The organism is Streptomyces sp. NTD91 (assembly GCF_059510455.1).
Genome location: NZ_JCAJZW010000018.1, coordinates 57,526 through 112,760, shown reverse-complemented (window position 1 = coordinate 112,760; position 55,235 = coordinate 57,526). Strand labels below are relative to the sequence as shown.

48 protein-coding genes and 10 pseudogenes (1 of these 58 running past the window's edge) are annotated in these 55,235 nt (G+C 71.5%); 28 read left to right on the top strand and 30 right to left on the bottom strand.

Annotated features, from left to right (window positions below):
• The 4 genes from AC5WRT_RS20180 to AC5WRT_RS20165 all read left to right on the top strand — a co-directional run.
• Window positions 1-388, top strand: the 3' portion of a protein-coding gene (locus AC5WRT_RS20180) for a TetR/AcrR family transcriptional regulator (protein ID WP_496094061.1). Its footprint begins 185 nt before the window's first position; 388 of the gene's 573 nt are visible here — the last part of the coding sequence; its start codon lies off the left edge, out of view; the stop codon is at window positions 386-388.
• Window positions 389-689: 301 nt separating this feature from the next.
• On the top strand, window positions 690-1,301 hold the full coding sequence (wrbA, locus tag AC5WRT_RS20175; protein WP_496094060.1) for an NAD(P)H:quinone oxidoreductase: 612 nt from the start codon (window positions 690-692) through the stop codon (window positions 1,299-1,301).
• Between the two features lie 238 nt (window positions 1,302-1,539).
• Complete coding sequence (locus AC5WRT_RS20170; RefSeq protein WP_496094059.1) at window positions 1,540-1,833, top strand: muconolactone Delta-isomerase family protein; 294 nt, start codon at window positions 1,540-1,542, stop codon at window positions 1,831-1,833.
• Between the two features lie 34 nt (window positions 1,834-1,867).
• Window positions 1,868-2,239 (top strand): SgcJ/EcaC family oxidoreductase, encoded by a 372-nt coding sequence (locus AC5WRT_RS20165; protein WP_496094058.1) that lies wholly within the window; start codon window positions 1,868-1,870, stop codon window positions 2,237-2,239.
• A 575-nt stretch (window positions 2,240-2,814) separates the two neighbouring features.
• Here the strand turns inward: AC5WRT_RS20165 and AC5WRT_RS20160 are convergent.
• Both AC5WRT_RS20160 and AC5WRT_RS20155 read right to left on the bottom strand, forming a co-directional pair.
• Window positions 2,815-3,252, bottom strand: coding sequence for a Fur family transcriptional regulator (locus tag AC5WRT_RS20160; RefSeq protein ID WP_496094057.1), 438 nt, complete (start codon window positions 3,250-3,252; stop codon window positions 2,815-2,817).
• On the bottom strand, window positions 3,249-3,800 hold the full coding sequence (locus AC5WRT_RS20155) for an ATP-binding protein (RefSeq protein ID WP_496094056.1): 552 nt from the start codon (window positions 3,798-3,800) through the stop codon (window positions 3,249-3,251). Before AC5WRT_RS20155 ends, AC5WRT_RS20160 begins: the two co-directional genes overlap by 4 nt.
• A gap of 234 nt (window positions 3,801-4,034) precedes the next feature.
• Between AC5WRT_RS20155 and AC5WRT_RS20150 the strand changes: the two are divergent.
• A pseudogene (locus AC5WRT_RS20150) lies at window positions 4,035-4,133 on the top strand (transposase); the annotation flags it as partial.
• A 115-nt stretch (window positions 4,134-4,248) separates the two neighbouring features.
• On the opposite strand, the pseudogene AC5WRT_RS20145 reads toward AC5WRT_RS20150, so the two are convergent.
• Both AC5WRT_RS20145 and AC5WRT_RS20140 read right to left on the bottom strand, forming a co-directional pair.
• Window positions 4,249-4,893, bottom strand: a pseudogene (locus AC5WRT_RS20145) (alpha/beta fold hydrolase); the annotation flags it as partial.
• Window positions 4,894-5,390: 497 nt separating this feature from the next.
• Window positions 5,391-5,834: a VOC family protein gene (locus tag AC5WRT_RS20140; RefSeq protein ID WP_496094096.1), complete on the bottom strand. Its 444-nt coding sequence runs from the start codon at window positions 5,832-5,834 to the stop codon at window positions 5,391-5,393.
• 254 nt (window positions 5,835-6,088) lie between these two features.
• Here AC5WRT_RS20140 and AC5WRT_RS20135 point away from each other — a divergent pair.
• Window positions 6,089-7,369 (top strand): annotated as a pseudogene (locus tag AC5WRT_RS20135) (DUF4158 domain-containing protein); the annotation flags it as partial.
• Window positions 7,370-7,706: 337 nt separating this feature from the next.
• Window positions 7,707-7,874, top strand: a pseudogene (locus AC5WRT_RS20130) (Tn3 family transposase); the annotation flags it as partial.
• Window positions 7,875-8,021: 147 nt separating this feature from the next.
• Here AC5WRT_RS20130 and AC5WRT_RS20125 read toward each other — a convergent pair.
• The gene (locus tag AC5WRT_RS20125; protein WP_496094055.1) at window positions 8,022-8,894 is read right to left on the bottom strand and encodes a helix-turn-helix transcriptional regulator; all 873 of its coding nucleotides are present in this window, start codon (window positions 8,892-8,894) and stop codon (window positions 8,022-8,024) included.
• Window positions 8,895-9,083: 189 nt separating this feature from the next.
• Between AC5WRT_RS20125 and AC5WRT_RS20120 the strand changes: the two genes are divergently transcribed.
• On the top strand, window positions 9,084-9,845 hold the full coding sequence (locus AC5WRT_RS20120; protein WP_496094054.1) for an SDR family oxidoreductase: 762 nt from the start codon (window positions 9,084-9,086) through the stop codon (window positions 9,843-9,845).
• A gap of 101 nt (window positions 9,846-9,946) precedes the next feature.
• On the opposite strand, the pseudogene AC5WRT_RS20115 reads toward AC5WRT_RS20120, so the two are convergent.
• A pseudogene (locus AC5WRT_RS20115) lies at window positions 9,947-10,417 on the bottom strand (site-specific integrase); the annotation flags it as partial.
• 11 nt (window positions 10,418-10,428) lie between these two features.
• On the opposite strand from AC5WRT_RS20115, the pseudogene AC5WRT_RS20110 reads away from it, so the two are divergent.
• Window positions 10,429-10,557, top strand: a pseudogene (locus AC5WRT_RS20110) (peptide-methionine (S)-S-oxide reductase); the annotation flags it as partial.
• Between the two features lie 423 nt (window positions 10,558-10,980).
• Here the strand turns inward: AC5WRT_RS20110 and AC5WRT_RS20105 are convergent.
• The gene (locus AC5WRT_RS20105; RefSeq protein ID WP_496094053.1) at window positions 10,981-11,589 is read right to left on the bottom strand and encodes a TetR/AcrR family transcriptional regulator; all 609 of its coding nucleotides are present in this window, start codon (window positions 11,587-11,589) and stop codon (window positions 10,981-10,983) included.
• 432 nt (window positions 11,590-12,021) lie between these two features.
• On the opposite strand from AC5WRT_RS20105, the gene AC5WRT_RS20100 reads away from it, so the two are divergent.
• Complete coding sequence (locus AC5WRT_RS20100; RefSeq protein ID WP_496094095.1) at window positions 12,022-13,200, top strand: YbfB/YjiJ family MFS transporter; 1,179 nt, start codon at window positions 12,022-12,024, stop codon at window positions 13,198-13,200.
• A gap of 442 nt (window positions 13,201-13,642) precedes the next feature.
• Here the strand turns inward: AC5WRT_RS20100 and AC5WRT_RS20095 are convergent, their stop codons facing one another.
• The 4 genes from AC5WRT_RS20095 to AC5WRT_RS20080 form a co-directional block, all read right to left on the bottom strand.
• Window positions 13,643-14,158, bottom strand: coding sequence for a GAF domain-containing protein (locus AC5WRT_RS20095; RefSeq protein ID WP_496094052.1), 516 nt, complete (start codon window positions 14,156-14,158; stop codon window positions 13,643-13,645).
• A 439-nt stretch (window positions 14,159-14,597) separates the two neighbouring features.
• On the bottom strand, window positions 14,598-14,954 hold the full coding sequence (locus tag AC5WRT_RS20090) for a pyridoxal-phosphate dependent enzyme (RefSeq protein WP_496094051.1): 357 nt from the start codon (window positions 14,952-14,954) through the stop codon (window positions 14,598-14,600).
• A gap of 421 nt (window positions 14,955-15,375) precedes the next feature.
• Window positions 15,376-16,299, bottom strand: coding sequence for a LysR family transcriptional regulator (locus tag AC5WRT_RS20085; RefSeq protein ID WP_496094050.1), 924 nt, complete (start codon window positions 16,297-16,299; stop codon window positions 15,376-15,378).
• Between the two features lie 274 nt (window positions 16,300-16,573).
• A complete protein-coding gene (locus tag AC5WRT_RS20080) occupies window positions 16,574-17,509 on the bottom strand; it encodes a helix-turn-helix domain-containing protein (protein ID WP_496094049.1) in 936 nt (311 codons plus the stop codon).
• Between the two features lie 213 nt (window positions 17,510-17,722).
• On the opposite strand from AC5WRT_RS20080, the gene AC5WRT_RS20075 reads away from it, so the two are divergent.
• Together AC5WRT_RS20075 and AC5WRT_RS20070 are read left to right on the top strand one after the other, a co-directional pair.
• Window positions 17,723-18,697 carry an aldo/keto reductase gene (locus tag AC5WRT_RS20075; protein ID WP_496094048.1) on the top strand — a complete coding sequence of 325 codons (975 nt, stop codon included), beginning with the start codon at window positions 17,723-17,725 and terminating at the stop codon, window positions 18,695-18,697.
• A 553-nt stretch (window positions 18,698-19,250) separates the two neighbouring features.
• Entirely contained in the window at window positions 19,251-19,421 is a 171-nt protein-coding gene (locus tag AC5WRT_RS20070) for a hydrophobic protein (protein ID WP_496094047.1), read from the top strand.
• A gap of 571 nt (window positions 19,422-19,992) precedes the next feature.
• On the opposite strand, the gene AC5WRT_RS20065 is transcribed toward AC5WRT_RS20070, so the two are convergent.
• The 5 genes from AC5WRT_RS20065 to AC5WRT_RS20045 all read right to left on the bottom strand — a co-directional run bounded on the left by AC5WRT_RS20065 (window position 19,993) and on the right by AC5WRT_RS20045 (window position 24,563).
• Window positions 19,993-21,003, bottom strand: coding sequence for a YihY/virulence factor BrkB family protein (locus tag AC5WRT_RS20065; protein ID WP_496094046.1), 1,011 nt, complete (start codon window positions 21,001-21,003; stop codon window positions 19,993-19,995).
• 70 nt (window positions 21,004-21,073) lie between these two features.
• Window positions 21,074-21,460, bottom strand: a complete 387-nt coding sequence (locus tag AC5WRT_RS20060; protein ID WP_496100466.1) for a hypothetical protein — start codon at window positions 21,458-21,460, stop codon at window positions 21,074-21,076.
• Between the two features lie 501 nt (window positions 21,461-21,961).
• The gene (locus tag AC5WRT_RS20055) at window positions 21,962-22,861 is read right to left on the bottom strand and encodes an ornithine cyclodeaminase family protein (RefSeq protein ID WP_496100468.1); all 900 of its coding nucleotides are present in this window, start codon (window positions 22,859-22,861) and stop codon (window positions 21,962-21,964) included.
• 299 nt (window positions 22,862-23,160) lie between these two features.
• A complete protein-coding gene (locus AC5WRT_RS20050) occupies window positions 23,161-23,811 on the bottom strand; it encodes a carbonic anhydrase (protein ID WP_496094043.1) in 651 nt (216 codons plus the stop codon).
• Between the two features lie 275 nt (window positions 23,812-24,086).
• Window positions 24,087-24,563, bottom strand: a complete 477-nt coding sequence (locus tag AC5WRT_RS20045; RefSeq protein WP_496094094.1) for an ATP-binding protein — start codon at window positions 24,561-24,563, stop codon at window positions 24,087-24,089.
• A gap of 994 nt (window positions 24,564-25,557) precedes the next feature.
• Between AC5WRT_RS20045 and AC5WRT_RS20040 the strand changes: the two genes are divergently transcribed.
• The 3 genes from AC5WRT_RS20040 to AC5WRT_RS20030 all read left to right on the top strand — a co-directional run bounded on the left by AC5WRT_RS20040 (window position 25,558) and on the right by AC5WRT_RS20030 (window position 27,153).
• Window positions 25,558-25,821 (top strand): CsbD family protein, encoded by a 264-nt coding sequence (locus AC5WRT_RS20040; RefSeq protein ID WP_496100465.1) that lies wholly within the window; start codon window positions 25,558-25,560, stop codon window positions 25,819-25,821.
• Window positions 25,822-25,986: 165 nt separating this feature from the next.
• Window positions 25,987-26,886, top strand: a complete 900-nt coding sequence (locus tag AC5WRT_RS20035) for a YihY/virulence factor BrkB family protein (RefSeq protein WP_496094041.1) — start codon at window positions 25,987-25,989, stop codon at window positions 26,884-26,886.
• A 69-nt stretch (window positions 26,887-26,955) separates the two neighbouring features.
• Window positions 26,956-27,153, top strand: coding sequence for a hypothetical protein (locus AC5WRT_RS20030; RefSeq protein ID WP_496094040.1), 198 nt, complete (start codon window positions 26,956-26,958; stop codon window positions 27,151-27,153).
• An 82-nt stretch (window positions 27,154-27,235) separates the two neighbouring features.
• Here AC5WRT_RS20030 and AC5WRT_RS20025 read toward each other — a convergent pair whose 3' ends face one another.
• Window positions 27,236-27,799 (bottom strand): Dps family protein, encoded by a 564-nt coding sequence (locus AC5WRT_RS20025; RefSeq protein ID WP_496094039.1) that lies wholly within the window; start codon window positions 27,797-27,799, stop codon window positions 27,236-27,238.
• A gap of 170 nt (window positions 27,800-27,969) precedes the next feature.
• Here AC5WRT_RS20025 and AC5WRT_RS20020 point away from each other — a divergent pair.
• The 3 genes and pseudogenes from AC5WRT_RS20020 to AC5WRT_RS20010 all read left to right on the top strand — a co-directional run.
• Window positions 27,970-28,281: pseudogene (locus AC5WRT_RS20020) on the top strand (FMN-binding glutamate synthase family protein); the annotation flags it as partial.
• Window positions 28,260-29,429, top strand: a pseudogene (locus tag AC5WRT_RS20015) (MMPL family transporter); the annotation flags it as partial. The pseudogenes AC5WRT_RS20020 and AC5WRT_RS20015, both read left to right, overlap by 22 nt.
• 504 nt (window positions 29,430-29,933) lie before the next feature.
• On the top strand, window positions 29,934-30,443 hold the full coding sequence (locus tag AC5WRT_RS20010; protein ID WP_496094038.1) for a TspO/MBR family protein: 510 nt from the start codon (window positions 29,934-29,936) through the stop codon (window positions 30,441-30,443).
• Between the two features lie 350 nt (window positions 30,444-30,793).
• Here the strand turns inward: AC5WRT_RS20010 and AC5WRT_RS20005 are convergent, their stop codons facing one another.
• Genes AC5WRT_RS20005 through AC5WRT_RS19990 form a run of 4 tightly spaced genes read right to left on the bottom strand, consistent with a single transcriptional unit; the run spans window position 30,794 to window position 35,131 of the window.
• Window positions 30,794-31,792: a Rieske (2Fe-2S) protein gene (locus AC5WRT_RS20005; RefSeq protein ID WP_496094037.1), complete on the bottom strand. Its 999-nt coding sequence runs from the start codon at window positions 31,790-31,792 to the stop codon at window positions 30,794-30,796.
• A complete protein-coding gene (locus AC5WRT_RS20000) occupies window positions 31,789-32,814 on the bottom strand; it encodes a phytoene/squalene synthase family protein (RefSeq protein ID WP_496094036.1) in 1,026 nt (341 codons plus the stop codon). Before AC5WRT_RS20000 ends, AC5WRT_RS20005 begins: the two co-directional genes overlap by 4 nt.
• A complete protein-coding gene (gene crtI, locus AC5WRT_RS19995) occupies window positions 32,811-34,574 on the bottom strand; it encodes a phytoene desaturase family protein (protein WP_496100464.1) in 1,764 nt (587 codons plus the stop codon). The genes AC5WRT_RS20000 and crtI overlap by 4 nt, the downstream gene beginning before the upstream one ends.
• The gene (locus AC5WRT_RS19990) at window positions 34,571-35,131 is read right to left on the bottom strand and encodes a hypothetical protein (protein ID WP_496094034.1); all 561 of its coding nucleotides are present in this window, start codon (window positions 35,129-35,131) and stop codon (window positions 34,571-34,573) included. Before AC5WRT_RS19990 ends, crtI begins: the two co-directional genes overlap by 4 nt.
• Before the next feature lie 334 nt (window positions 35,132-35,465).
• Here AC5WRT_RS19990 and AC5WRT_RS19985 point away from each other — a divergent pair, with 334 nt between their 5' ends.
• Genes AC5WRT_RS19985 through AC5WRT_RS19975 form a run of 3 tightly spaced genes read left to right on the top strand, consistent with a single transcriptional unit; the run spans window position 35,466 to window position 39,048 of the window.
• Window positions 35,466-36,749 carry a lycopene cyclase family protein gene (locus tag AC5WRT_RS19985; RefSeq protein WP_496094033.1) on the top strand — a complete coding sequence of 428 codons (1,284 nt, stop codon included), beginning with the start codon at window positions 35,466-35,468 and terminating at the stop codon, window positions 36,747-36,749.
• Entirely contained in the window at window positions 36,746-37,474 is a 729-nt protein-coding gene (locus tag AC5WRT_RS19980) for a methyltransferase domain-containing protein (protein WP_496094032.1), read from the top strand. Before AC5WRT_RS19985 ends, AC5WRT_RS19980 begins: the two co-directional genes overlap by 4 nt.
• A complete protein-coding gene (locus tag AC5WRT_RS19975) occupies window positions 37,471-39,048 on the top strand; it encodes an FAD-dependent oxidoreductase (RefSeq protein WP_496094031.1) in 1,578 nt (525 codons plus the stop codon). The genes AC5WRT_RS19980 and AC5WRT_RS19975 overlap by 4 nt, the downstream gene beginning before the upstream one ends.
• 362 nt (window positions 39,049-39,410) lie before the next feature.
• On the opposite strand, the pseudogene AC5WRT_RS19970 reads toward AC5WRT_RS19975, so the two are convergent.
• From AC5WRT_RS19970 to AC5WRT_RS19945, 6 genes and pseudogenes are all read right to left on the bottom strand, one after another.
• A pseudogene (locus AC5WRT_RS19970) lies at window positions 39,411-39,506 on the bottom strand (DUF5133 domain-containing protein); the annotation flags it as partial.
• Window positions 39,507-39,668: 162 nt separating this feature from the next.
• Window positions 39,669-39,881, bottom strand: a complete 213-nt coding sequence (locus tag AC5WRT_RS19965; protein ID WP_496094093.1) for a helix-turn-helix domain-containing protein — start codon at window positions 39,879-39,881, stop codon at window positions 39,669-39,671.
• A gap of 90 nt (window positions 39,882-39,971) precedes the next feature.
• Window positions 39,972-40,769 carry a restriction endonuclease gene (locus AC5WRT_RS19960; RefSeq protein WP_496094030.1) on the bottom strand — a complete coding sequence of 266 codons (798 nt, stop codon included), beginning with the start codon at window positions 40,767-40,769 and terminating at the stop codon, window positions 39,972-39,974.
• 525 nt (window positions 40,770-41,294) lie between these two features.
• Entirely contained in the window at window positions 41,295-41,639 is a 345-nt protein-coding gene (locus AC5WRT_RS19955) for an STAS domain-containing protein (protein ID WP_496094029.1), read from the bottom strand.
• A 291-nt stretch (window positions 41,640-41,930) separates the two neighbouring features.
• A complete protein-coding gene (locus tag AC5WRT_RS19950) occupies window positions 41,931-42,881 on the bottom strand; it encodes an anti-sigma factor RsbA family regulatory protein (protein ID WP_496094028.1) in 951 nt (316 codons plus the stop codon).
• On the bottom strand, window positions 42,878-43,660 hold the full coding sequence (locus tag AC5WRT_RS19945) for an MEDS domain-containing protein (protein ID WP_496094027.1): 783 nt from the start codon (window positions 43,658-43,660) through the stop codon (window positions 42,878-42,880). Before AC5WRT_RS19945 ends, AC5WRT_RS19950 begins: the two co-directional genes overlap by 4 nt.
• Before the next feature lie 700 nt (window positions 43,661-44,360).
• Between AC5WRT_RS19945 and AC5WRT_RS19940 the strand changes: the two genes are divergently transcribed.
• Together AC5WRT_RS19940 and AC5WRT_RS19935 are read left to right on the top strand one after the other, a co-directional pair.
• Window positions 44,361-44,813, top strand: coding sequence for a MerR family transcriptional regulator (locus tag AC5WRT_RS19940; RefSeq protein WP_496100463.1), 453 nt, complete (start codon window positions 44,361-44,363; stop codon window positions 44,811-44,813).
• Window positions 44,814-44,824: 11 nt separating this feature from the next.
• Window positions 44,825-45,892: an SDR family oxidoreductase gene (locus AC5WRT_RS19935; protein ID WP_496094025.1), complete on the top strand. Its 1,068-nt coding sequence runs from the start codon at window positions 44,825-44,827 to the stop codon at window positions 45,890-45,892.
• A gap of 286 nt (window positions 45,893-46,178) precedes the next feature.
• On the opposite strand, the gene AC5WRT_RS19930 is transcribed toward AC5WRT_RS19935, so the two are convergent.
• Complete coding sequence (locus AC5WRT_RS19930; RefSeq protein ID WP_496094024.1) at window positions 46,179-46,820, bottom strand: TetR/AcrR family transcriptional regulator; 642 nt, start codon at window positions 46,818-46,820, stop codon at window positions 46,179-46,181.
• 154 nt (window positions 46,821-46,974) lie between these two features.
• Between AC5WRT_RS19930 and AC5WRT_RS19925 the strand changes: the two genes are divergently transcribed.
• Both AC5WRT_RS19925 and AC5WRT_RS19920 read left to right on the top strand, forming a co-directional pair.
• Window positions 46,975-49,212 (top strand): MMPL family transporter, encoded by a 2,238-nt coding sequence (locus AC5WRT_RS19925; RefSeq protein ID WP_496094023.1) that lies wholly within the window; start codon window positions 46,975-46,977, stop codon window positions 49,210-49,212.
• A gap of 62 nt (window positions 49,213-49,274) precedes the next feature.
• A complete protein-coding gene (locus AC5WRT_RS19920) occupies window positions 49,275-49,967 on the top strand; it encodes a hypothetical protein (protein WP_496100462.1) in 693 nt (230 codons plus the stop codon).
• Window positions 49,968-50,192: 225 nt separating this feature from the next.
• Here AC5WRT_RS19920 and AC5WRT_RS19915 read toward each other — a convergent pair whose 3' ends face one another.
• Window positions 50,193-50,786, bottom strand: coding sequence for a PadR family transcriptional regulator (locus AC5WRT_RS19915; RefSeq protein WP_496094021.1), 594 nt, complete (start codon window positions 50,784-50,786; stop codon window positions 50,193-50,195).
• Window positions 50,787-50,859: 73 nt separating this feature from the next.
• Here AC5WRT_RS19915 and AC5WRT_RS19910 point away from each other — a divergent pair, with 73 nt between their 5' ends.
• The gene (locus AC5WRT_RS19910) at window positions 50,860-51,330 is read left to right on the top strand and encodes a hypothetical protein (protein WP_496094020.1); all 471 of its coding nucleotides are present in this window, start codon (window positions 50,860-50,862) and stop codon (window positions 51,328-51,330) included.
• A gap of 1 nt (window position 51,331) precedes the next feature.
• Window positions 51,332-52,504: an FAD-dependent oxidoreductase gene (locus tag AC5WRT_RS19905; RefSeq protein ID WP_496100461.1), complete on the top strand. Its 1,173-nt coding sequence runs from the start codon at window positions 51,332-51,334 to the stop codon at window positions 52,502-52,504.
• 1,138 nt (window positions 52,505-53,642) lie between these two features.
• Here the strand turns inward: AC5WRT_RS19905 and AC5WRT_RS19900 are convergent.
• A complete protein-coding gene (locus AC5WRT_RS19900) occupies window positions 53,643-54,179 on the bottom strand; it encodes a GNAT family N-acetyltransferase (RefSeq protein ID WP_496094018.1) in 537 nt (178 codons plus the stop codon).
• Window positions 54,180-54,687: 508 nt separating this feature from the next.
• On the opposite strand from AC5WRT_RS19900, the pseudogene AC5WRT_RS19895 reads away from it, so the two are divergent.
• A pseudogene (locus AC5WRT_RS19895) lies at window positions 54,688-54,993 on the top strand (MOSC domain-containing protein); the annotation flags it as partial.
• Window positions 54,994-55,235 lie beyond the last annotated feature (242 nt).

The following is a 55,235-nucleotide window of genomic DNA, read 5'->3' as shown; positions in this document are numbered from 1 at the left end:
AACTCTGCGGTTCGACATGCTCGAAGAGCCGGGGCGCCCCCCGCTGGAGCGGTTGCGGGCGCACTTCGAGCACCTCGGCAGGGACACTCTCGACAACGGGTTCGTCCGCGGGTGCCTCGTCGGCAACCTGGGTGCGGAAGTGGCGGATCACAACGAGGACATCCGCTCGGCCGTCCGGCGGGGTTTCGAGCGGTGGGCCGCGCACATCGAGCAGGTGCTCGTCGAGGCGCAGGAGGCAGGCGATGTCGACAGTGCTGTCGACGCGAAGGCCACCGCGCTGTTCATCCTGAGCGCCTGGGAGGGGACGCTGATCACGGGCCGGGCGTACAAGTCCGGGGCGCCGGTGGAGGCGTTCTTCCGGACCGTCTTCGACGTCGTCCTGCGATAGCACCGCTCGGCCTGCGCCGGCGTCGAGAGGCTCTTCAGTCGTCCGTATCCGATCAGGGCCGCCGAGTGTGGCCGCACGAGTCGCCCGTGGTGCGCGGCCTCTGGTGGCGGGGCAGTGGCCCCTTGTGCGGGCCCGGCAGGGCTCTGTGCTGCCGCTGGGGCCTGCCTGGGAAGCAGGCGGGAAACGGAGCGCTTGACGTAAGTCGACCGGTCGTCTACTTTTTAGACGACCGGTCGGCTGGTTCTTTCGCGGGGCCGATCGGTTCTCTTGTCGATCACATCCCATGAAGCGGAGCCTCGCGATGACCACCCCTGTCAAGCTCGCCATCGTCTACTACTCGTCCACCGGCACGATCGCGGAGATCGCCCAGGAACTCCATGACGCCAGTGCCAAGGCGGGTGCCGAGGTCCGACTGCTCAAGGTCGCCGAGCTCGCCCCTCAGGCCGCCATCGACTCCAACCCCGCCTGGGCGGCCAACCACGCGGCCACTGCCGGTGTCCCCGAAGCCACCCCGCAGGACATCGAGTGGGCCGATGCCGTCATCTTCGGCACACCCACCCGCTTCGGCAACGTCTCCTCGCAGCTGAAGCAGTTCATCGACACGCTCGGCGGGCTCTGGGCCGAGGGAAAGCTGACCGACAAGGTCTACAGCGGCTTCGTCTCCGCCGCCACCGCTCACGCCGGCCACGAGTCCACCCTCCTGGCCCTGTACAACTCCGTCCACCACTTCGGCGGCATCATCGTCTCACCGGGCTTCACCGACCCCGCGAAGTTCACCGACGGCAACCCCTACGGCACCTCCCACGCCGACGGCCAGGGCACCAACCCCGTCGACGAGGTCACCCGCACCGCCGCACGCATCCAGGCCGAGCGCGTCGTCAAGATCGCCGGCAACCTGAAGGCCGCCGCCTGATCGCACCACCGGACGTGAACCTGCAGGCGGCCGCTCATGGCCGCCGGCAGGATCCCGGGCCGTTCGGGGCCTCCGTCGCATGCCGGACGAGTGGCCACGTCGCGCCGTCCGGCGGTGACCGGCCGACCATACTTCCAGCGCTGCGGTACCAGCCTGCCCGGGGACGCAGAGGCGTCCTCACGCACGAGAGGGTGCGTCCCGCGTGGCCTGGGTCAGAAACGAGAAAGGACGAAAGACGATGAAGGAGTTCCTGGTCGTGCTCACCACAACCGTCCCTGAGGGGACCGACCCGGAGGAGGTCGCGCGGCGCCGTGCCGCCGAAGCCGTCCGCGCCGGCGAACTGGCGGCCACCGGTCACCTGGGCCGGCTGTGGCGCCCCGTCGGCGAGCTGCGCAGCATCGGCCTGTGGCGCGCCGACGACGAGGCCGACCTGCGTGAGAACGTCCTCGGCACGCTGCCCCTGTGGCCGTGGATGACCGCCGAGATCACCGCGCTGCAGCCGCACCCCAACGACCCGGGCACCAACAGCTGACCACCACTTTCAGGCCGTAGCCAGGAGGCAACCGATGAACGGCACAACAGCACAGGAAGCCATCGTGCGTGGCGTGATGGACCGGTGGAAGTCCGCGGTCGACGCGCACGAACCGCAGCAGGTCGCCTCGATCTTCACCGAGGACGCCATCTTCCAGGGTCTGCACCCCTACACCGTCGGCCGGCCGGGAGTTGCCGACTACTACGAGTCCCAGCCGATGGGGCTGACAGCCGACTACCAGGTGCTGGAGACGCGCAGGCTTGCCGAGGACGTCCTGCTCGGTTACCTGGGGGTCGACTTCTCGTTCACCGACAGGCCTGCCATCCAGGTCAATCTCAGCGTGGTGCTGAGGCGTCTCGACGACCAGTGGTACCTCTCCCACTACCAGGTGTCCAAGCTCGGCTGACGAGCTCCGCGGGCGGGCCGCGAGCGAAGGCGTTCCTGCCCGAGGGCCGTCTCGCGGGGAAACGGCGGCGCGCGGCGTGCATGGGACCTGCTCCGGAGCGAGCCCGAAATGCTCGCGGTACGCCGCAAGGACTGCGCCTTCCGGAAGGTCCCGTGTCCGTCGGTTGCCGCGCCGGTGATGATCGGACTGCGCCTGCTGAGGGCGATCAGCCCGGGCCCGGGGGCAGACAGGAGCCGACTGCGGGCGGCGGACGGGAGGTCGTGGAATCGGCGCTGCCGCTCAGGGCCTTCGCCGAAGTCCGGCTCCGACCCGACCTCGGGCGGACGGCGCTCGGCCGCGCGGTACGCCGACACGGCGACGGCAAGGGGGTGCGGTGGATCGGTTCGACGCCGAACAGGTCGCGGTGGGTGTCGATGAAGCGGATCAGCTTCGGGGTCGAGGACCGAGTTCCGCTGCGAGAGGGGCGGCCACGGCCCGGACGCAGCGGAAGCAGGCTCCGTGCCGGGTGACGAGCCACTCGCACCGCCAGGACAGGCGGTCTCTTCGCAACGAGTCGGGAAGGGCCGGGTGCGTCGTCACGCGACCTGGCAGTCGGGGCACACGCCCCAGAACGTCACTGCCGCCTCCTGGATGGCGTATTCCTTCGGCAACTGGGGTTCCATGCAGGGTGCCGCGCCCACCGCGCACTCCACGTCACGGATGGCACCGCAGCTGCGGCACACGAAGTGGTGGTGATTGTCGTGGTTCTCGGTCTCGTAGCGGGCCGGGTGCCCGGCGATCTGAGTGCACCGGACCAGGCCGGCGTCCGTGAGCGCACGCAGGACGTTGTAGGTGGCCTGCAGGGACAGGCGGCCGGTGACCCGCTGGGCGCGCTCTCGCAGGGTGTCGACATCGAGATGGTCTGCCGAACGGGAGACGGCCATCAGGACGGCCATGCGCGGAGCGGTCACCCGCATGCCCGCCTTGCGCAGCTGTGCCGCGGCCAGCTCCATGGGTTGCTCCGCGGTGGTCATTCTGGCTCGTACTCCCTGTCGTCCTCCGGGGCCGCCTCGTCACCCTCCGGTGCGGTGTCCGCGGACAGATCGAACCACACGGTCTTGCCGACCGGCCCGTACTCAAAGCCCCACCGCGCGGCCAGGCTCTCCACCAGGCTGAGTCCGCGGCCGTGCTCGTCCTCGAAGCCGACGTCGGTCCGGCGCGGAGCCTCCGAAGAGCCGTCGCTGACCAGACAGCGCACATGCGACACCCGCTCCAGGGTCAGACGCAGCGGACCGGAAGCATGACGCAGTGCGTTGCACACGAGCTCGCTGACCAGCAGCTCGGCGGTCGGGACCAGGCCACACAGGCCCCACTGGGGCAGCACCTCGCGTATGGCGGCCCTCGCCACGGCGCATGCGGTCGGCGACCAGGGCAACGCCCACGGACCGCCGACGAAAGACTCCACCCGGTCCGTGGCAGGCGGCGCGGCCGGCGGGAGGGGCGGCGCGGGTTGCGGGCCAGGGACAGCCGCGCCGGTCGCCGTTCCCCCCGGGCGGGTGTCTCGAGGAACTGCGCTGTCCATGGCGTCCCCCTTCGGGGTGGTACCAAATGTCCCCCATGACGCTACGCCTGTTCTGGAGCGGGTCAAGATTATGGAGCGCATCACTTTTCGTGACCCATCGCGGACGCTGGGGGATTCATCTGCCGGCAGAGGTGATCGAGCGGATGGTCAGCGCCGGGCGGCGAGCGACGCGGGCGCCGGACAGCGGCCGCCCCACGGCTCCTGCACGGGCGGGCAGTGGTTGCCTTCCGTGCCGTGGGGAACCGGCTGAACACCCACGTCTCTCAGGCCCTGCGTGACCTGTTCGCCGAGCGTGAGTCGCTGACGGTGTTTCTGCTTCCCGCTTACCCGCCGCCCGACCTCAGGCGCACGTCGAACACCGGCTCGAACCTCTCCCAGGGGGAGTCGGGCCGCCTGGAGCGGCACTTCTCCGCCTTCGGCGGCGAAACACCCCGCGATTCGCGGCGCTTCAGAAGTGGTCGACGTCGACGACGGCCTGGGCGAAGGCGGTGGGCGCCTCCTGCGGCAGGTTGTGGCCGATGCCGGACAGCGTCCGGTGCTCGTACTCGCCGGTGAAACGGTCGCGGTAGGAGACCCCGTTGCCGGGCGGGGTGAACGGGTCGCGCTCGGCGTCGAGGGTGATGGTGGGCACGCCGATGAGCGGACGGGTGGCGAGTTGCTTCTCGTAACGGTCGTAGCGGCGCTCGCCGTCGGCCGTGCCGATCCGCCAGCGGTAGTTGTGGATCACGATGGCCGCGTAGTCGGGGTTGTCGAAGGCCGTGGCCGTGCGCTCGAACGTGGCGTCGTCGAAGTGCCGCGTCGGCGACACGGTGTCCCAGACGAACCGGCACAGGTCGTGCCCGTCCTTTTCGTCCTCCATGGCGAGGCGGCCCCGCTCGGTGGCGAAGTACCACCGGTACCACCGGGCGTGCTCCGTCGCTGCAGGCTGCGGCTTCTTCTGCGCCGCGACGTTGGTGATGAGGTAACCGCTCACCGGCACCAGTGCCTCGACGCGTTCGGGCCACAGGGCAGCGATGATGTCTTCGGAGCGCGAACCCCAGTCGAATCCGGCGGGAAGGGCCTTCTCGATCTTGAGGGCGCCCATCAGGGCGATGCGGCGGCCGGGAGGCCGGAGCGGTCTCGTCGTCTCCAGACGGTCCGCAGCGCGTGTCCTGGTGCCGACTGGGCGGTCGAGACCCCACGCGGATCCCGCGGCGGACGGCGCTGGGCGTGATGTCGCCGACATCGCAGGGCGTCACACATTCGGGTTCATGTGCCGACCCGGGGGGCCATGAACGTCCAGGAGCGCCTGGCGATCGGTCCGGAGGGTGCTGAGTGGCGCTCGGTCCCTCGCTGGGGGCGTCGCTCGTCCGCGGACAGATCGACGCGGCCACGGGCCGCATCAGTGCCTTGCCGGGTTCGCGGGTCCCGAAGTGGCGCTTCTCGCCGAGCGGTTCACGCTCCACGCTCACGATGCGCAGCCCCGCGGACCGGTCCGTTCGGCCACGCTCTCACCGGCCGGTCCGGCGCCTGCGAGGATCCCGGCGTGGGTGCGTGGCGTGTGGTCCGTCACCCGCGTGCCCCGGGCCGTCTCTTCACACCGCTCGCCTTTCAGCGGCCTGGCAGGCGTGTGGTGACTTCCTGGAGGACCCAGCCGTTGCCGTCGGGGTCGTTGAAGGCGGCGAAGGAGCCGTAACTGGCGCGCTCGGGGTGGGGGCCGCTGACCCGGCCTTCCCGGGTGCCGCGATGGAATACGCCGCCGGCGTCGTGGAAGATCTCACCCATGTCGATGCCCCGGGCGACGAGGTCTGCGTGGGCGGCCTCGATGTCCGAGACGATGAGGTGCAGGCCCTGAACGGAGCCGGGCGCAGCCGTCGTGACCCCGGTGCCGAAGAGGATGGAGCACTGGGAGCCGGGGGGTGTCAGGTGCACGACGCGGTAGGTGTCGTCAGCGACGTAGTCCACGTCCAGGCGGAACCCCGCGGCCTCGTAGAAGCCCTTGGCGCGGTCGACGTCTGAGACGGGCAGCACCACGACTTCGAGTTTCAGGTCCATCTGCGCTTCCACTTCCATGAACGGAGGCGCCGCACGTCCGAGTGCGTCACCGGTTTGGACAGTGATGAGATGCTGACAGCTCATGTGTCACCCGTCAAGACGGTGACGCAGCGGCTCGGCGCTGGGGGTTGAGGAACATCGGAACGAAAACCGGCGCTAAGCCCCTGGAGGGCCTGAGAGCGCTTTGACCTGGGGTTCGGCTGAGGCAGAGCCTTCGGCAGTCGTGTTGACCACTGACTGTCCGGAGGTCCGGGGTGCCGGTCGAGTTTCTGACAGATGAGCAGGCCGCGAAGTACGCGGCGTACGACGGGGCGCCGTCCCGTACGGAGTTGGAACGGTTCTTCTTCCTCGATGACGCGGACCGGGAGCTGATCGAGGGCAAGCGGCGGTCCCACAACCGGCTGGGTTTCGCCGCCCAGTTCACGACCGCTCGCTATCTCGGGGTGTTCCTGGACGACCCGACCGACATTCCGGCGGAGGTCGCCGACTACCTTGCCGAGCAGCTCGGCATCGCGGACGCATCGGTGCTGAAGGCGTACGGTGAGCGGGAGAACACCCGGCTTGATCACGTCCGTGATCTGCGGCGGGTCCTGGAGTACACGGAGTTCGCCGAGGCGGAGGCCGAGCTGCGGGGGTGGGTGGACGCGCGGGCCTGGACGACAGGCGAGGGCCCGAAGGCACTGTTCGACGCGGCGGTGGGGTGGCTGCGCGAGCGCCGGGTGCTGCTGCCTGGGGTGACGACGCTGGCCCGGCTGGTGGCTGCCGTGCGGGAGGCAGCAAACCAGCGGCTGTGGGACACCCTCCACGGTCTGCTGAGCACCGGTCAGCGGGCGGTGCTCGACTCCCTGCTGACGGTGCCGCCGGGCGCCCGGGTGTCGGAGCTGGACCGGCTGCGCCGGGGTCCGGTGCGGATCTCCGGTCCCCAGATGAAGTGGGCGCTGGAGCGGGCGGAGGAGATCGCCGCCTTCGGGATGGCGGAGGTGGACGTGTCCGCGATACCGCCACGGCGGCTGGCGGAGTTGTCGCGGTACGGGATCGACGGCAAGGCGTCGCTGCTCAAGCGGCACGGCGACTCCCGGCGCCTGGCGACGCTGCTGGCCACCGCCGTCTATCTGACGTCCCGGGCGGTCGATGATGCCCTGGACCTGCTCGACGTGCTCATTGCCACGAAGCTGTTGGCCAGGGCGGAGCGGGAGACGGCGAAGGAGAAGCTGAAGAGTCTGCCGCGGGTGGAGCGGGCTTCGGCGAAGCTGGCCGCCGCGTTCCAGATCGTGTTCGACACTACGAGCGAGCAGGTCGACACCGACACTGGGGAGATCAGTCCGCCCGAGGTGGAGACGCTGGAGGCGATGTGGGAGCGGATCGAGCAGGTGGTGCCCCGGCATGAGCTGGCGGCCGCGATTGCCGCGCTGTTCGAGCTGACCCCGCCGCTCGACTCAGACGCGGACGAGGCATGGCGGACCGAGCTCGTCACCCGGTTCGGCACCGTACGGCCGTTCCTGAGGCTCCTGGTGACGGTGGTCGACTTCGGCGCCTGTCAGCGGTCACGTAATTCCCCAGGATCTTCATGATCAGCGTCACGCAATTCCCCACCTGGGCTGAGGCCGTGACGGGCCGCCCGACGGTTGAGTGTGCGGCTGGTCCGGTCAGTCAAGGGCGCCTTCGGCGGCGCTCCGCGCTGGCCTTGCGGCCACCCTGGACAGCCCTGACCAGCCTGAATGACGGTCTGGCTATCGGGCGGCCCGGGAACCTGCGGCGCCCTGGGGATCTCGACGCACGGTTGCCGTCCCCATGAACACGACGATCGCGGCATCGGCGTCCCCCTGGCCCATTACGTGACGTTCTAGGTGGGGAATTACGCGACCGTCCACATTCAACACGCGGTACATGGACGCCGCGGTGAATCAGCTGCGCGCGGATGGCTTCGACGTCCGTGACGAGGACGTGGCCCGCCTCTCGCCGTTCGTCAGGCATCACATCAACATGCTCGGCCGGTACTCCTTCCAGCTTCCCGACCTGCCCGGTGGCCTGCGCCCGCTGCGCGACCCGGACGCCACCCACGAGGAATGGCCGGGTCCTCCTGGCCCGCACCGCCGGACGGGAGGACCATGGAGGTACGTCCGGCGGTGCGGCCACTGCGGCATGGTGCGGGCGTTCTGGTTGCGACGCCGGGGCGGCGCGTGTTCGTCAGGGCGTCTTTGGGCGCGGGGCGTCCGCCGGTCTGTCGTGTGCTGTACCGGCGGCCTCGGTGGGTGAGAGTGCGGCGAGGAGCCGCAGTTTCTCGTCGCTGTCGCTGTCCTTGTCCGGGTAGTAGACGACGAGGATGACGTCGTCGATGGGGAGTTTGTCGCGGTGGAGGCGTAGTTCACCGACAACGGGGTGGTGGACGGTGGTCGTGCCTCCGTCGAGACCGCGGACGTCGTGGCGAGCCCACAGGGTGCGGAACCGCTGACTGGACAGTGCGAGTTCTCCGACGAGCTCGACGAACCGGGGGTTGTCGGTGTCGTCCCCGATGGTGGTGCGAAGGGCGGCGATGAAATCGGCGGTGGCTTTCGTCCAGTCCTGGTGGAAGGCTTGTTCCTCAGGATCAAGGAGGAGGGAACGAAGCCGGTTCTGGCCGGGCTGCAGGCGGGGGGAGAGCGCGACCGCCATGGAGTTGGAGGCCAGGACATCGAACGCGCGCCCTTCGACGAACGCGGGGATCTGAAGGTGGGCGAGCAGCTCGTGCACGCGCGCCGGTACGTGCTCGGGCCGCTTGCGGCGCGGCGCCCTGGGGCGTGCCGCCGCGAGGCCGAGCAGATACGTCCGCTCGATGTCGTCGAGCTGCAGTACCCGCGCGAGTGATTCGAGGACCTGCGGCGAGGGGTTCTTGTCACGGCCCCGTTCCAGGCGAAGGTAGTAGTCGGGACTGATTCCGGCGAGCAGGGCGACTTCCTCGCGGCGCAGGCCGGGCACGCGGCGGTTGCCCCCGGGCGGGAGTCCTGCCTGTGCCGGGGAGACCAGTTCGCGTCGGGCGCGGAGGTAGCTGCCGAGTTGGTTGCCGGATTCCTCGTCCTTCATACCGACACCGTAATGCGGTGCGCGTGTCCCAGAGAGGGCCCTGGCAGGACCAGGGAAGACGGGGGCCCTGCCACACCCGGCGGATGCCGTCAAGACTGCGATAGCACTGTTTTGAAAGAGACAGAGAGCATCACTGTCTGCGCCGCGGGCCTGAACGCCGGCGGCGCCCTGTACTGAAGGGAAGATCTCGTGGATCTCTCCAACCGCACCGTTCTCATCGTCGGCGGAACCTCGGGCATCGGGCGCGAGCTGGCCCGGCGGTTCGCTGCGGCGGGCAGCACCGTGGCCGTTGGCGGCCGCAGCCCGGAGGCGCTCTCGGAACTCGCCGAAGAAGGCTTCGGCACGATCAGCATCGACGTCACCAACAGTGCTTCCGTCGCATCTGCCCGTGACGCCGCGCTCGCCCGCTACCCCGAACTGGACACCGTGGTGACGATGTCGGGCGTCATGCTCCTGGAGGACCTGCGCGACCCCGCGCACTTCGAGGCGGCAGCAACGACGATCGACACCAATCTGCTCGGCACCATCCGGGTCATCGACGCCTTCACCCCGCACCTGGTCCGGCGGGGTACCGGCACCTTCATCACCGTCACCTCCGGCATCGCCTTCCTGCCGTTCCCGCCCATGCCCACCTACGCCGCCTCGAAGGCCGCGGTGCACGCCTACTCCGAGGCACTGCGCGCGCAGCTCGACGGCACCGGTGTCGGCGTCGTCGAGCTCGTCCCCCCGGCCGTCGCCACGGCGGGACAGGAAAAGGTGAACCCGCACGCGCTGCCGCTCGACGACTTCGCCACCGAGGTCATGCACCTGCTCTCACAGGACCCCACCCCCCACGAGATCCTCGTGAAGGGCGTCCTCATGCACCGCTGGGCCGAGCGCGACGGCACCTACGACGACCTCGTCGCACAGCGATCCCAGGCCCTGACCATGCTCTCCGGCCGCCAAGGCTGACACCCTTCCCCTTCCGATCGACGGCCTCATCGCTCATCGCCCGAACCCCGCCACCCGAACGGCCCCGCCCGCGCGGCCCACCCTGCCGGGCGGCGACAGTTTCAGCGGCGGGCGTCTCCGGGGGCGAGCAGGCTGGTGAGTTCGGCGATCGCCTCCGGGGAGGGCTTGAAGTAGCGGCGGACGTTCTCCGGCTTCTTGTGCCGGGACTTCGCCATCAGCATCAGCAGCGAGGCGCCCTGCTCGCCGAGGTGGGTCAAGGCAGAGTGGCGGTACTCGTGCAGGTCCCAGCCCGTTCCCAAGCCGCGCAGGGCGGTGTGCTCGTCCAGCAGCGCGCGGGCCTGCCCGTACGACAGGCGCGCCAGGCCGGTATCCGGGCAGACATCGCGGGGGCTGACGACCTTGCCCGGACCTGGACGGCGGTGGGTGACGAACACCGGCCCACGGGTGCGGCCTTTGGGGAGCCGGGGCAGCAGCCGGGCGGTGCCAGCGTCCCAGTACACGGTCTCCAGCACGTAGTCCTCGCGCGCCTGGCCCCGGCGGCGGGCCTTGGTCCGGGCGCCCTTCGCTTTGACCACCCGCTCAGACCGAGGTTGTACCGGCGGGCCCGTTCTGGGAGGCCGAGCCGGAACATCAGGACTACCTCCAGCGCTATCCGGACGGCTGCACCTGTCATTTCCCGCGCCCCGGCCGGAGGCTTCCCAAGCGCGTGTGAGGTGACGGCCGGGTCCGGCGGACCGTCCCGGCCGTGCTCCGCGCGATGCGTCACCGCGGGGCACGCGGTGGTCGGTCCAGGGGACCCAGGCCGATCGCGCAGTCGAGCCGGGCCGAGGCCGCTCTCGCTGACCGTGACCGCCGCCTTCTTCGTCGGATATTCGTACGGTCCGGCGCGGTCGGCCGGGTCGCTGACGACGCGCACGCCGCCGATGCCGATGACGGTGGACTGTCCAGGGACAGTGATCGCACACCCTGCCGCAGAGCTCAGGGGGCGTCGTCGACGCCTGCTGGATCCGCCCCTGTAGGCCCGACTCCGCTGCCGGTCCGGAGTCTGGGTGGCATCGGGTGGTGTTGCTTGCCGCGTCGTGGGGGGCGGCGCTCCCGGCCGGCGGGGCCCCGGGTGTGGGGATGGTGGCGGGGCTCAGGTGCGGGCCGGTGTCCGGGCGCCGAGCAGGGCCAGGCAATTGGCCCACAGGGTGTCCAGTGGTGAGGTGTTGTTGTAGAGCTTGGCGAACAGTACCTGGCCCTCGAGTTGGGCGACGACGGACTGGGCGGCTGCGCGGGTGTCCGTTGCGCTCACCTCGCCGCGCGCCCGGGCCTGGGTGATGACGGTGTCGACCATCTGCGTCTGGGCTTCGAAGATCTGCTGGAGCCGTTGGCGTATGGCCTCGGTCTGATTGCTCATCTCCAGGGAGAGGTTGCCGAACAGGCAGCCCGAAATCACCCCGCAGCTTTTCTGGCCGGCCTGCTGGGCGGCCTGGGTGGCCTCGAACAGCTGTCGCAGCCGTTCGAGCGGCTCGGCGTCACCGTCCAGGATCCGGGTCCACTCGCGCTGTTCCGCGGTCCAGTGTTCCTCGATCACCGCGAGGGCGAGGGCTTCCTTGGACTCGAAGAAATAGTAGAAACTGCCCTTCGGTACGCCCGCCGTCTTGCAGATCTCGGCGACGCCCAGAGCGGAGTAGCCGCGCTGCTCGATCAATGAGTGCGCAGCGGTGAGGATCTTTTCCTTCGCGTCACTTGTCCGGCCCATGCCCACAGTATACGACCGATCGACTATGACCGGTAGATGCAACGGTCCACTCGTTCTCCTCGCCGCCCTGCCCTGTAGGAGGCTGAGCCTCTCAGCAGGGAGAAACGCGGTCGTGGAAGGTTCCCGGGGTGCGGCCCACTCTGGAGGCATGGTGAGCCGCCGACGGCGGTACGGTCCCCGGGCAGACGAGTCCACGAGCGCGGGCCCACCGCACCCCTTCGCAACCCAGCCGCAGCTGATGACCCCCGCGACGCCTCGAAGCCGCGCCGGGCCAACGACAACGCTCTGCGCCCTGACCCTGAGGCTTCGAGGACCGTCGAGGAAGATCGCATGACCGCAACACCGTCGCAAGGCCATCCGCACGCCACGAGCGGGCTGCTGCGTTCGCCGTGGGTCCACGTCGCCCAGGCGGCTGCCGCGCTTGCGGCCGGCATGGGCGTCGGCCGCTTCGTCTACACCCCGATCCTGCCCTTGATGCACACCCGGGCCGGCCTGTCGGCAGGGGCGGGAGCGAACCTGGCGACCGCCAACTACGTGGGGTATCTGATCGGGGCTGTGGCCGGGACCCTGCTTCCGGGCCTGGTGCGTTCCACGGCCGTGCTGCGTGGCTGCATGCTGGCGCTCGTCGCCTCTCTCGCGGCGATGCCCCTGACGCACACCACCGTCGTCTGGCTGTTCCTGCGGCTGGGCGCGGGAGTGTTCAGTGCGCTGATCTTCGTGATCGCCGTCAGTTCCCTCCTCAGCCATCTGCGCGACCACCCCGCTCACCTGCCCGGTTGGGCGTTCGGGGGTGTCGGTGCCGGCATCGCCCTGTCGGGGGTGCTCGTCCTGGTCCTGCGCACCGTCGGTGACTGGGAGACGGCGTGGTGGGCCTCCGCGGCTCTGGCCGTCGCACTTACCGCCGCTGCCTGGGCTCTGCGCCCCGAGCCGACCACGCAGCCGCCCGCGCCCGAGTCACGGCAAGAGGCGGCAGCTCCACGTACCCATCGCTGGTTCGGTGCCCTGTTCGCTGCCTACACACTGGAGGGCGTCGGCTACATCATCGCCGGCACCTTCCTGGTCGCGGCCATCGAACAGACCTCACCCGGATGGATCGGCAGCGGCGCATGGGTGCTCGTGGGCCTGGCCGCCATCCCTTCCTCCGCGCTCTGGGCGGCGCTCGGGCGCCGTTGGTCCCGCCCGGATCTGCTGCTGGCCGCGCTGGTCGTGCAGGCCGTGGGCATCGCGCTGCCCGCCCTGGTGGGTGGCGTCGCCGCCGCGCTCATCTCTGCGGCGCTCTTCGGAGCCACGTTCATCGGTGTCAGCACGCTGGCCCTCGGAGCGGGCGCGCACCTGCGGTTCCCTCGCGCCGTGGCGCTGCTGACCGCCGGATACTCGGTCGGCCAGATCCTCGGCCCCCTCGTCGTCGCCCCCCTGTTGCACCACGGCTATCACCAGGCGCTCGTCCTGGCGGCTGTCGTCGTCCTGGCCGCGGCGCTTGCCGCCTTCGCCCTGCGCATCGGATTCCCTCACCACGTGCCCGTCTCGTGGCATGAGGGGCCGAGCCAGGAACCAGCCCCGGGAGACCGGCTCGGCGCTCCGGACACCGGCGAAGCGCAGGCGGTCGAGTGACGTCCGGCCCAGCCGTGTCCCACCGTGCGCGCGCCTTGGGAAGGAGCGGAGCACCGCGCAGTCGGTGCCGGCCGTGGGCGGGCGCCGCCATCTCCTGCCACCGCGCTGGGCACTGGGTCCGCCGCACGAGGCGGTGCCGCGGGTGCCGGTGCTGCCGGTCCCTCTCGCCCCGATCGGCGAGGCACCCGACCGTCCCCGTAGGCGCCGTGGGACCCGGACATGACGGTCCGTCGGGTCCGTCCGGTGCCGATGTCCGGGCGGGACCGGAGTCGTGGGAAGTTCCTCGGGCCGTCACGGAATGTGCTCATGGTCGTGGCCCGGTTGAGCAGGTCGGCCAGACGCCGCAGGGTGTACATCATGCTCGTCCCCCCGGAGCCCGGCACGCCCTGCACTCCCCAGCCGGGTGTGCACACACTCGTGTCGATGTCGGCTTCCGGGGGGATCAGCATCGGCGTCGGGTCTGGGGCCACCGCGACGCCGTCCTTGACGAGCCCGGCGAGAACCCGGGCGAGTTCTCCTCGAGGTCGTCACGCTCGGCGACCGAGAAGGCGCCGCAGTCCTCCACGCGCAGCACGGTCAGGGCGCCGAAGCGCTGGTCCCCGCTGGTCACTGGCGCCGACAGCGCCGCGTACGGATAGGGCTGGACGTGTTCCTGGTCCGGGTCCGAGGGATTCGGATCGATGAGAACGGTCGTGGTGCCCGACTCGACGGCGCGTGCCGTGGCACGGGGAGCCTCCAGCCTCATCCGTCCGGCGAAGGTGAACAGCGACGGCGGACTTCCGCCGGCCAGGGCCAGCCGGAGTTCGCCGAGCCGCTCGTCGAGCAGATGGACCGCCGCCGTGACGGCGTTCAGCCGGTGCATGGCCGCCCGGACGGCGCTGTGGAGCACGTCCGCGAGATCCGCACCGTTGATCACAGGGCCGCCGCTGTGATGTGTCACTGGTTCGGTGCCGGCCACGAGACGACTCCCTCCATCGCGAGAACGTGGGTGTCGGGAGGAGCACCTTCCATACATAGCCTGTTCGGAGGATAAGTCAGTATTTTTCGTCGCCCGGTATCGCGCCATTCCTGTATGGAAGCGGCCGGTGTCACACGCCCCGGCTGCCGGGCGTCCACCACCGCCGTGCGGCGCTGCGACAAGGGGAAGCGACTCGGTGAAGGAGCCGAGGCCGAGGATGACTCCGGCCGGCCGTCCGAGACGGCGACCACCGTGGTCTGCGGAGTCGACACCGCGTATTCGGGGGCGGGGGTGCTCCCCGAGTGCGAGCACTCCCACGCCGAGGTCGTCCGCGACGACGGCTTCGTCGACGACCTGCCGGATCGCCCTGGCGTGGGGGAGGGGAACACCGCGGTCGTCCTCGGGGACGTCGCCGAAGGTGTCGGGGCCGAGGACGAGTTCAGACGCCGGTGGGTTCCTTCTCGAGCAGCTCCCGCGCCTCCTCGGCCAAAACGGTGGCGTCGACGTCGCCGGCCCGGACGACACGCCCGCCCAGCAGACCGTCCAGCACCAGATTGCCCGAGTGCGACGTCCCCGCAGACCCCGGGAAGACGATCACGCAGCCGAGGCCCAGGCGGGCCGCCGCCGCAGCGGTCAGGCGAGCGTGGTTGCTCTGCGCAGCACCCGCGGTCACCAGGGTGCCGGCCCCGTCGGCGAGGGCGGCCCCCACGGTCCACTCGGGCTTGCGGATCTTGTTGCCCCCGCCACCGAACTCCGTCAGGTCGTCCCGTTTGATCCAGAGGTCGTCCGGCCGCATGCCGATGGCGGTGGCCAGGCGGGGGAGCGGCTCGATTCGGGGTGGGAAAGGTGCCGAGTCCGACACGTGAGGGAGGCAGGGCGGTCACCGTTGTTCCTTGGGCGCAGGTGTGTCAGGACCTGGGCCGGCGCGCCCGCCGACGGTCCGCTCCGTCCGGACGGCACCGGCCGGGACTGACTGTACGACCGCGGTTCCGCCGCCGGTTACCGGACGGGCTCCCAACCACACCTGCCGCCGGGACCGATCCACGGCCGGCTTCCTCCCTGCTGAGAGGCTCTGCCTCCTGTGACACCAGTGCTGGTGCGCCGCAGGAGGCACCACGGGTGATGGCGTCGACGGAGCCGTCGGCCATCGGTCCGTTCCCAGGTCCCGGCGGTACGAACAGGTCACCGGCCACGAACCGGCGCAGCGGGGCAGACGCCTATTGCTTGTTCGGATCGTCGTCGGGAAGCCATGCGTCAGGAGCGTGTACGCCGAGATCACCGAGGCCGTCCGTCAGGGCGTCGACGGTGTTCAGGACGACGGTCCGCGCCTCACTGCTCCGCCACACCAGGGACCACGTCCAGTAGACCTTCGGGTCCACCACGGGACGCGCGACCAGATCGGGCGGGAGCGGGGCCGTCTGGGCCTTCGGTGAGTTGAGGATCGGTCGGCGCGCTCGGCGGACGTGGTCGAAGAACGCAGGCCCGGTGATGCCGCCGTCGGAAATGCGCACGGCGCGGGCGCCGGTGTCGCGGACCAGTTGCTCGGCGTAGGCGTTCCAGGAAGGCCAGGCAGTGGCGTCGTCGTCCAGCAGCACGACGATGTCCCGGGCACGGACCTCGGCCGTGTCAGGTCCGACCGAGACCGCGTACAGGCGGTCGGCGCCGATGAGCCGGTGGTTGAGCCCTCGCTCGGCCAGGTCTTCCCGGCGCACCCAGCACACCGCAAGATCAAGGCTGCCGTCCGCGACCCGGGCGGCCTGTGTGTGCGAGGGCGCGACCCAGGCATCGACGTGCACCCGTGCCACGGGCGAGGTCCGCGCGGTGAGGTCTGCGGGCAACCAACTGACATGGCCGAGCCGGACCGGCTCGGAGCCGGCGATCCTCGCCGCGAGACGACGGAGTTCGTCGGCGTCGTCCAGGAGGGCACGGGTGTGCGGCAGGAGCGCCGCTCCGGCCGGGGTGAGGGTGACCGAGCGGCGGTCCCGGTCGAACAGGCGCACCCCGAGGTCGCGTTCCAGCGCCTTGATCTGCTGGGACAACGACGGTCCGGCGATCAGGAGTCGGGCGGCGGCGCGGCCGAAGTTCAACTCCTCGGCGACCGCGAGGAAATACCGCAACTGGCGCAGTTCCACGATGGTCATGCTACGCGCGTGACGGGCCTGACCTACCGGCGCGGGGTGCCCGCCCTGCGGGAAGCGGACGAGAAGCGGGTTGTTGCATGCCCGAGAGGCCACGTCCTGAAGGGCGCGGGGTCAACCGCCGCCTCGGACGTCGCCCGGCCGTGGCCGTGCGGGACGGCGGGCTCGCCGTCCGTTGCCGGTACCGCCGCCATCGCCCGCAATGCCGGCGATGCGCCGAGGGAGAATCGGGTCTCACGGTCCGTGTAAAGCCCGAGCCGGCGTCTGCGCTCGCCGACTACGGGGATTCGGCCGGATGCCCAGGATCACGAACGGGAGGGGCCTGACCTTCCGCCGGCCCGGCAGGACCACCGAGTACAGGTGCATCGAGGCCTTGCCTGTCGAGCAGGACCATGGCGTCGTGGTCAAAGCTCCCGGCGTCGGCGTAGTAGGCGACGAGGCGATGTCCGGGGGTGCCCTCGAGCTGCATGGACTGGTAACCGAGGGTGAGGTCTCCGACCCGGGGGTGGCGGAAGTGCTTGGTGCCGGGGCGATGCCCGCGAACGTCGTAGCGCTCCCACAGACGGGCGAACTCGGCGCTCTTCAACAGGAGCTCGCCAACGAGCTGAGCGAGGTCGGGCGCGTCCGGATCGGTGCCAGCCAGGGCCCTCAGGCGCGCGACACAGCCCCGGATGCGCGTCTCCCACTCGGGGAACAGATCGCGGGCGGCCGGGTGCAGGAAGTAGTAGCGGGCGAGGTTGCGCTGCTTGGCCGGCCAGCTCTCGATGCCGGCGTACAGGTGCAGCCCGCCGGGGTTGGCGGCGAGTATGTCCAGCGTGCGGCTGAGGACGTAGGCGGGGCCGGGCCGCAGGTTCTCCAGCAGGAGCTTCACGCCGGGACGCACCGTGCGACTGGGCGCGGCAGGTGGCTCGGGGGCGGTGCGGGCGGCCCGCGCGGCCAGCCGGCGCAGGTGTTCGTGCTCCTCCTCGTGCAGCAGCAGCGCGCGGGCCAGGGAGTCGACCACGGCGGGGCTGGGCCGTGTCTCCTTGCCGCGTTCCAGGCGCGTGTAGTAGTCGATGCTGACCCCGGCGAGGGTGGCCAGCTCCTCACGGCGCAGTCCAGGGGTGCGGCGAAGTCCGGGCCCCGCGGGAAGACCGACCTGCTCGGGGGTGACCTGGGTGCGGCGGGCTCGCAGGAATCCCGCCAGGTCGTTGCTGCGCTGGTCGGCATTCATGCAGCCAGTGTGCCAGTGCCGTGACCGCTACCAGCAGTTGTGGGGGGGCCGTATCACTCCCTGGAACGCCACTCCCCGGTACCTTCCGGCCTGCCACGGCACGCTCGGGACGGCGACAGTCGATGAACCGCGGGAAGACGGTGGATCCGGCGGCTTCCGTCCACGGGCTGCGGTCCGGCAGCCCTTCGTTCCGGCACGAAGGCAGAACACAGCATGCGCAACACCACCCTGGGCACCCACGGCCCGCAGGTCGGCGTCATCGGCCTGGGCGCCATGGGAATGAGCTTCGCCTACGACATGACCGCTCCGCGTGACGAAGCCACCTCCATCTCGGTCGTCCACCAGGCCCTCGACCTGGGCATGACCCTGATCGACACCGCGGACGTGTACGGCCCCTACACCAATGAGGAGCTCGTCGGCAGGGCGCTGGCCGACCGCCGCGAGCGTGCGGTGATCGCCACCAAGGTCGGTATGGAATGCATCGACCCCACCGGCGGCCCCGGTGGCGCCCCACTGGTGAAGCCCAACGGCCGGCCCGAGCACGTCCGCGCCGCTGTCGACGCCAGCCTGCGCCGTCTGGGCACCGACCACATCGACCTCTACCAGCTCCACCGAGTCGACCCGGAGGTACCCCTGGAGGAGACCTGGGGTGCCCTGGCCGAGGCCGTCACCGCCGGCAAGGCCCGGTTCGTGGGCCTGTCCGAGGTGAGTGTGGAGCAGATCCAGCGCGCCCAGGGCGTCCACCCCGTCCACACCGTGCAGTCCGAGTTCTCCCTGTGGACGCGTGACGTCCAGGCCGAGGTCCTGCCCTACTGCAAGGAGCACGGGATCGGTCTGCTGCCGTACTCGCCGCTCGGCCGTGGCTTCCTCCTCGGCCGTTTCAGCTCCTTCGACGACCTGCCGGAGAACGACCAGCGGCGACGCCTGCCCCGCTTCCAGCAGGAGAACCTCCGGGCCAACCTGGACATCGCGGCCAAGGTCCGCGCAGTCGCCGACCGCGTCGGCGCCACCCCGGCGCAGGTGGCTCTGGCCTGGCTCCTCGCCCAGGGCGAGCACGTCGTGCCCATCCCGGGCACCAAGACCCCGAAGTACCTTGCCGACAACGCGGGCGGCGCGGATCTCCAGCTGTCCGAGGCCGATCTCGCGGACCTCGACGCCATCCCTGCCCCCGTCGGCGCCCGCTACTGACCCCTGCCTCGCCGGCGGCCCGCGCCATGCGGGCCGCCGGCGAGGGACACGGCGAAGTGAGCAGTCGTGTCTCTCGCAACCGGGGGTCGGTGCCCCGGCCGTGTCTCCGTGGCCGAGCACCGCTTCGGGCCCGGCCTGAGAGGTGTGCGTGTTTCCGTATGTGTACGGCTGCCGCGCGTGTCACGGTCTCGGCCGGGTACGGTGCGGCTTCGCAGTGGCCGGGCTCGGCCACGGGTCCTGTTCCGGCCGTCGATCGACACTGCCGCCGGTGTCCGGACCGGCAGTCGCTCGCTCGACTGATGCGTCCTCGGACGTGCAGGTGGAGGGCTCGATGATCCTGATCCTTCTCCCTCGAACTCCGGGTCCTTCGAGCGGGTCCGGGACCGTGCACATGACGGCAGACATGGTCCGCATGTGGACTGTGGTGCATGAGTTGCGGGGAGGGGGAATGGTGTGCGACGCGCGCGTGCCCTGCATCGTGGAGAAATAACTCATATTTTGTGTGCTTGTAGGGGCGAAGTGAGGGCATCCGGTGGCCAGGAGGTTGATAACGATGGTTCCCCTGCTTCTGGTTCTCCTGCTGGCTCTGATCCTCTTCGGTGCGGGCTTCGCGCTGAAGGCGCTGTGGTGGATCGCGGTGGTCGTGCTCATCGTGTGGCTGCTGGGCTTCGTCGTACGAAGCGCGGACGGTGCAGGCCGCAGGGGTCGCTGGTACCGCTGGTAGACACCGGCATTCCGCCATCAGGCACATACCGGCATGCAGCTGTGGGGCCCGGCCGGGGTACGGCCGGGCCCCATCCGTGTGTGAAACACCGTCCGGAGGGCCGGTCTCGCCGACCGGGCCGCCGACGGCGGGCGCGCACGACGCCTTCCCGGACATGGCAGGCACCCTGTGCTGCGACGGGCTGTTTGGCACGAGCGGCGCAGGCCGTGGTGGTGGGAGCAGGTGCCCCGTGAGTGACGTGAGCAGGACGGTGTGACGTCGCCGCAGTGGCTCGGTGGTGGGTCCTGACGCACACCCGATTGGTGTGGTGGGCGATGTCGCACCAGCGGGACGGTCCGGCGCCGAGGACGACGGCGACGTGCTCCTGCCCGTCGGTCGGACGGTGGATTCCGGTCCTGCTGAGAGGATCGCCGAGGGGCAAAGCCTGGGCGGGTGCGCGTACTGCGCCGTCGCCGGAAGACGGACTTACGTGCGGTCACTTGATCCGGGGGCGTCCGCATGCCTCGTGCGCCAGGGCCGAGCGGCCCTCCGCGACCGCCTTTTCGGAGGCTCGGCCCCCAGGCAGCCCCGCTCACGTCGTGTCGGGCGGCTCCTCGTTCAGGGGCCGGGGTGGCTCCTCGAAGCGCACCCTGACCTTCTGGAACCCCTTGAAGGCCTCGGTGGCGGCGTACAACCGGTAGGCGCGGCGGTCGGCGGGGCTCAGGCGCACCCGGTCGGTGAACGGCGTCAGCAGGCTACGTGGCCACAGGCGCATGACCCGTACGGCCCCCACCTCGGCCGTCGTCACGAAGATCAGGGCGCCGACGTACAGCCAGGCGATCAGGCCCAGGACGATGCCGAACATGCCATAGGTGGCGGTGGCACCGTGCAGAACATGGCTGACGTAGTAGGTACCACCCCACTGCAGTGCCTGCCATGCGCAGGCGCCGCCCAACGCCACGCCGACCAGTCGGCGCAGCGGCAGCGTCCGGTGCGTCAGCAGTCGGTAACTCGCAAGCAGCAACAGGGCGTTCAGGCACACTGAGCCGGCGGTGGCGGCGAGCCGGGTTCCCCCTCGCAGCCGCGTACCGAACAGGAAGGTCTGTGAGGCCGCCACCGACAACAGGGTGAACGCGCACAGTCCGAGGGCGATGATCAGGAGAAACAGCAGGCCCTTCAGCCGCGAGTGGAACGGGTCCGGGCGTGCGTGCCGGGGGACCGCCCAGATCTTGTTGAGGGCGTACTGCGCTGCCTGTGCGACGCCCAGTGAGCCGTAAAGGCTGCCGGCGATGCCTACCGCCAGTGCCGCCCCGCTGCTGTGGAAGGAGTGGATGTTGTGCCCGAGCTGGTCGCCGATGACCGGGAACTTGCTCAGAGCCGAGTCCATGACCCGCTGGCGCAGAGCGGGATCGTTGCTGAGGAAGGTACTCAGCACGGCGACCAGGATCAGCAGCAGGGGGAACAGGGAGAGGAAGCCGTAATAGGTGAGGAGGGCCGCGAGGTACAAGGCCTGGTCGTCGTAGAACTTGTACAGGACCGCGAGCGGCAGGCCGACCCAGCGGTGGCGTCTCTGGAAGCCGTCGGCGCGCTCCAGGAGACTCATGGCTCTCGCCTGCGCCACACCGAGGCAGAGCGTTGGAGTGGCTTCGCGCAACGCAGGCAGGGATATGTCGTCATCGTGCTGTCCGCCATCCGCTGTTTTCCTTGTGCCAGGCGAGGGCACGCCTGATCTCCGGTTCGTGCAGTCCGGTCCGGCATCCCAGCTCCGCGAGGGTGAGCGCGGGCGGGCTGCCCATCAGGGAACGCGTGATGTTCGCCGCCCAGAGTTCCTCCTGCACGAAGGGCTTGCACCGGTGGACCTCCTGCATCACCCCGAAGTGCTCCGGCCCGCATGCCGTGATGAGCCGCAGGCCGTCGAACCAGTCGTTTCGCAGGCCGACGGACGAGGAATCGGGCACGTATCCGCGCACCGCCTCGTCTTCCGGGAAGGTCCCCGCGCAGAGGTCGCACACCTCCAGACGGACCGTGTCTTCGCCTTGGCGCTTCCTGCGTCTTCTCATCGAGTCTCACCACCTCGTGCGTCGGGGAGGGTGCTCCTGCTCCGTCGTCTCGGTCGCGGCCCGGAGGGCGGGCCCGCTGCGAGTGGAAGAAGTACGCGCCGGGCGAACGCCCGCCCTTCTCGTCCCGCCGGGAAAGACCGGCCCGGACGAACGGTGCTGCGGGGCTCCGCCATGCGGCATGGGAACCAACTCCTCGGGTCCGGAGTCTCCTTGTACCCCGTCCCGAAACAGTCGAGCGGGTTCTTCACCCGGCCGGCCGGGGCGTGATCATTCTTCGGCATGGGTCACGTTCGTCGGCTCGTGCCGCCCATGGACGAGACACACTCCGCGCTGCGGGGCGACGGGCTGGTGGCCGAGACAGGACATGCCCGTAGCCGACCCAGCGCATGCCGGCAGCGCCCGGCCTCCGGTCCTGACCGTGCAGGGGGAGTGATCAGGTCAGGGACGTCGTTCGCCTGGGTGCCACGTCGATTCTGCGGAGCCTGCACCGTGACTGCGTTGTCATGGGTGCACCTCCTCCCACAGAGCGGCGGCGACAGCAACCTCGGTGCCGGCGAGACCGACGGAACAGAAGACGGTGATTTCCTCGGGCCTGGTCCGGCCTGCCGCCGTTCCGGTCAGGACGGCGCCCAGGTCGATCATCCGCTCGATGGGGAGGATGTGGGGCTCGGCGTAGGCGGCCGCCTGGGCGAGGGAGTCGGTGATGATCACGTCGGCCCGGTCTGCCAGGGCCGTCGGCACTTCATGGCGCGAAACCGTCTTCGGACCCAGTGTCGTCACATGCGCTCCCGGCGCGATCCACTCGGGATCCAGCACGGGTACCGCGCTGTTCGTGGCGACGACCACGACATCGTGATCGCGCACGGCCTCCTCCACCGCACGGACCGCCCGTACCCGGATCCCCAACTCGTCAGCAGCGCGCCGGGCGAACGCCTGCGCGCGTTCCGGTCTGCGGGCCGCCACCGTGGCCTCCACCACCTTCCGCACGGCACGGATCGCCCACAGCTGAGTCCACGCGTGCGTTCCCGCGCCCACCAGCCCGAGCCGTACGGGGCCGGGCCTTGCCGCGGCGTCCACCGCTACGGCACCGATCGCGCCGGTGCGCCGAGCACCCAGCTCATCGCCGTGCACCACGGCCCGGAGCCGCCCGTCGTCGGAGCCCCACACAGCCACCAGTTGTTCCGCCCCGACGAGGGTGTCGTAGGCCCGGAAGCCGAACAGTTTCTCCGTGCGCAGATGTCCCGCTGTGAACACGAGGTGACCAGCGCCGAGGTCGGCATGGACCCGCGGCGGCGCATGAAGCAGGCCCTCATGCGCCGCCGACAGGGCGTCCCGCACGGCACGGACGGCAGTCGGAGCATCAAGGTGAGTCCGTACATCGTCGTCGTTCAGCAGCAACACGGACACCGGCGTACCTCTCGCGCAAGGAACAGGAGCAAGAGATCACTCTGCCGAATCAGCACGGCACAGTCATCCGTCCTGAGCCTGAGACGGCAGTTCCATCCCGCCGGCCTGCGCCGGGGCAGGTCCCGGCCGTCGATGTCGCGCCGGCCTGCCGCTGCCGAACGCTTCGCCCACCGCGCTGCCCCGGTCGCCGGGCGCCCCGTCCGAACGGTCCCCGGTGAGCGCGTGAGCGCGCCGGCGCAGTCCAGCGCGACGCCCGTCGGCGCCCTGCACCCGCAAGCGGGCCGTGCGGGCGGTCAGGCGACGGTGGCCTGCTCGTCGGCCGGGAGGTCGAGGCCGTGGGTGGCTACCAGTTGGGCGCGGCCGTCGGCCAGACGGTAGGACAGGCCCACGACGGCCGTCCGTCCGGCGGCGACCTGATCGGCCAGCACCCGGGAGCGGTCGGTGAGCAGGGTCACGGTCGCGCGCACGTGCTCGGCAATGAAGTCCGCGTCGTTGCTGGCGCCGGCGGCACGGGCGGCCAGCACACTGGGGGTGACCCGCTCGACGACGTCGCGGACGAATCCGTCGGCGGTGGCTCCCCCGTCCACTGCCGCCCGGGTGGCGGCGACCGCGCCGCATGCGTCGTGGCCGAGGACCACCACCAGCGGACACCCCAGCACGCTCACGCCGTACTCGATGCTGCCCAGCACCTCCGGGCCCATCACGTGGCCGGCGGTGCGCACCACGAAGAGGTCTCCCAGCCCGCGGTCGAAGATGATCTCGGCGGCCAGGCGGGAGTCCGAGCAGCCGAACAGAACGGCGAAGGGCTGCTGGCCGGGGGCGATCTCGGCGCGGCGGGCGGCGTCCTGGTTCGGGTGCTCGGGCGTGCCGACGGCGAACCGGTCGTTGCCGGCCAGCAGCATCTCGAAGGCTTGACGTGGTGTGGGAGTGGTGGTGTCAGTCATGGCGGCAGGTTAAGGCCATGACCAGGTCCACCGCTCGGCGGGGGCCGCCAGGAAGGCCGGGCGGCCCCGGCCGGTGGGCGTGGAACGTGCGGGGCCGGGTACACCGGCCGATGCGACCGGGAGCCTCGGATCACCGGGGAAGCGGCGCGTGGGGTTGATGACGGACGGCTGTACGGCCCGGGGCCGCTGGGCAACGGCACACCCGTCCGCAACGACACGACGCCGCCGACTTCGCGAGGGGTGGGTCACGGCCGGCGGTCGGCCGCGTCGCTCGGTCACATCGGCTGGTGACCGACCGCGTCTCCACCGGGATCGTCGGCCAGCACCACCGCGGCCGTGATGCGCTTGCCCACCGGCTCCCGCTGAACGGTGAAGCTCTGGCAGACCGCCATCACAATCTCGAGTCCGTGCTGTCCGACGCGGCTCGGATCGGGCGCCAGGACGGCCGGTAGAGCCGTCTCGCTGTCCCACACGCCCACCAGGACAGCCCCGTTCTCGATCTCCAGCGTCAACAGGCACGGGCCAGGCGCGTACTTCCGGGCATTGGTCACCAGTTCGCTCACCACCAGCTGAACCATGCCCATCGCACGGCTGGACACCGGCAGACCATGCACCGCCTGCACATCCGTCAGGAAGGTACGGGCCAGGTCACGAGCCTTGGCGATCTCCTCACCGCCCTCGAAGGCGGCGGACACCGATATCGGACGCCCTACGAGCGGCTGCTGGCTCTCATCATGCCCAGCCGGGTCCACGCAGATCGCCTCACGTTCCGAAGCGCCGGTCTTCGTCCCGCCCGGATACCCGCAAAACGCGGCTACAGGCATGACGAATCCGAGTATTGCGATCACGACCCTTCACTTCGCCCCACTCCGCCACCAGGCCCTGAAGTCGACGCGGACTCCCCCTTGACTCCGTCATTGTGACGCAAGGCCGTGTCGAGCGTGCGCTCAGGGGCAGGTCGACGTCCACTGGGGTTTCCTGCCGCTGTCCCGTACGTTCACCCGGACGGCGCCTGCCGGCCACCGGCGAGCCGGCTGTGTCTGGCCACGTCACGGACGTCCGAGCGTGAACGGTGCCCGGCGGCGAGAACGGGTGGGTCACCGAGACCGAGTCGGCCCGGGCCTCGGCCGACCGGGCGCTGCCCATCGTTTGGATGCACGGCCCTGCGGCGGCCCTGACCGCTCTGGTACCGGTGGGGACGGCGGGGCCCGGGCCATGGTGAGGGCTGCCTGGGACGGTGAGTCGCTGCGCGGCTGCGGCAGGAGCCGCGGCACCCGGTGGTGGCGGACGTCGGCCGCGGCGTCGGTGGCGGCGGGTGTGCTGCAGTGGCTGCGCCCGGACGCCGGTGCGCCGGCCATGGCGCTGGTCCTGGGTGCGGCAGGGCACCGACGGCACGCTGGAAGTGAGGGCCGCCGCGTCCGTGCGCGTCCGTGCCGTAGGGGCGTTGCCGGAGGGAACCAACGGCGCCGACGGCCGCCCTCCGGCAGCGACCACTGCGGCTGACGCCGCCGCGTGCCGGGGCGGCATGGGGCGCTGGTGGTCCGCCGGCGGCACGTCACACCGGTGGCTTCACCATTCGTGCGACGCCACCGTCCAGGGCGGGGCTCCGGCCGACGTCGATGCACGCCTTGCCCAGCCCGGGCTGGTGGCGGTGCCAGGCGAAGGCCGGTGAGTCGGCGTTCCGCACGGGCCGGGCAGGTCGCGCGAGGTGGTGTCGTCGACGGCCGTCGTGCGGGCGGTCCGGCCATGACGGGGACATCACCCGGGGCGGCGCGGGTAGAGGAGCTGGGACACGACGAGCGTGAGCGTGGAGAGGACGGCTCGGTGAGCGGTGCGGACAAGGCCGGCAACGCCGGCGACAGGATCAAGGGCAAGGCGAAGGAAGCGGTCGGCAAGGCGGTCGGCGACGAGCGGCTGCAGGCGAAGGGCAAGGCCGACCAGGTCGAGGGCGACGTCAGGCAGGCGGGGGAGAAGGCCAAGGACGCGGCGAAGGACATCCTCGCGGACTGAGCGGCGTGCCGACGAAGGCGGGTCGTGGCTGATCGGGCCGTGGCCCGCCTCCGTAGGCATGATCGCGCGGCTCCCCGGCTTCGAGTCGCCCGGGGGGACTCACCGCAGGGGGACGGACAGTCGGGCGCGAGTCGGTGACGGGTGCGTGGGGAGGGCGTTGCGGTGATGCGGCATGCTGACGGCCGGCGGTACAGGTGGTGGGTGGCGCTGCGCCGGACACCGGTTTCCATCTGGAACGACGACGTCATGGACTGGGCGGCCGCCCTGACGTACTACGCGGTCCTGGCTCTGTTCCCCGTACTCCTGGTCATCCTCTCGGTCCTCGGGTTGATCATGCCCACGACGACACCTGAGGTGATCGACCGGATGACGGGTGCCGTGCCGGTCACCTCCCGCGGGCTGCTGCGCAGCGCTCTCCGGGACATGGCCGGTCAGTCGTCCGCGGCGTGGATGCTGGTGTTCTTCGGTGTCGTCGGGGCCCTGTGGTCGGGCTGCAGCTACCTGAGCGTCTTTCGCAGGGCTCTGCACGCGATCCACCATGTCAGCGCGCACCGGCCGGTGTGGCGCACCGCACCACGCATCATCATCACGGCGATGGTGCTGATCACCCTGTTGGTCACCACCACCCTCGCGCTGCTGGTGAGTGGCAGCCTGGCCAGACGTGTGGGCCGGGCGCTGAACCTGGGCACCGTGCCCCAGACCGCGTGGGACACAGTGCGCTGGCCTGTCCTGGCCGCAGTCGCGGGCGCCCTGGTGCTGGTGCTCTACCGCTCGGGCCCGGCCTGCTCGCGACCGGTGCGGAAGATGGCACCGGGCGGCGGCCTGGCGATCGTGCTCCTCCTGACCGTCTCGCTGGGCTTCACCGGCTACGCCTCGCATGTGGGCACCTACTACCGCCTGTACGGCTCGCTGGCAGGCGTGGTGGTCTTCCTCATCTGGCTATGGCTTTCCAACCTCGCGCTCCTGATCGGGGCTCAGTTCAACGTCGAGCTGGCGAAACCTGCCACGCACCGACCGGCAGCGATCACCGGCTCCGCGTCCGCGACCACACAGCCTCCCGGCTGATGATCCAGGTCCTGACCGTCCCCGGTGCCCGTACCGGGGAGCGGTCCGGACTCGTCCGACAGTTGTCCGGTGGCTCGCAGTCACACGAGACCCGGCAAGGCGCCGCCGGTCAACGCGGTCATCGAAGGCCCGGTACTCGACGAGCTGCGCCCGATGTCCTCCTTCGCGGAGGAGAGCCTGTCTCCGTTCCGGCACCTGGCCGGCGAGGACGGGGAACGCGGCGACACGCGACGGATCGGACCTGCGCCCAGGTGGCCGGCGCCGTAGGTGCGATCCTGCGTGCCGACGACGGTCGGCGGCCGTGCCCGACCGTGGTCGCAGGCACGGCCGCCGTGGGTGCAGGGGATGTTCAGCCCAGCTCGGCGCCCTTGGCCGCGGCCTCCTCCTCGGTCCGGGCCTGTCCGGTGGCGAGCGTGCCGCCCGCGCTTTCCAGGTGGGCCCGCACGAACCACTGGAACTGCTCCAGGTCGCGCAGCTGCTCGATGAGAAGGTCCTCGGTGGCGGTGTCGATGCCGCCCGCCTCCTTGATCGCGGCGCGCACGCCTTCGATCACGCCCGTGTAGACGAGGTCGAGGGCACCGAGATGGGCGATGGCGTCGGCCCGGCCGATGGAATAGTCGTCCCAGGTGCGTTCGGCCACGAGCGCTCCCGGCGTTCCCGGCGCTACGCCGCCGAGCGTGGCGATGCGCTCCGCCACGTCGTCGGCCATGTCACGGACCCGCTCCACCTGCGGGTCGATCATCTCGTGGACGGCGATGAAGTGCGGCCCGACCACGTTCCAGTGCACGTGCTTGAGTGTCAGGTGCAGATCGTTCAGCGCGTGCAGGCGCAGCCGCAGCAGGCCGATCAGCCGGCCGGCCGCCTCGCGCTCGATGCCGGGGACGGTGTACTTCGGGGTCAGATCCTGCGTCATGGTTCACCTCGGTATGTCTGCTCGGTATGTCTGCGAGGAATCGGTTTCCGCGCGGAGTGCGCGTCCGCACCGGCTCGCCTGCCCCGGTTCGTCCGGGGCAGACCTGAGCGGATGGACACCTGTGCCGGGTCGGCGTGCATGACGGGCGGCAACCGGGCAATGCGCGAGGGGTGACACGCGTCGTAATCGTCGTCCTGACTCTGCTGGCTGCTCTCGGGGCCCTGGCCGCGGCGGTCGCCCGCTCGCCCGCTTGGTGGTTCGCGGCCCTGCCGCTCACGTTCCTGGGCGCGCTCGGCGCCAGGGACCTGCTGCAGCGCCGGCACTCGGTGCTGCACAACTATCCCGTCCTCGGCCATCTCCGCTTCCTCATGGGGCGCATCCGTCCGGAACTGCAGCAGTACTTCGTCGAGCGGAACTTCGACGGGCGTCCCTTCGACCGGGACGTGCGCAGCATCGCACTGGATCGGTGTTCGCCCTGGGACTGGCCTGTGCAGTCGTGTACGCGCTGGCCGACCACGGCCTGGTGCGCGTCGACGGGCAGGTGCAGGGCATCCTGTCGATCTTCGTCATCGGCGCCGCGACGGACTACGCGCTGCTGGTCACTGCCCGGTGCCGGGAGGAACTGGCCGCGGGCCGGGAACGTCACGACGCCGCGCGCGCCGCGCTGTGCCGCTCGGCCCCGGCCGTCCTGGCCAGTGCCGGCACCGTCGCCCTCGGTCTGCTCGCCCTGTTGCTGGGCGACCTGACCAACAACCGGGCCCCCGGGCCGGTCGGTGCCGTCGGGATCGCCTGCGCCGTGCTGAGCGCGCTCACCTTCCTGCCCGCCGTCCTCGCCCTCCTCGGCCGCCGTGCCTACTGGCCGGCCGGGCCCGAAAGCGGGGCCGGTGCCACCGGACTGTGGCAGCGCGTCGCCCGCTTGGTCGACCGGGCACCGCGCCGGGTGTGGGCGCTCGCCCTGACCGGACTGCTCGTCTGCTCGGTGGGCGCCCTCACCCTGGATTCGCGAGGCGTGCCGCTGGACGAGACGTTCGTACGGCACGTGCCGTCCGTCGCCGCCCAGCAGACACTGGCGCGGCATTTCCCGGCCGGAGCGGGTACCCCCGTGGTGATCCTCACTGACGCCGCCTCCGCTTCCGGCGTGGAGCGCGCCGTGCACGACGCTCCCGGCGACGCGGCGGTCGCCACAAGCGGCGCTGACGGACGCCCCACGGAGGAACGGCCTGTCGTGGACGGCCGTGTCAGATTCGAGGCAACCGGGAAGGCGGCACCGGACACGCAGGCCGCCCGCGACAGGGTGGCCCGGTCGCGGACCGCGCTGCATGCGCTGCCTGGCGCTGATGCGCTCGTCGGCGGCTGCACCGCGCAACGGTACGACACCCTGCGCGCGGCCGAACGCGACCGTACCGTCATCGTCCCGGTGGTGCTCGCCGTCATCCTGGTCATCCTCGCGCTGCTGCTGCGCTCTCTCGCCGTGCCCGTCCTGCTGGTGCTGACCGTCGCCCTCAACCTCACCGCGCCCCTCGGGGTGGCGGCGCTGGTCTTCCGCGACCTGTTCGGCTTCAGCGGCACCGACGCCTCCGTGCCGCGGTACGGGTTCGTCTTCCTGGTGGCCCTCGGCGTCGACTACGACGCGATCTCGCCTTGCGTTTCGCGGCCGGCGACGCGGGCGGCCTGGAGGCGGTCCATCGTCGCTGGGCCCCCTCGTCCTGTCCCTGGCACACACGGGCTGCTCCGGCCCTGGTCCGGCACGTCGCCGGGCTGCGCTGGGGCATGAAGGGGACGCGGCGTGGTCCGACGCTGCTCCTGGGCGGCCCTGGCTGGAGTCGCACCCAGCCTGCCGGCGTTCTCAGACCGACCGGACTCGCCCAGGCGGTGGACGCGCTGCGCGCGCTGTGCACCGCCGGATGAGTCGACGAACGCGTACCGCTCCTGCGGTGCGGGCCGGCCTGCCCGAGGCTGTGGCCGGACAGAGCGCCGAGACCAGCCGGGCGGTCTCGGCCGCCGGGTGTGGCGCGCTGCCGCGCATGGCCGGGTGTGACGTGCACGTGCGGGGTGGTGCGCAGTGAGCCCGCCGACCCGGCGACAGACCTGGCGGGGACGTGAGGGATGCCCGTCGACCGGGAAACCGTGGAGCATGAACCTGGTCAGCAAAGGCGGCCGCGTCGGACGACGGTCCCAGGGGTGGCGGCGTTACGGCGTCGCCGCGGCGGCGGTGACGGCCACCGCCCTCACCGGAGCCAGAGCCGTGGACCCCGGCAGCGCCTGGTACGCCGCCCTGCGCAAGCCGCCCTGGCAACCGCCGCCGTGGGCGTTCGGCGCCGTGTGGACGCCGCTGTACGCGTCGCTCGCCTGGTCGGCCGGACACGCCCTCGGCACGACGACGACACGCCGCGAGCGGACCGCGCTCGGCGCGAGCCTCGCGGTGAACCTTTCACTGAACGCCGGCTGGAGCCGGCTGTTCTTCGCGCGACGCAGCCCGGCGGCCGGGCTGGCCGGCACGCTGCTGCTGGACCTGAGCAACGTCGACCTGCTGCGCCGGACGGGACGCACCGACCCGACCGCCGCCCGGGTCATGATCCCCTATGCGGCGTGGTGCGTATTCGCCACCGCACTGAACGCCTCGATCGCCCGCCGCAACACCTGATCCTTCCCGGACTCGACGCGTCGGGCAGCGGCACGGCGGGCCGAATCGCACCGGTCCCGAGCGCGGCCTGCCGAGGCGGTCCTCGACCGGGCGGTCACCGGTCGAGGACGGCACGGCGGACGGCCCGGTCACGGAGGGGAGCCGCACCGCGCTCCGGCGGCACACCGCGAGGGCACGTACTGTCGCGTCCGTCTGCACCAGGGGAAGAACGGGTTGGTTCTCGCGGACGCGCAACGCCCTCGCGCGTCGGCCGGGTTCGGGATTCGGGACGCGGGTGCAGGCATCCTGTCGCGCCTCCAGCCGTACACGTCGGCGAGGACCTCGACCGTGGAGAAGGGGGAACGCGCCGCTCAGCCCGGAAAGCGGCCCGTGGACCGCAGCTGCCAGCGTCGCTCGGCATAGGCCAGGTCGTCCCGCCACAGCCGCCCGGCCGCTGCGCGGACCAGGGGACGCAGCAGCGGTGCGGCCCGGCGGGCGGCGGCGAAGCCCGGACGGTGCGAGGCGGCCACCACGGCCTCGATGACGGCGGTTCGGGGCCGGCCGGTCCTGTCCGCGTCGAGCGGCGTGGCATGGGTCTCGACGACGGAGCCCGCGCCCTCTCCCTCGGTGATGTGCATGACGACCGTGCGCGGTTCTGGCGCGGTGAAGACGGCACGGACCGGCACGACCAGACGTCCCGCCACCTTGAAGGACACGTCCACGGTCAGGGCGTCCGAGCCGTCGTGCGCCGAGCCGCCGGGTGCGTCCACCACCGTCAGGTCGACGAACGAGTAGGGGTGGAACCATGCCCCGTGCCACGGATCGAGCCGGTTGGCCACGATGTCCTCGGTCTCACAGACACCCACGGCGGTGTGGACGGCCGTCAGGGCGCGGGTGGGATCGGGCCGCCGCGGTACGACCGGCGCGTCCAGCGGCTCCTCGCCGCCCACCGCGTCCAGCCGCGTCCACACGAGCACCCCGTCGTCGTGCACCGGCAGCGGTGACCAGCCCGCGTACGGGCCGCCGTCCAGGGCCAGCCCGTGCCAGTGGCACACCAGCGTGCCGCAGCGCACCGGGCTGTCCCGCAGCGGTGCCCCCAGGTGCGGGCAGATCCCCGGTCCGGCGACGGGGTGCCCGTCGGGCCCTTGCCACACCACGATCTCCTGCCCCGCCACGGTCCGCGCCAGCTTGCCGTCCCCTCGGAGAGCGCGGGAGGCACCGACGACGTACCAGTTCCCGGACGGGCGGCCCTGCGCCCGCTTCAGCGCGTCGGCGATCAGCCCGGGCCGCGCCTCGGGCCAGGTGGGCCGCTGATCCTCCCAGGGCACGGCGTGGCGGCGCAGCGACAGCGGCAGGCGACGGCGGTTCACGCGACCCCCTCGGCGGAGCGGACGCCCGTCGCGGGCGGGAGCGCGGCCGGGGACAGGGCGCGGGCGGGCGACCGGTGACCGGGGGCGGTCCGCGCACGCAGCCGGGCCGCCGTCACCCGGACCAGCCCGTCGGCGGCGACCACCGCTCTGCGCCGCCGCGGCACCACCGACCGCCGGTGCAGCACGGCGTAGCCGTCGCGGGCGACGGCGTCCAGAATGCCGCCGTACAGGACGGCCGCGGTGCGGATGCAGGGCCGTGCCACTGGCTCGAGCAGTTCGACACCGGGCATCGCCGTCCGGTAGACGCTGCGGGTCAGTGCCTCGAACTCCCTGAGCGCGGCGGTGATCCGGCCCTCCGGGCGGCCCGTCGCACGGCTCCAGGCGAGCAGCTCCCGGTCCACGCCGTGACCGGCGAGCAGGTCGGCGGGCAGGTAGACGCGCCCGCGGTCCAGGTCCTCGCCGACGTCCCGCAGGAAGTTGCTCAGCTGGAAGGCGACACCGAGCGCCGAGGCGTACGGTGCGGCCTCCTCCAGCGGCACCACCGTGCCCAGCACCGGCAGCATCTCCAGCCCGATCACCGCGGCCGATCCGTGCATGTAGGCGCGCAGGTCGGCGTAGGTGGGGTAGGCCGTCACGACGAGGTCGGAGCGCATGGCGGTCATGAAGTCCCGGAAGTGGGCACGGTCGATGGCGTAACGGCGCGCGGTGTCGGCGAGAGCGTGCACCACAGGCTCGCCGCTGGCGCCCCGCCGCAGCCCCTCCTCCAGCTCCTCCTGGAGCCGGGTCAGCGCCCGCACCCGCACATCCGCTCCGGCGCCGGGGTCGAGGGAGTCGACGATGTCGTCGGCCCAGCGGGCGAAGCCGTACAGGGCGTGCACGGCGGGCCGCCGCTCGACGGGCAACAGCCGCGTGGCCAGGAAGTAGGTCCTGCCGTGCCGGGCGTTGAGGGCGCGGCAGTGCCGGTAGGCCGCGCGCAGGGCCGGGGCGGTGATCCCCGCCGCGTCCAACTCTCGATCGGTCATCCTGTCCTGCCTTCGGGCGCGCGGGCCGTGGGGGCGGCCGCAGGGCTCTTTGGCGCTTCGGGCCGCCGTGCGGCGGCCGGGGAGTCCGGTGCGGAGGTCGGCGGCTCCTGCGTGACGGCAAGCCCGGTGCGGGGTGCGTACGCTCGTGGCGAGGCCGCCGACTCCGGCCCGAGGACCGGGGGGTCGGACCCGCCCGGGAGGCGCCCGGGAGCCGGGACGCCGGCCCGGTGGGGGAGGGCGGCGGTCCCGGAGCGGCGCGAGCGGTTGTTCCGGCCCCCGGGTACGCCGGTGACGCGGACCGCGGCCAGCTTCCCCGACAGCAGGACGGTCGGCACACCGACGCCGGGCGTGGTGCCGCAGCCGGCCAGGACCGCGTTCTCCGTGCCGCGCACCAGGTTGCGCGGCCGGAACGGTCCCGTCTGCGCGAAGGTGTGAGCGGCCGAGAAGGGGGTTCCGGCGGCGTGCCCCCGGGCGTGCCAGTCGGCCGGGGTCACCAGGCACTCCTCCTTGATGGCGGCCTCGACACCGTCCAGCCCGCGCCGCTCCAGCTCCCGCAGCAGCGTGTCCCGGTAGCGCGGGCCGAGGTCGGACCAGGCTGCCGCGTCAGGGCCGATGTCCGTGTTGGGACAGGGGGCGAGGATGTAGTGCAGGTGGTGGCCCGGCGGCGCGAGGCCGGGATCGGTGGTGGTGGGACGGGTGACGAGCAGTGACGGATCGCTCATCAGCCGGCCGGCTCGGGTGAGTTCGTCGAACGTGGTGTGCCACGCCGCGCCGAACGAGATCGTGTGGTGGGCGAGGTGGGACCAGGTGCGGTCCGTGCCGACGTGCAGCACGACCGCGGACGGGGAGTGGCGCAGGGCGAGCGGTCTGCGTGGCCGGCGGCCGAGCAGCCGGTAGGCGACGGGCAGGTCCGGGGTGAGGACGACCGCGTCGCACGGAACGCGGCCGGTGTCGGTGACGACGGCCGTGATCCGCTCGCCCGAGCGCTCCAGGCGGGTCACCCGTTGCCCGAACCGCAGCTCGGCGCCCGCCTCGGCGGCGGCCTCCGCCATCGCTCGCGGCAGAGCGTGCATGCCGCCCCGGGGGAAGTACACGCCGGCGACGGTGTCCATGTAGGCGATGACCGCGTAGGCGGCCAGCGCCCGCGCCGGGGGCACGCCCGCGTACAGGGCCTGGAAGGAGAACACCCGGCGCAGCCGCTCGTCGTTCAGGAAACGGCCGATACGGGCGTCCAGGCGGCCGAAGCCGCCCAGCGCCGCCAGCCGGGCGAGGTCGGTGGTGAGCAGGCCGAGCGGTGAGTCGAAGTTGACGTCGATGAACCGGTGCATCTGAGCCCGGTACAGCCGCTGAAGCCAGTCGCGCAGCCGACGGTAGCCCGCCGCCTCGGCCGACCCGGCGAACCGCTCCACCTCCGCGGCCATCGCGTCCGCGCCGGTGTGGACGTCGAGGCTGCTGCCGTCCGCGAAACAGGCGCGGTACGCCGGGTGCAGGGGAAGCAGATCGACCCGCTCGTGCAGACTGTCGCCGACGGCGGCGAACGCCTCGTCGGCCAGGTCGGGCATGGTCAGTACGGTCGGCCCGGTGTCGATTTGGTAGCCGGCCAGGTCGAGGCGTCCGGCGCGCCCGCCGGGCAGCTCGTCACGCTCGACGACGGTGACCCGGCGCCCGGCACCCAGCAGGTGCAAGGCCGCCGACAGCCCGGCGAGTCCGGCGCCCACGACCACCACGTGGCCCGTGGGACCGGGCAGGGTGCGCGTCACCGGCCGGTCCCCTCACTGCCGCAGGCACGGGTCACGTGCGGATGGTGCAGGGGTCGCAGAGGTACGGCGGCATCCCCGTCCGGCCGCACCCCGGCCCTCGTGAGCAACAGACCGCGCAGCGGCCCGGCGCCCTCCGCGTCGAGCACGGCGCCGTCGAAGTGCCGCAGCCCCTGTGCGGCGAGCCGGTCGATCTTGGCCTCCACGGTGGCGCGCGCCCCCGTCGCGACCAGCACGTCCCGCACCTCGTCCAAACGCGTCACCCGTTCGGCCAGTTCCTCGGCGAACAGGGGATCCGCCGACCGAGCGCGGCGCAGGCGCTCCGCCAGCACCTCGTCGAGCATCCGGCCGACGGCGCCGGGCACGTCCGTGTCGATCCGCCGTACCTCGGCGGGACCGACCGGAAGCGGCCCGCTCGGCCCGGGGCACAGCTCCGCACTGTCGTCGTGTCCGTCCCGGTCGCCGGCCACCGGCCTGCGCGGAAGTGACGCCACGGGCACCGCCGCGATCGGCCGCGGCGGCGCCGTCGCAGGGCGGTCCTTCACCTGGGTGGGACGCATCCCGGTTCCCTCCGTCGTATCCGTCTCCGTCGTTCCCGTCACCCGTCTGCTTCGGTCTGGGCGGCGCGGACGGATGCGCCGACGCCCCACGCGATCGCCGCGACCACAGGGCAACCGCTCCTCCACCGTGCCGTCTCCGGCGCTCCGCCGCTCGCCGCGAGGGGGGTGCCCTGCATCCGTCGGGGTACACAATCCGGAAGAACGGGCCGGGGCATCGGGGGCGGCTCCGTGCTCCCTCGCTGCCGGTACGGGGTTCGTCACCGTCACAGGAACTCCCGCCGCCGCGAGTTTGCATCCAGAGCGGATCGGAAGAGCGCCGAGGAAGGGAGACGCCGTGCCGGAGGCGGACGTGGCCGTCGTGGGTGCGGGCGCAGCCGGGCTGTCGCTGGCCCACCGGCTCGCCGGGAGCGTTCCCGGCCTGCGGACACCCTCCGTGGTGCTGGTGGACGCGCCGCCCGGCCCGCTGCGGCCGCCTCCGCGGACCTGGTGCTACTGGACGGCGGACCGAGGACGGTTCGACGCGGCGGTGCGTGCCGAGTGGCGGCTGCTGAGGGTGCGCCCGCGCACCGGCGCCCCGGTCGAGGGGGACGTCGCCCCCCTGCGGTACCGCATGATCCGCTCCGACGACTTCGAGCGCCTGGTGGCCCGGGACCTGGCCCGCAGCCCCAACGTGCGGCGCCTCGAAGCGACCGTGGGCGCGGTGGAGGACGTGCCGGGCGGCGCACACGTCCACCTGAGGGACTCCGACGGCCGGGCGCGGGTCCTCAGTGCCCGCTGGGTGCTCGACTCCCGCCCCCCTGGCAGCCTTCCGGCCGCCCGCACCACCCTGCTGCAGCACTTCCACGGCTGGTTCGTGCGCACCGCCCGGCCCGCCTTCGACCCGGCCGTCGTGGAGCTGATGGACTTCCGCACCCCGCAGCCCGCCCACGGCCTGTCCTTCGGCTACGTCCTGCCGACCGGGCCGTTCGAGGCGCTCGTGGAGTACACCGAGTTCTCCCCGCGCACCCTCACGGCAGAGCAGTACGAGGCCGCCGTACGGCACTACGCCGATGAGGTGCTGCGGCTCGGCGAACGGCAGGTCCTGGCCACCGAGACCGGCGTCATCCCGATGACCGACGCGCCGATCCCCCGGCAGACCGGAGCCTCGGTCTTCCGCATCGGCGCCGCCGGAGGTGCGACCCGGCCCGCCACCGGCTACACCTTCGCCGGGTTGCAGCGCCAGACCAGGGCCGTTGCCGACGCCCTGCGCCGTGGGCGCCGCCCGATGCCGCCCGCCGCCCACCCGGCGCGCTTCCGCGCCATGGACGCCGTCCTGCTGCGCGCCCTGGACAGCGGCCGGGCCGACGGACCGGAACTGTTCAGCCGCCTGTTCGCCCGCGTGCCCATGGCACGGCTGCTGCGCTTCCTCGACGGAAGCACCCGCCTGCGGGAGGACCTGTCCATCGGTCTGAGCACGCCCGTCGGCCCGATGCTGCGCTCCGCCCTGGAACTGCCCCGCCTGCCCCGCCGCCCCTTCGACCTGCCCCCGTCACCGCTTCCGGTCACGCCTCCCCCCACCGGGTCGCTTCCCGACCCCGACCCGACCTCCCCGCACCTCCCCCCGACGGAGACCGCATGACGCTCCTGCGCGACGAGCACCTCGCCGCCGCCTTCGACCACGCCTCCCGCACCTACGACACGCTCGTGGCCGCCAACCCCGGCTACCACTCCCACCTGCGGCGCTCGGTGCGCCGGCTCGGCCTGCCCGGGCACGGGCAGGGGCTGCGCCTGCTGGATCTCGGATGCGGCACCGGCGCCTCCACCGCCGCGCTGCGGTCCGTCCTGCCCGCCGCCGACATCACGGCCGTGGACGCCTCGGCCGGCATGCTTCGGCGGGCCGTGGCCAAACCGTGGGCGGACGGGGTGACCTTCGTGCACGCTCCCGCCGAGCGGCTGTCCGAGGCAGGGGTGAGCGGCCCCTTCGACGCCGTGTTCGCGGCCTACCTCTTCCGCAACGTCACCGATCCGGACGCCGTCCTCGCCGCCGTGTGCGCCCTGCTGCGGCCGGGCGGCCGACTCGGCGTGCACGAATACACCCTCCGCGGGCGGCGCGCCGACCGCGCGGTGTGGACGCTGGTGTGCCGCGGTGCCGTGCAGCCCGTTGCGACCCTGTTGGGGGACGGGCCGCTGTACCGGCACCTGTGGCGCAGCGTGGTGGAGTTCGACACCGCCGGGCGTTTCGCGCGGCGGCTCGACGCGACCGGCTTCGAGCAGGTCCGCGCCCTGCCGCTGCCGGGCTGGCAGACGGGCATCGCCCACACGTTCGTCGCACGCCGGGCACACGACCACGGGGAGGACGCGTGAGGACCCCGTGCCAGGGCGCCGCGCGGCGGGGACGCGACCGGCGGGCCCGGTTCCTGCCTGCCCGGCCCGGTACCCCACGGGTGCAGGGCACCCCGCCGTCGGTCGCGGTGATCGGCGCGGGTGTCGCCGGCCTGGCCGCCGCCACCGTGCTCGCCGAGCGCGGGGTGTCCGTCACCCTGTACGAGAAGCGGCAGTACCTCGGCGGCCGGGTCGGTGGATGGCCGACCGAGCTGCGAGACGGCACCACGGTCACCATGAGCCGCGGCTTCCACGCCTTCTTCCGCCAGTACTACAACCTGCGCGGGCTGCTCCGCCGCACCGACCCTCGCCTGGAGCGGCTCACCGGCCTTGCGGACTACCCGCTGCTCCACGCCGACGGCCTGCACGACAGTTTCCGGCACGTTCCGCGCACACCGCCGCTCAGCGCGCTCGGCTTCGTCGCGCTCAGCCCCTCTTTCCGGCTCGCGGACCTGCGCGCCATGAAGCCCGCGGCGGCCCTGCCCCTGCTCGACGTGCGCGTGCCGCAGGTGTACGACCGTCTGGACGGCACCAGCGCCCACGATCTCCTGGACGCCGTGCGCTTCCCCGAAAGCGCCCGGCACCTCGCCTTCGAGGTGTTCTCCCGCAGCTTCTTCGCCGATCCGCGGGAGCTGTCGGCGGCCGAGATGGCGCTGATGTTCCACATCTACTTCCTCGGCTCCGCCGAAGGACTGCTCTTCGACGTACCCCGCGGGCCCTTTCCGGCCGCCCTGTGGGACCCGCTCGCCGACTATCTGACCCGGCATCGCGCCGAGATGCGCACCGGCACGGCCGTCGAGCACATCGCGCCCCTCCCGGACGGCGCCCTCGTGGTCGCCTCCGACCGGGACGAGCGCCGACACGACGCGGTCGTCCTCGCCCTCGACACCGTGGGGCTGCGCTCGCTGGTCGCCCGCAGCGGACATCTGGGCGACGCGCCCTGGCGCGAGCGGATCGGACGGCTGCGCGCCGCCCCGCCCTTCCTGGTCAGCCGCCTGTGGCTGGACCGGCCGGTCGCATCCGCCCGGCCCGGCTTCCTCGGCACCAGCGGCTTCGGCACCCTGGACAACATCAGCGTGCTGGACCGCTACGAGGACGATGCGGCCCGCTGGAGCGCGCGCACCGGCGGCTCCGTCGTCGAACTGCACGCCTACGCCGTTCCGGCCGGAGTCGCCCGGGACGTCGAACAAAAGCGCCTCCTCGACCAACTGCACCGCGTCTACCCGGAGACCCGCACGGCCACGATCCTGGACGCCCGCCACGAGTGGCACGACGACTGCCCCCTGTTCCCGGTGGGCGGCTACGGCGACCGCCCCACCGTCCGCACCCCGCACCCCCGACTGGTGATGGCCGGCGACCTGGTCCGCACGGGTCTGCCCGTGGCGCTCATGGAACGGGCGGCCACGAGCGGCTTCCTCGCGGCCAATGTTCTGCTGGAGGGCTGGGGGGTGAGGGGGCAGACACTCTGGACGGTGCCGGACCGCGGGCGCAGCGCGTTCCTGAGGGCCCTGGCCTCATGGGGGCGGACGCCCGCCGTCCGAGGACGCCCGGGCTGAATTCCGTCGACACGCGGCGCCCGCCGGGGCGTCCTGCCCGCGCAACGCCGCGTGGACGCCGGCCCGCTGTTCCAGCGGACGATCAGCGGCCGGAAGCCGTGGAGCAGCCGTCGGCGCAGAGGCCCGGATCCACCCCGGTGTTGTCTCACCGACGGCTTCGTGGAAGCACCCGGCCACACCCTCGACGGCGGTTGTTCGTGCCGCCTACGCCGCCGACAGCGCGGTCCGTGCGGACGCTCCGCCGGTCAGGCCGTCAGGATCCGGATGGCCTCACCGGGCGCACGGCGGTCCGCGCGCAACTGTTCCAGGAGAGCGTCGGCGGCGGCAGGAGCGTGGTCCACCGACTGGGTACTGGTCATGACGCACAGCCTGTGCGAGGCGTCTTCCAGGTCCCGGCTCGAGTGGCCGGTGGGCTGCAGGTCATGTCGGAGACGGGCGTCGGCGAAGTGGGCCGGCACGTGCACGCCGTTCCCTCTCTGCGGGCAGCAGCGCAGCGTCAACCTCTCTGGAAAGGCCCGTCGTTCGACCGGGCCCGGCGACTCCCGTGTGCCCCCGCGGGGTCACCGTATGCACTGCTCCTGCCGCAGGGACTCGACGATGCCGCGCGGCCTGGGTGGTCGTCACCGCGCCCGCCGGGCGGTGCCGGTGCGCGCTTCGCCCCCGCGCGCCCTGAGCGTTACGTCCGCTTCGGTGAGCACGCGATGCACGAAGCCGTAGGACCGGCCGTGTGCCTCGGCTATGGCCCGGATCGATCGCCCCTGCTCGTACTCCGCGGCGAAGAGTTCCGCCAGTTTCTCCCGTTCGCCACCGGTGATCCACTTTCCCTTGCGCATTACCCTGTGCACGAAGATCTCCTCTCCGGACCTCGGAGTGTGATCACTGGTGCCCACGTCGCCGCCTTCCATGTGGCGGGCGAGGCGGGCTCAGGACTCGGTGCCGGTCGGCTGCCACGGGCTCGGGCCGGTGCCGTGGCACCATTCCACGAGTCCGGGGCCGTCCACGCAGACGATTCCGCACTGCCGCGCGTACTCCCTTGCAGGTTCCGTGAACTCGCTCGTCGTGACGAGCGCCGCGACATCGGCCCCGTGAACGGCGAAACAGGTGCCCCCGAAACGCTGCACGTCCTGTGAGCCGACCTTGTGGGTGTCGCCGTACTGTTTGCACTGGACGACCAGGCGCCGTCCGTCCGGAGTGACCGCGACGACGTCCGCTCCCAGATCGCCCGCGCCTCCCACCACTTCCACCTCGCGACAGCCGTTGTCGGCGCACAGGTCGGCTACGGCTCGCTCGAAACCGTCGGGGTCCAGCGCGGCGTAGTCGGCCAAGCAGGCGTCGGTGGCTGTCGACACGGCGTCAGCGACGTGCTCTGTCGGTCCGCCGACCTGTGCCGTCGGCCGGCCGGCTTCCACCACCACCGTGTCGCGCAGTTCGTCGGACACCGTCTCGGCTGCTTCCTCCAGTGCCCGGGCGGCCCGGGCGGCACAGCGCGTGACAGACGCCCTGCGCCACCCGGACCAGGACGGCAAAGCGCCCGCGACGCCGAGCAGGGCCAGGACAACGACCCACGAGGGGCGACGCTCGACGATGCCTGCCGCGGTGCGCACCAAGAACGCCAGGACGCAGAAGACGATCGCCAACAGTGCGAAGAACACAGCGGTTGCGCGCAGATCGAACCGTCGTTCTCCACGTGCACGGCGAACAGGGCGCGTCGGTACGGTCATCCGGGCTTCCTCCTGGGCAGCGGGTGAAGATCACTGATCCACGCATGCCCAAGATCGAGGAATTGGCAGCCGTGAGCGACGGCGCTGTGGCGCACGACCCACGCTGTGCTGACCCGTGGAGGGCTCCTGCTGCGTGAACAGCTGACGGCTTCCGCGGCCGCCGACCGCCGACCCGCCCCGAGAGTCCGACATGCGGCCCGGCCCGCCGGCGGTGTCGCGCAGGCGGCCGGGAAGGCCGATGTCCGCCTGTCGCTCCTGCCCCGCATGCCGTCTGTGTGGAGCAGGAGCCGGCCGTCGCGGCACAGGTCGAGTGCCTGGACTTGGCGGACACCTCGATCCAGGACGCCGAACGGCATGTCGGCAGCTGGCCGGTGGCGTCGACGTCGTGACCCGATGGTGGCTGGGGGCGTCCGCTCCGCTGTGGCAGGTGGGGCGGTGGCTCGGGCAGCCGAGATGCTCTGGGACCTGCTCGGCGCCGGCACGGAGTTCGGTGGCTCGTCCCCATGCCGTTTCACGGTCCTGCTGTCAGGTATGGCCGAGTGACTCCGAAGTACCGGCGCGTTCGCCTGTGATGGGCCCGCTCAGCGCGGCGTTCACTGTCGGGAAGACGGGGAGCAGGGCGTCGACGCCGAGGAGGCGCCACACCTGCTGGTAGTGGTCGCTGAGGGCGGCGACGCGCAGGGTGCCGGCATGGCTGCCGAGCACGCGCGACAGCGTGATGATCATGCTGACGCCCGAGGAATCGAGGTACTGCACCTCGGCGGCGTCCAGCACGAGGGTCGTGCAGCCCTGACGGATCCAGCCTTCGCACGCGGCGCCGACGTCGGAGGCGTTGTCGTAGTCCAACTGCGCCGGCAGTCGCACAACCATCGTGTCCGCCCGTCTCAGCCGTACCGTCACCATCGAGAACGGACTCCCATCCATTTCCGCTCATGCCGGGCCGCAGCCCCCGATACCCTTCTGCAGGCCGCCCTGTTCCGGCCGCACCCACCGCGCCTACCCTGGGACGTCCTCGGCCACGCAGGCCCCGGCGGCGGACTGGTGAGCAGGCGTTCCGACGGTGGATCGGCCGGTGTGGCCGACGGGTCCCGCACGTGTACGTGAGGGTCCATTGCGCGTGGGCCGAAAGGCGCCATCGTGTGCCTGGGGCAGCCAGGGGGCTCACTCGGGCAACTCGGTGTGGAGGCGGATCGTGGTTCCTTCGTCCGGTGTGGACCGGATCTCGACGAGATCGCAGAGCTGGTGCACGAGCCACAGACCGCGGCCACCCACCTGCCTGGCGGTCGGCCGTGAGCGTCCGGCCAGTGGATCCTCCAGGTAGCCGGCGTCGCGGAACTCGCAGACAAGGCGTCCCTCCTCGCCCCACGTGCGCAGCACGCCCTGTCCGCCGCCGTGGCGGATGCTGTTGGTGGCCACCTCTGTCGCGGCCAGGTGCAGTTCGCGCAGTCGTCGGCCGGTCAGGCCGTGCTGTTCGGCGCAGGCAGCGATCTTCTCTCGCAGCGCCGGCAGGTCACCGCTGGTGTAGGGGAACGTGTCGTAGGGATCACAGGGGTCGGTCAGCGGGGCGAACGCGTACGGTGCCCGCGCGTCGTAGTCCTCGCACGGCGCCGTGCGGCCGTCCGAGCGGATCTGGGGGTGGCACCGGGCCATCTCGGTCAAGGCGGCCCTGTCGTGTGCGACGTCGTAGGGGCACAGGAGCCACCAGGCCGGGCCCTGGGCGAACGCTCTGTTGAGCAGCCATTCGTGGTAACGCAGTTCCTCGGCCTCGGCTGGGCTGCGGACCTGGTCCCAGGGTGACTCGCCGATCCCGCGGACGGGCCGCCCCTCCGAGACGTGTTCGTTGATCCATTCCTGCCACGCAGCGATGAGCCGGCCCGGATGATGCGCCACGCGACTGGTGTCGACGTAACGCACCGTGTCGTTCTCACGGATCTCGGCCCGCAGCAAAGACGCCTTCTCCTGCGGCACGGCCACGACGACTGCCTCGTCGCCGTCAAGGGCTTCCTGGATGAAACCCAACGTGCCCGCGACGAACTCGTCGCTGCCGGAGTACGGGTACAGCTCGTGCCGGTACCCGGTGCGGGCGGCGGAGCCGGACGAAGAGCGGGTCACGGCGCCATCACCACCGGAATGTCCGGGATCGCGAACCCGGACAGCTTCCAGGCGAGCCGCACGGTCTCGTTGGTGCCTTCCAGTACGACCTTGCGATCCGGAAGGTGTCTGGCGGCATCGGCCAGCGCGGTCATTCCGGCGGCGTCGAAGAACTCCAGGTCGTGGCAGAGCAGGCGCACCGTCGGCGTGTGGGCGAGGAGGGTGCACAGAACGGTGCCGAAGGCCACCGCGCCGTCGCTGTCGACAGTCCCGGTCACCCTCCAGCCTTCCTGCTCGGTCCGGTACACCCGGAACGCAGGTGACACGGGACCGCTGCCCAGGTGATGCGGATGTACGCAGCTGATCTGCTGCAGAGCCGGGAGGTCCCAGTCGCCACCGCTGTAGGCGCAGACCACCATGGCTCCGGTATCGGCGGCGAACTCCTCAAGATCGAGTTCGCTGCGCAACCACTCCCCGTCGCGTCCCGTGCGGGCGCCGGGCATGACATGGTGCAGCACGCGAAGGGAGCGGAATCCCTCGCGGTCGGCAGCGGCCGCGGCCCGGCGCACGGCAGAGAGGAGAGAGCCCTTCAACCGGGAAGGGTCGAGCACCAGCTGTGCGAACTCGCTTTGTGCCTGCGGGCCGGGTCCGACGATCACCACCTTGTCGCCGTGCAACGCGCCGTCCGCGACGAAGGCGCGACTGCGGTCGATGACGTCGTCGGTACGATCCAGCATGTGGCAGACATGATCGCCGGTGTCGACCTCGTCCAGAGTTGGCAGTACGCGCGGCGTTCTCACTGCTCCTCCCTCGTTCCCTCCTCACTTTAGTGCCGCGTCACCTCCTCCCGGGTGATCTCCAGGCATCGGCCGGGCCGTCGACGCGGGCGGTGTCCTGGACGTCAGGTGCGCCGGGGCGGCCGAGGAGGGGGCGTGGCCCCCGGCGAGCCGGAGTCCGCAGCCGGGCGCACGAACCGCTCCGGCGGCAGGGGCCCGGCGCTCTGCAGCGGGTTCGGCGGGGTCGAGGCGAAGTCCTGCGGCCTACACGCCGGCGGTCGCGCGGCGACGCCGGGCGGGACCGTCGGCGGGGGAGAGGCCGGGGCGGGCGTGCGGGGTGGCGCCACCGGCCGGCGACGTGCGGCGGCGACGTCCGTCACGAGCCGGGGTTCCACCGGCGTGCCGTTCGGGGTCTCCCGCCCGGGCGCGGGCGCTGGTGCCGGCGGTTCGCGACGGGCGGGGCGGGCGGCCCGCCCGTCGCAGATGCTTGTACGAGGTCGAGCGTGCCCGCGTCGACCACCCGCGGGGAGATCGTGCGGTTACGATGCGGAGCACTCGCCTCCTGTGCGGGTCTTCCGCCGCCGCTCGACCGCGCGAACCAGCGGTGCCGGGGAGCTCCCTCACAGCCCAGGCGGACCGACGCGGCCCCGTCCGGGTGACGCGCATCGCATCAGCCACGTTCCGGGTTGACCTCAAGCGCTTGAAGTGTCGGAGGCTTGACCACATGGCAGCGATCAAAGGGCAAGCCGCAGGGCTGACCATCCAGGAGATGGCGCAACGGTCGGGCTTCAGCGAACCCACGCTGCGCTACTACGAGAAGATCGGCCTGCTGGGTGCGGTGGCCCGGGACGAGTCCAGTGGTCACCGCCGCTACGGGCCGGAGACCGTGGACCGTGTCCTGGCGCTGTCCTGCCTGCGCTCGGCGGGGATGACCGTCCCCGGGATGCGCCGCTACCTGGACCTGCTCGCCGAGGGAGATTCCGCGGCGGCCGAACAACGGGACCTGTTCACCTCACAGGCGCAGAGGCTGGCCGCCGAGATCGAGCAACTGCAGCTCCGCCTGGCGTATCTGCGGGGCAAGGCAGACCTGTGGGACGCGCGGGTGCGCGGCGACGCGGACGCCGAGAAACAGGCCATCGACGACGTCACACATGTCATGAACCAATTCACCGACTGAAGGACCGCAAGTTGAGCACAGAGCATGTCGCCGCCTCACCCGCAGAACGCGGCAGGGTACTCGTCACGGGTGGCACCGGATTCGTCGGCAGCCACTCGATAGCCCGGCTGATCGCCGAGGGGTACCGAGTCCGGACGACGGTCCGCAAGCCCGCACAGGAAGTCCAGGTCCTGACCGCGCTCCGGCAGGCCGAGGTCGATCCTGCCGGCCGGCTGGAGTTCGCCGTCGCCGACCTCGGCGCCGAAGGCGGATGGGCGCAGGCCATGGAGGAGGTCGACCATGTACTGCATCACGCGTCGCCCTTTCCCGTCACTCCGCCCCGGACGGAGGACGAAATCATCCTCCCGGCCCGCGACGGTGCGCTGCGCGTCATCGCCGCCGCCCGGACGGCGGGCGTCGCGCGGGTCGTGATGACGTCGTCCTACGCCGCAGTCGGATACACGGTGAAGCCCGACAACCACTACTGCGAAGCGGACTGGACCGACCCGGACACCGAGGGCCTGCCCGCCTACCACAGGTCGAAGGTGCTCGCCGAGCGTGCGGCCTGGGACTACGTGCACGCCCACGGAGACATCGAGTTGACGGTCGTCAACCCCACCGGTGTCTTCGGCCCCCAGCTGGGCGACCGGCCCTCCGGCTCCCTGGGTCTGGTCAGGAACATGCTGACCGGTCGGATGCCGGTGGTGCCGATCATGTACTTCGGCGTCGTCGACGTGCGGGACGTCGTGGACCTGCACCTGCGCGCCATGCTGCACCCGAAGGCGGCGGGCGAGCGTTTCGTCGCTGTCGGAGGACCGTCGATCAGCCTCTTCGGCATGGCGCAGATCCTGCGTGAGCACTTCCCCGCCGCGGCCGGTCTGTTGCCCTCCGGGGAAATGACCATCGAGCAGGTGAGAGAGGCCGCGAAGACCGAACCGGCCTTGCGGGACGCCGCGGCCCTGCAGGGCCGGATCCCCGTCATCAGCAACGAAAAGGCGCGTTCGGTGCTGGGCTGGAAGCCGCGGGACGTCGTCGAGACCATTGTGGCGACCGCGCGCAGCCAGATCGAGCTGGGTCTGACCCTGCCGGGCGCCGGCTGAGCCGCCGTGGCCTGCCGCGCGCCCCGCGACAGCTCAAGCGGCCGCTGCGGAGCCGCCGCCACGAACACGCAGGCCGGGCCGGCCACCGGGATGACCGCCATCGTGCTGAGGCCGCAGTCCGACACATCGGATGCGCCATGGCGTCCTCCGCCGCGGCGAACGACTCCCTGGCAGGAGCCGTCGGCCGTCGGCGGGCACGTCAGGCGCAGCCAGAACAGGTGAGGGCCGCAGTCGGTGCGAACGGCCGGGCGCGGCAGGTTCTGCCCGGTGGGCGCCGGTGCGGGATTCATGGTGCCGGCTGCCGTCGGGGCCGTTCCGGGGAGCCGATGGTGCGCAGTATGCCGAAGGCGCGCGGCAGCGGCGCCGGGCCTGTGTCCGTGCGGCCGGACGCCCGGCGCGCCCTGCGGGTGCGCAGTACGGCACGCACCGCGGACAGGGCGGCGCAGGCGATCACCGCGGCCGTGAGGTCGGCGTCCGGTGTGTCCGGGGGCAGTCTGCGCTCGACCAGGACGGTGAGCCGCTCCTCGAAGTCGGAGAAGGCCTGGACGAGCCGTGCGGTGACGAGGTTCTCGATGTCCTGGACCGGATGGCTGAGGGCGGTCAGGGTCGAGGCGGCGAAGGGCTCTGCCGCCTCCAGCAGAGCGTTGCACACCGCGTCCAGGGGCTCCTCGTCGGCCGGGCGCCGGGCCAGAGCGCCTTCGACGTAGGCGAAGATCTCGACGCCGTCCGGGAGCAGCAGAGCCTCCTTGCTCTCGAAGTACCGGAAGAAGGTGCGCACGGAGACGTTCGCGTATGCGGCGATGTCGGCAACGGTGGTGGCCTCGAAGCCGCGCGTCCTGAACAGACGCGCCGCCCCTTCCAGCAGGCGGTGCCGCGTCTCCTCCTTCTTGCGTTCGCGCAGTCCGGCGGGGGGGATCTCACTCGGCATGGTGAGAAGCCTCCCGCCGTGGTGGCGCGACTGTCAATTGGCACACCTGCCACCCCGGCGGCTTCGCGCCGTCGACAGGGACTCTTACTGTGCGTCGCACTCGCGAATGTCACTTCTGACAATTGTCATACATGCCACTTCTTCTCTAGAGTTCGTGTCACTCGTGACACTTTTTTTGGAGATCATGGTGGCCCGACCTCTGCAGCACCCACCCGCACCGACCGGGGCGCGCACCACCGCGTACCCGGCGACGGATCCTGCCGCGCCCCGCCGCGGACTCGGCCGCATCGGCGGCTTCTGCGCCCGCCACCCGGCAGCGGTGATCGCGGCCTGGCTGCTGATCCTCATCGCCGCTCTGGCCGGACGGCACCTGGCCGCGCCCACCTTCAGCGACCAGGTCAGCCTGCCCGGCACCGCCTCCCACACCGGTGCCGACCTCCTGGCCACCTCGATGCCGCAGGCAGGCAGGCCCAACGGCAAGATCGTGTTTCACTCCGCCGCCGGCGCGGTTGCCGACCAGCGGTCCGCGTTCGACCGGACCCTGGCCGATCTGCGTGAGCTGCCCCATGTCACCACTGTCTCCGAGCCCGTCACCAGCACCGACGGACGCACGGCATACACCACCGTCTCCTTCGACGAGCCACTGAAGAACCTCGGTCACGACTACACCGGGCGACTGGACGAGGCGACCGGGCCCGCCCGGGCGGCTGGGCTCGGCGTCGCCTACGGCGGCGACCTGGATCAGGTGGTTCGTGCACCGGCCGACGACAAGCTGAGCGAGGGGGTGGGCGTCGTCACCGCCCTCGCCATCCTGCTGCTGGCCTTCGGCAGTGTCCTCGCCGCGCTGCTGCCGCTGATCACCGCACTGATCAGCGTGGGAGTCGGCCTGGGCATCGTGGGCATCGTCGCCGCCACCCTCTCTTTCGCGACCTCGGCCACCACCCTTGCCGGCATGATCGGGCTGGGCGTCGGCATCGACTACGCCCTGTTCCTGACGACGCGCTTTCGTCAGGACCTCATCGACGGGCAAGACCCGGTCGACGCCGCGGCCCGCACGGCGGACACCAGCGGACGCGCCGTCGTCACCGCCGCTGTGACCGTGGCCGTCGCCATGCTCAGTCTCTACGCCTGCGGGCTGACCTTCATCGGCAAGATCGGCCTGGCGGCCACTCTTGCCGTCGTCGTCACCGCGGCTGCCGCACTCACCCTCGTACCGGCGGCCCTGGCCCTGGTCGGCAGGCGCATCGACCGGTTCGGGCTACGACGCCCGGTCGCCGAGGGCACGACGGCGGGCGGCGGCCGAAACCGCTATGCGGACCTCGTGGCCCGGTCCCCCTGGGCGTTCCTCGCCGTCGGCGTCGCCGTCCTCGGCGTGTGTTCCCTGCCTGCGCTGTCGATGCGGCTCGGCCATGTCGACGCCGGTGCCGACCGACCTGGCAGCAGCACGCGGACCGCGTACGACTGGATCGCCCGGGCCGACGGGCCGGGCTTCGGAGCGGGCGCGAACGGTCCGATCGTCACCGTCGTGGATGTGAGCGGTGCGAAGTCGCCCGTCGACCGGATCACGGACGACGTGACCGCGGCCCTGAGGACCACCCACGGCGTGGCTGCCTTCACCCCCGTCAGCGCGAGCACCGACGGAAGGGTCCTCGTCACCACGGTCACCCCGACCACCGGCCCGCAGGACGCCGCGACCGCCGACCTGCTCGAGACCCTCTCCGGGCGAACCTTGCCGAAAGCGCTCCACGGCACGGGTGCCGAGGCCTACCTCACCGGAACCGTGGCCGGGCAGGCCGACTTCCGGGACACGGTCGGTGATCGGCTGCCCATCGTGATCGGCATCGTCCTGGTCCTCGCCTTCCTGCTGCTCATGACGGTCTTCCGCAGTCTGGTGATCCCGCTCAAGGCAGTCGTGCTCAACCTCTGCACCACGGCCGCGTCATACGGCGTGCTGGTCGTGGTCTTCCAGTGGGGCTGGGGTGACTCACTGCTCGGGCTCTCGGAGCCGGTACCCATCGAGTCGTACGTGCCGATGATGATGTTCGCGATCGTCTTCGGGCTGTCCATGGACTACGAGATCTTCCTGCTGTCCCGGATCGCCGAGGCCTGGCACCGCAGCGGCGACAACCGGCTCGCCGTGGGGGAGGGGCTGTCCGCGACGGCGCGCGTGATCTCCGCCGCGGCCTTCATCATGACCGCGGTGTTCCTGTCCTTCACCGCCTCACCGACCGTGGTCGTGAAGATGCTCGCCCTGGGGCTCGCGATCAGCGTGATCATCGACGCCACGGTGGTCCGCCTGATCCTGGTGCCGTCCGCCATGTTCCTCATCGGCCGGGCGAACTGGTGGATACCCCGCCGGCTCGACCGGGTCCTGCCGCGCCTGCACGCCTGACCACCCGCCGATCGATCCGGAGCTGTGAGCACATGATGGTGAACCGCCGCGGAAGGACCCGCGTGATCCTGGTCGTGACCGTCGCGACCCTGGCACTCCTCACCTGCGCGACCGACCTCCTGGTCGAGCACCGGACCGAGGAGCGGGTGGTCGCCCGGGCCACACGCCGGCTGAAGCCGGACGGCCCGGTGCACGCCGATCTCACCACCCCGCTCGCGGGCCTGCGCACCCTCGGCGGGGAGGTCGGAGACGTGGAGGTGAGCGCCAAAGGCGTACACCGTCAGCATGCCGTGCTGGATGTGACCGTCCACCTGAAAGACGTCACGACGAACGGGGACAGCGCCGGCGGCACCGGGAACGCCACCCTGGGATACGAGCAGGTGACCCGGCGCCTGGGCGCGCTGGGCAGCGGCCTGACGGCCGGCGGCCAGGACGGCGACCTGATCCTCGAGGGGAGCGCCGGCCGGCTGGGACTGCCGGTCACGGTGCGGGCGGCCCTGTCCACGACGGCGCATGTCTTGACCATCACCCCCACCAGGGTGAGCGTCCTGGGCCGCAGCGTGCCCGTCGACGACCTCGCCGGTCTGCCGGCCACCTCCGGGCTCCGCGACGAACTGGCGCCCAGAACCGTGGCGGTCACCGGACTGCCCCGGGGCATCGCGCTCACATCGGCGCACGCCGCGGCGGACGGCCTCGTGCTCGGCTTCTCCGTCGCCGCGGGTCCGACACCGGGCGCGGGCGGGAAAGCCGCCTGATCGTCCGAGCGGCAGGTACCCCGTGGGACCGGGCCTTTTCCATGGTCCCACCGGCCTGGCCGGCCATGTGAGACGGCGGTCTACGCCTCCACCGCTGCCGTGCTGGAGGAAGTCGGCTCGCGCGCACCTCCGTGCGGCGCCCTCCTGCGGGTATGCCGAATTCTGACACTCCGACACTCCTGCGGGCGGGGCGTGATCCGTTACGGCCCGGAGAACCGGCCGATGTCAGGACGCGGCTCGGGCCAGCGCCGCCAGGGTGTCGAAGTCCCATGAGAGTCTTCCCGAGCGCAGGTCCGCGGTGACCGTGTCGAGCCAGTTCAACTCGGCGGTCAGTACCGCGCGCCGGTACTCGTCCTCCAGCACGGTGATCCGGGGCAGCGCCAGGTGGCGGGAGTGTTCGGCAGAGGCCTCCAACTCGACCAGCTGCGCCCTTGCCTGGGCGGCCCGGGCGGCGAGGTCGGCCTCCACCTCGTGCGGCGGCAGCATCATGGTGAACGAGAGCGCGGCGGGGAACTGCGGGTACTCCGGCCCGGTCGAGACCAGCATCTCCCGCAGCCACGCGCGCGTGGTCGTGCGGCCCGCTTCGGTCACCTCGTACACCGTGCGCTCCGGGTACTGCTGGTCCCGGCTTGTCTCGCGCACCGCGATCAGCCCGGCGTCGAGCAGCCGGTCGATGGTCCGGTACAGGCTCGCCCGCTGGCTGACGTTGACGACCTGGTCCTTCCCCCATTGCTTGATCAGGCGCTGGATGCCGTAGGGGTGCAGCGGCCGCATGTGCAGAAGTGAGAGGACCGTGAGGCCGAGAGGGGAGCTGCGCATGTCTGGAGCCTACCGGAACCAATTTCAAGAGAACTAGTTGACATAAGACTAGTTGCATTGCAACTATCAAGGCATGACGACAGCGATCCCGCTCGCGTCCGCCGAGCGCATCCACGCGGACCACACCACCGTGAAACACCTCGGTCACTGGACCGAGGCCACCGAGTTCGACGTGCGCTCCCGGCGCGCCACCGTCGTGCTGGACCTCCGCTCCTCGCTGATCAGCTGGGACGAGCCGGTCACCGTGAACGTGCAACTCGCCTCTGCCGCGCTGACCCTGCTGCTGCCCGACGCGGTCACCGCGGACGGCTGGGACCTCGCCTTCCGCGGCCGCGGACGGGTGAAGGACGCACAGCCCGGCACCGGACCGGCCCGGCTGCGGCTGGCCGGAGCGGTCACCGACGGCGAGATCCGCCTCCGCCGCGGCGGCACCGCCCAGCTCACCGCCATGTGCTCCCGTGCCTACCTGGAGGACCTGCGCCGTGCCCGTCGCGACGGCGACCTGCCCACCGTCGACGACCCCACCCGCCAGAGGACCCACTGACATGACCCGCACCCGCACCCGCACCGCCATCGTGGTGGGCGGCGGCATCGCCGGCCCGGTCGCAGCCCTCGCGCTGCGCCGGGCCGGAATCGCGGCCACCGTGCACGAGTCCCACGCCACCACCGCCGACGGCGTCGGCGGAGCCCTCGGCGTCGCCCCCAACGGCCGGGCCGCCCTCGGCCTGGTCGGACTGGGCCGGATCGGCGCTCCGATGAACGCCGTCGTGCTGCAGAACCACAAGGGCCGGACCATCACCGAGATCCGCCGGCCCATGGAGTTCAGCTGGCGCGCCGACCTCTACCGGCGGCTTCACGACCTGGCCCTGACGCAAGGCGTCCGGGTCCACCACGGCCACGAACTGGTCGACATCCGAGAGAGCGCCACCGGCATCCGGGCGGTCTTCGCCGACGGCACCTCCAGCGAGGAGGCCGACGTCCTGATCGGCGCGGACGGCCTGCGCTCCACCGTGCGCCGGCTGATCGACCCCCGGGCTCCGCAGCCCCGTTACTCAGGACTGCTCGGATTCGGTGCCCAGGTCGAAGGCGCCGCGCTGCCGGCCACCGGCGACCGGATGTACATGGCCTTCGGGCGCCGGGCCTTCTTCGGGTACCAGACCTTCGACGGCGGCACCGGCGTATGGTTCGCCAACCTCCCCCATCCGTACCGGACATGGAAGGAAGTGCGGCAGACCTCGAACGAGGAGTGGCTGCGCGTCCTGGGCGAGGCCTTCGCCGAGGACACCCTCCCCGCCCTGGAGCTGGTGCGGCGTACCGCCCCCCAGGACCTGATCACCTCCGGCCCCATGGAGGACCTTCCGCACGTCCCGCACTGGCATCGCGGCCGGATGGTACTGGTGGGGGACGCCGCCCACGCCGCGTCCCCCAGCTCCGGCCAGGGCGTCTCGCTCGCCGCCGAGAGCGCCGTCGAACTCGCCCGTTCCCTGAGGGACTTGTCGCATCCCGAGGCCTTCGCGGCCTACGAACGCGCCCGTCGTGACCGGGTCGAGCGCGTCATCGCCCAGGCCGCCCGCACCAACAGCGCAAAGGCCGCCGGGCCGGTGGGCCGCGTGGTCCGGGACGCCCTCCTGCCGCTGTTCGCCCGCCTGGCCACCCCCGAGAAGAGTGCCTGGCAGTACGAACACCAGATCCACTGGGACGCCCCCGTTGCCGTATGAGGACGACACCGCCCGTCTCACTTCCGAAGGGTCCACACAACCGGCCTGCGGCCGTCGGCACTTCACCGCGCCGTGCAGCAGCGAGCGAACGAAGGTCGAAGTGTCGGGCAGCTGGATGATAGGGGACCGCCGGTGAACGGCGTCAACCCCCCTCGCACAATTCGCCATCGGTGCCGAAATCTTCGCCGATCGCTTGGTGGAGGAAATGGTGCAGCTCACGCCGATCGAACAGTCGGGGTGCGGAACGGGCAGTGCTCCGGTGTCGGAGCGGGACCGGTCTCTCGGAAGGTGTTGACGCGACCGCTCACCTCCAATGGCTCTTCGGAACCTGCGCGACGGCGCCCTCGGGTGTGCGCGACGCCGGCTGTTGACCCGGCACGGCTAGGGCGTGTTTCGAAAGTCCCGTCTGGTCCGCGACGCCTGGCACGGCACCTCGCCGCGTTGTCGGGGTCGTCCACGTACGCCCGGTACGAGGACGACCCTCCGCCTTGCGATGCACCGCACCAGACGCCGCGGACCCCGCCCTCCGGGCGGACGACGCTACTTTCGAAACCCTAGGCCATCCCATGGAAAGGACCACTGAACTGCCCGGCGCCCACACCCGCCTTCCGCCGGGCGGAGCCGGTCGGCCGCGTGAAAAGCGGGAGTCGGAGATTTGGCTCGGCTGCCGTCAAGGCCTGGGAGTTTCGATTGGATCAGCCCGGGTCCGCGATGCACGGCACCGCACCGGACGCCGGCCTGTCCGGCGGACCCTGCCGAAGACGGTGCGTTGCGCGCCCCGCTCACCGGCGCGGACGAGCCGGCCGCCGGGGACCGGGCGTTCGCACCGGCGCGGACGTCGGCACCACGGCCAACCCGGGTGTCCTCCGTGAGCGACTCTCAAAGAAATGCGAAACTATGACAAGCGATTCCCCGGGCGCATCTCGGTTCCGGATCGACGGCGTCCTGCGGGACGAGAGCCCGGCCCTTCACCGGCGGGAAGGGCCGGGACGTCGTCGGCAGTACAGACTCACGCCTGTCTCCACACGATCGCCGGCCGCCCGCCCGAGTCGTCGGCTGTCAGGTGCACGGAGTACTCGACCGCGTACTGCTCCGTCCGGCAGGCCGTCGCCGTGGTGGTCGGGCGCCTGCGGGTCGCTCACCTCCGAGGCGTCCAGTCGTCCGCGAGGAGGCCGAGGACGGCTTCGTCCGCGTAACCGCCGTACACCCAGGCAGAACGTCGCAGCGTTCCCTCCCGCGTGAACCCCACCCTTGCTGCCACCGCGAGCATCGGGGTGTTGTCCGTGAGGGTCTCGATCTGCAGGCGCTGTAGACCGCGCACGGCGAATCCGTACTCGCACAGCGTGTGCAGGACATCGGTGCCGAACCCGCGGCCGCGGAACGCGGGCCGCAGGGCCATGCCGATGTGGGCCGTCCGGTTGTGAGCGTCGATACACCAGAGCAGGGCCTCGCCGACCAGTTCCTTGGACTCCAGCTCGACAACGGAGAAGCACGCTGCCTCGTCCGACGGACCGGCCACGGCGAAGGGCGAGTGACCGGAATCCGCGGAGACGGGCCGCCACGGCCGAGAGTCAGCGCGTGACCGTGTGACCACATCCTCGTACAACTCGGAGTGGAGCACCGGGACATCACTCTCGTGGCGGGCGCGCAGCCCGACGTTTTCGCCATGTATCACGGGGCAGTGCTATACGAGCGGACAGCAGCGGAACAACCAGGTTTTCGCGTTCTCAAGAGAACAGCCACGCGCCCGCATCCGTCGACACGGCCCCAGCAACACCGGCTCCAACCCACTGGCCCGGGCCAGAGCGGCACCGGCCACGCGACGACTGGTTCGGGACTGCCCGTACGCTGCGTCGGGGTGGCTTCCCGGAGCGAACGGCAAAATTCCGTCCGCCCCTCCCGGGCAGCGGCAGGCCCCGGCGAACCCGGCCGTCGCCCGCACGGCGTCGATGACCGCCGCCTGACGGCCCACTCGTCGACCATGCTTCGACCCATCGGCCGGCGTAGGAAGCCGCACCGACAAGCGAGCGGCGCATGCCGAAGAGGCCGGCCATGGCGGGTCGACCGGCGCATGCGCCACGCTCACATCGCCGTCACCCGGGGTGTCGGCCGCCGACGCGGGCCCTGCGTCTTGACGCGCGAGGGCGAGGGCCTGTCTGACCCTTCCCGTCTGCCGCGCGACGCCCTGCGAACTCGGCGAGAACATCACCACGCGCGGCATCGACCTGCTCGGTCTGCCGGTCGGGACATTGCTGCGCATCGGCGACCGCGCGGTCCTGGAAGTCACCGGCCTGCGCAACCCCTGTTTGCAGATCGACCACTTCCAGGACGGGCTGCTGAAGCAGGTCGTCGGCCGCGACGAGGCGGGGAACGTGGTGCGCAAAGCCGGAACCATGAGCATCGTCAGGGAAGGCGGTGTGGTGTGCCCTGGCGACTCGATCGAAATGGAACTTCCCGACGGCCCGCACCGATCCCTGGACCGGGTCTGACCGGCTTTCCGGCCGGCAGCGACATGACGACGGCCGCGCGGGTTCGGAAGGTGTGAGGATCAAGCAGGCCGCGCGGCCATGGCTCATCCCGCCTTCTGCGGCGTCGCCTGCCGGCATCTCGGCGAGTCGACCGGAGAGCTCGCGCCGTGCCGGGAACCGCGCTGCGAGTCCGCGCGGCCACGAGCGGGGCCTGGGCACGTGTCGACGAACAGGCGGGACCGGGCCCTGGTTCGCCTGGCCGC

What these genes read in the sequence shown, in the direction of transcription:
- wrbA (WP_496094060.1), top strand. Translation starts at nt 690, where the DNA reads ATGACCACCCCTGTCAAGCTCGCCATCGTCTACTACTCGTCCACCGGC.
- AC5WRT_RS20170 (WP_496094059.1), top strand. Translation starts at nt 1,540, where the DNA reads ATGAAGGAGTTCCTGGTCGTGCTCACCACAACCGTCCCTGAGGGGACC.
- AC5WRT_RS20165 (WP_496094058.1), top strand. Translation starts at nt 1,868, where the DNA reads ATGAACGGCACAACAGCACAGGAAGCCATCGTGCGTGGCGTGATGGAC.
- AC5WRT_RS20160 (WP_496094057.1), bottom strand. Translation starts at nt 3,252, where the DNA reads ATGACCACCGCGGAGCAACCCATGGAGCTGGCCGCGGCACAGCTGCGC.
- AC5WRT_RS20155 (WP_496094056.1), bottom strand. Translation starts at nt 3,800, where the DNA reads ATGGACAGCGCAGTTCCTCGAGACACCCGCCCGGGGGGAACGGCGACC.
- AC5WRT_RS20140 (WP_496094096.1), bottom strand. Translation starts at nt 5,834, where the DNA reads ATGGACCTGAAACTCGAAGTCGTGGTGCTGCCCGTCTCAGACGTCGAC.
- AC5WRT_RS20125 (WP_496094055.1), bottom strand. Translation starts at nt 8,894, where the DNA reads ATGAAGGACGAGGAATCCGGCAACCAACTCGGCAGCTACCTCCGCGCC.
- AC5WRT_RS20105 (WP_496094053.1), bottom strand. Translation starts at nt 11,589, where the DNA reads ATGGGCCGGACAAGTGACGCGAAGGAAAAGATCCTCACCGCTGCGCAC.
- AC5WRT_RS20100 (WP_496094095.1), top strand. Translation starts at nt 12,022, where the DNA reads ATGGGCGTCGGCCGCTTCGTCTACACCCCGATCCTGCCCTTGATGCAC.
- AC5WRT_RS20090 (WP_496094051.1), bottom strand. Translation starts at nt 14,954, where the DNA reads ATGCGGCCGGACGACCTCTGGATCAAACGGGACGACCTGACGGAGTTC.
- AC5WRT_RS20085 (WP_496094050.1), bottom strand. Translation starts at nt 16,299, where the DNA reads ATGACCATCGTGGAACTGCGCCAGTTGCGGTATTTCCTCGCGGTCGCC.
- AC5WRT_RS20080 (WP_496094049.1), bottom strand. Translation starts at nt 17,509, where the DNA reads ATGAATGCCGACCAGCGCAGCAACGACCTGGCGGGATTCCTGCGAGCC.
- AC5WRT_RS20075 (WP_496094048.1), top strand. Translation starts at nt 17,723, where the DNA reads ATGCGCAACACCACCCTGGGCACCCACGGCCCGCAGGTCGGCGTCATC.
- AC5WRT_RS20070 (WP_496094047.1), top strand. Translation starts at nt 19,251, where the DNA reads ATGGTTCCCCTGCTTCTGGTTCTCCTGCTGGCTCTGATCCTCTTCGGT.
- AC5WRT_RS20065 (WP_496094046.1), bottom strand. Translation starts at nt 21,003, where the DNA reads ATGAGTCTCCTGGAGCGCGCCGACGGCTTCCAGAGACGCCACCGCTGG.
- AC5WRT_RS20060 (WP_496100466.1), bottom strand. Translation starts at nt 21,460, where the DNA reads ATGAGAAGACGCAGGAAGCGCCAAGGCGAAGACACGGTCCGTCTGGAG.
- AC5WRT_RS20050 (WP_496094043.1), bottom strand. Translation starts at nt 23,811, where the DNA reads ATGACTGACACCACCACTCCCACACCACGTCAAGCCTTCGAGATGCTG.
- AC5WRT_RS20040 (WP_496100465.1), top strand. Translation starts at nt 25,558, where the DNA reads ATGACGGGGACATCACCCGGGGCGGCGCGGGTAGAGGAGCTGGGACAC.
- AC5WRT_RS20035 (WP_496094041.1), top strand. Translation starts at nt 25,987, where the DNA reads ATGCGGCATGCTGACGGCCGGCGGTACAGGTGGTGGGTGGCGCTGCGC.
- AC5WRT_RS20025 (WP_496094039.1), bottom strand. Translation starts at nt 27,799, where the DNA reads ATGACGCAGGATCTGACCCCGAAGTACACCGTCCCCGGCATCGAGCGC.
- AC5WRT_RS20010 (WP_496094038.1), top strand. Translation starts at nt 29,934, where the DNA reads ATGAACCTGGTCAGCAAAGGCGGCCGCGTCGGACGACGGTCCCAGGGG.
- AC5WRT_RS20000 (WP_496094036.1), bottom strand. Translation starts at nt 32,814, where the DNA reads ATGACCGATCGAGAGTTGGACGCGGCGGGGATCACCGCCCCGGCCCTG.
- AC5WRT_RS19990 (WP_496094034.1), bottom strand. Translation starts at nt 35,131, where the DNA reads ATGCGTCCCACCCAGGTGAAGGACCGCCCTGCGACGGCGCCGCCGCGG.
- AC5WRT_RS19980 (WP_496094032.1), top strand. Translation starts at nt 36,746, where the DNA reads ATGACGCTCCTGCGCGACGAGCACCTCGCCGCCGCCTTCGACCACGCC.
- AC5WRT_RS19965 (WP_496094093.1), bottom strand. Translation starts at nt 39,881, where the DNA reads ATGCGCAAGGGAAAGTGGATCACCGGTGGCGAACGGGAGAAACTGGCG.
- AC5WRT_RS19960 (WP_496094030.1), bottom strand. Translation starts at nt 40,769, where the DNA reads ATGACCGTACCGACGCGCCCTGTTCGCCGTGCACGTGGAGAACGACGG.
- AC5WRT_RS19955 (WP_496094029.1), bottom strand. Translation starts at nt 41,639, where the DNA reads ATGGTTGTGCGACTGCCGGCGCAGTTGGACTACGACAACGCCTCCGAC.
- AC5WRT_RS19940 (WP_496100463.1), top strand. Translation starts at nt 44,361, where the DNA reads ATGGCAGCGATCAAAGGGCAAGCCGCAGGGCTGACCATCCAGGAGATG.
- AC5WRT_RS19930 (WP_496094024.1), bottom strand. Translation starts at nt 46,820, where the DNA reads ATGCCGAGTGAGATCCCCCCCGCCGGACTGCGCGAACGCAAGAAGGAG.
- AC5WRT_RS19915 (WP_496094021.1), bottom strand. Translation starts at nt 50,786, where the DNA reads ATGCGCAGCTCCCCTCTCGGCCTCACGGTCCTCTCACTTCTGCACATG.
- AC5WRT_RS19910 (WP_496094020.1), top strand. Translation starts at nt 50,860, where the DNA reads ATGACGACAGCGATCCCGCTCGCGTCCGCCGAGCGCATCCACGCGGAC.
- AC5WRT_RS19905 (WP_496100461.1), top strand. Translation starts at nt 51,332, where the DNA reads ATGACCCGCACCCGCACCCGCACCGCCATCGTGGTGGGCGGCGGCATC.